We start from the raw sequence: 57671 nt of genomic DNA on the forward strand, positions 1-57671 counted from the left end.
GGTTCCCCAGATCGAAGATATCCCGCACCTTGCCTTTTCTTGTGGGGGCGATATTGGGAATTTGAATTGAGGTAATAGCAGTCATGACAATGCGCTGTTCGCTCCTTTTTTATCCGGCTTGGGAAATCGTTTTACTTACAAAAGCATATTGCGCAATCCGTGTTCCCTTGCCCTCTGGGTGAGACGAAGGCGATGGAGTAAGTTTAATAATATCAATCCTCATGCGTTATTATACCGAAAAAGGCAGCATCGCCGGATCCAGTTCTTGCTGCGTATCTACGCCGTTGCGCAGATATTCCGCCGCTTTTTCCGGCGGCATGGGATTGATGTAAAATCCCGTTCCCCATTCGAAGCCCGCCACTTGCGTCAACTTCGGCGTGATTTCCAAATGCCAATGGTAATGGGGAAAATCCCCCGCATCGCCGCATGGCCCCGTATGCAGCATATAGTTGTAAGAAGGATTGGACAAGACGATTTTTATGCGTTTCAACGAATGGCGCAATATTTCGGCGAAACCGGCGATCGTCTCTTGCGATATTTTTTCGAAATGGGATTGATGGTTTTTGGGCAATATCCACATTTCGAAGGGAAAACGGGAAGCGTAAGGATTCAGGCAGACGAAACTTTTATTTTCATGGACGATGCGAAGACCGCTGGTTTTTTCCTGTTGGATCATATCGCAATAAACGCAACGGTTATGAATCCGGTGATAACGAAGGCCGCCTTCGATCTCTTCATTGACCCGTTTGGGAATGATAGGAAGAACGATCAACTGCGAGTGGGGATGATCCAACGATGCGCCCGCCTGTTTGCCGTGATTTTTAAAAATCATGATGTATTGGAAGCGCTCGTCTTTTTTCAGATCGAGGATTCGCTCCTTATAGGCTTTGATTACTTCCTCGATCTGCGCCAGATCGAAATCCGCCATGGACGATTGATGATCGGGCGTTTCGATAATCACTTCATGATCCCCGATTCCGCTTAATTTCTCGAATATCCCATCGCGCGACTTTTCCAAATCCCCCGCTTTGACCAGAGCGGGAAATTTGTTGGGAACGACGCGCAGCCACCAACGGGAATCGGGGCAGCTTTCCGCTGGGTATTGATAAGCCAACAATTCCTTGGGCGTTTTATCTTCGTTTCCTGGGCAAAAAGGACAAAAGCCGGGGGAAGGCTGCTTCGGCGTTTCGACGAAGAAATCCGTGGGACGCTTGGCTCGCTCCGACGCGATGATAACCCACCTTCCAATCACCGGGTCTTTCCTCAATTCCGACATAATCCGCTCCTTCAACCATGAAGATATGGGGAAGAGATGAAGTTTTTCCTTAGCCAGGGATTTGTATAATATTTGCAAATTCGCTCAGCGGCCTATCATCCCATAACACTCGCATTATAAATACGCTGCGGCGAAGAAGGAACGCGATCCAGGGAATCGGCATCTTCGATCTTCGATTTTTCTCTAATAAAAAACTAATTGTATGAAACCTTTCCTTCCGGGTCAATCGAACCTCCAAGGAAAATAAACCCATTTTCCTCCGGCTGGGAAGAAGAAAGCAGCGATCCATTTCCCCTCTCCTTATCCAGCGCATTGGAGTAACTGAACATTCCATCGCGAGGATTTATATAAATTATACACTGTGAAATGCCAAAATCATCAGGGAAATCGGCGAATCGAAAATGGCCTGAAAGTCGCAGCGCTTCGCATTATCGCGATTTTCGCTTCGTATAAACGCCTCTCTCTTTTTTCTTCTCATCGGCAAGATAATATTGCGCTTAAGGAAATTCCCACATATTTCATGTAAAGGGGCCTATCATGACGAATTCTTCTTTCGAAGTGGTAAAACGGCATTTGGCAGGCGGCGTATTGGATCCTCAAGCCGCCGCCGTCTTGCAAGCCATGATGGAACAAGAGGGGCCGGCCTTGGAAACGCTGCCCGTAGCGGAAAGCCGATCCATCGCTCGGGACGCTTTTCGGGAATTGGGCGGAGAACGAGTGGATGCAGGCTGCGTGGAAGACCGGATTCTGCCGGCCGATCATGGCCCCGTATCCGTTCGCATCTATACGCCCAAAGGAACAGGCCCCTTTCCCGTCCTCATGTATTTCCACGGCGGCGGCTGGGTGTGGTGCGATGCGGATACCCATGAAGCCGCCTGCCGCCATTTATGCCGGCTCGCCAACAGCATCGTCATTTTCGCGAATTATCGCCGCTCCCCGGAATATCGCTTTCCCGCCGCCAACGACGACGCCTATTACGCGACGAAATGGGTCTCGGATCATGCGAGCGAGATCAACGCCGATCCACAACGCATCGCAGCGGGAGGAGACAGCGCGGGAGGCAACATGTCGGCGGTATTGGCGCTGCGCGCGCGGGAAACGAAGGATTTTCGCTTGGCGTTTCAATTGCTGGTTTATCCCGTTACGGATATGAGCGATATGGACGGCGGGACCTACGAAACGTATGGGGAAGGGTATTTTCTCACCAAGCCGCTGATGAAATGGTTTCGCGAACAATATCTGAATTCGCTGGATGAAGCCCGGCTGCCCCAGGTTTCGCCTTTGCTGGAAAAAGATTTGACGGGATTGCCGCCCGCGTTGGTGATAACGGCGGAATTCGATCCTCTCCGCCAAGAAGGAGAAGCCTACGCCCAACGCCTCGCTAACGCGGGGATTGCGGTTCAATGCTCGCGCTACAACGGCATGATTCATCCGTTCTGGAGCATGGCTGGAAAGGTGGATCAAGCGCTAGCCGCCTACCGCGAAGCCGCCAACGCTCTGCAAAAAGCCTTCGGCAACGTCTGAATGACGGATGCCGTCAGATGCGAAAGATCGCGCGAAATTCTATTTCGAGAAGGCCGGGATAAAACTTGTAGAGAAAAGAGGATATAAAAACCGCGCCCAGCAGGACTCGAACCTGCAACCTCCTGCTTAGAAGGCAGATGCTCTATCCGTTGAGCTATGGGCGCAAACGATTGATTTTTATTAAGATAACAGCGAGATTTTCAATCTATCCTTCCCGCGTTATCGTTCGAATCGATCTATGATCGCAAAATTGTAGCCTTATTTTATTATTTCTCAATCATTGGAGAATTCAATCGGGAAATTCGATTTTCTGGAATTGGGAAAGATGAGCGCGCTTGATCGAAAGATGACGAGAAATGATTGAGAGAGAGGTTATCGCGTGGTTTAGTTTGATGAGATGGGATTTTTTTGTAAAAATTACAGAAGCAAACCCGCTGAGGCAAGCAACGGATCTTTTTTCGGTAAATCAACGCCCTGGACGGCGTCGGGCGACTGTAAATATACTGTTCCATCTTATCGATTTCGCGCATCGTGCAGGAGGCGTTCATGATTTCCGTCGGCGTTATTGGATACGGCTATTGGGGGCCTAATCTGGTCCGGAATTTCAATTCCATCTCCGAATCCAAGGTAACTTGGGTTTGCGATCCGCTTTCGGACCGATTGGCCAAGGCTTCAGCGCTTTATCCCGCTATTCGAATTACCGCCGATCCTCAAGATTTGTTCTCCGATCCCTCGTTGGACGCCGTCTTGATCGCTACGCCGGTGTTTACGCATTTCGACCTGGCCATGAAAGCGCTGCAGGCGGGGAAGCACGTCCTGGTGGAAAAACCGCTGGCCTCCAATTCCGAACAAGCGCGGAGACTGCTCGATCAGGCGGATAAAAGCGGCAAAGTTCTGATGGTAGATCACACCTTCATCTATACCGCCGCCGTGCGCAAGATCAAGGAATTGATCGAACAGGGAACGCTGGGCGAGTTGTATTATTTCGATTCCGTTCGCATCAACCTCGGCCTGTTCCAGCATGACGTCAACGTACTTTGGGATTTAGCCGTGCACGATCTATCCATCATGGACTATCTTCTCGGCGCCGAAGTCCAATCCATCGCCGCCGTGGGCGTGGCGCATATTCCGGGCCAGCCGGAAAACATCGCTTATCTGACCTGTTTCTTCGAAAACAATCTCATCGCCCATTTTCATGTCAATTGGCTGGCGCCGGTTAAAATCCGGCAAACGCTGATCGGCGGCAGTCGTAAAATGGTGGTCTACGATGATCTGGAATCGAGCGAAAAGATCAAGATTTACGATAAAGGAGTAACCCTGGAAGCCAATCCCGAAAAAATCTACCAACTGTTGGTCGGCTACCGCGCGGGCGATATGTATTCGCCTCACTTGAACGGCGTGGAAGCCCTGCGCGAGGAAGCCCGCCATTTCGTGGAATGCGTCGAGAAGGGTATCACTCCTATCACCAGCGGGCCGGAAGGCTTGCGCGTCGTCAAAATCCTCGAAGCGGCCAACCAATCCATGAAAGAACATGGCCGCCCCGTCTCCATCAAGTAATTGCTCTCGAAAGCCTTTATTCCTACGTAGCCGGGACATTTACGCGCCATTTTTTGCGATTTTTTCCTGGCGCCAATCCTAACGCAAATTTTGATGTCCGCTATAATCGCTATAATTCAGCAGGCAGGGTTAACGCAATCCTCCATTATTTATTGATATATACAATTAGGATCGGAATTATTATGATTCCATTCGTCGATCTCAAAATTCAATACCATAACATCAAATCGGAAATTGACGCCGCCGTGTTGGGCGTATTGGAGAGTTGCCAGTTCGCTTTGGGCAAGGAAGTCGGCGCGTTCGAAGAGGAGTTCGCCCAATATTGCGGCTCAGAGAATGGCGTAGGCGTCAATTCCGGCACTAGCGCTTTGCATCTGGCGCTGTTGGCGGCGGATATCGGTCCCGGCGACGAGGTTATCACCGTCCCTTTTACTTTCGTGGCCACCACCGCCGCCGTTGTCTATACCGGCGCCAAGCCGGTTTTCGTGGATATCGATCCCCGCTCCTATACGATGGACCCGGCGCGGATCGAAGAAGCCATAACGCCCCAAACCAAGGCCATTCTTCCCGTCCATCTCTACGGCCAAACGGCGGATATGGACCCGATTCTGGAAATCGCCCGCAAGTATGGCATTCTCGTCATCGAAGACGCCGCCCAAGCTCACGGCGCCGAGTATAAAGGCTGCCGCGCCGGAAGCATGGGCGATATGGGCTGCTTCAGTTTCTACCCCGGCAAAAACCTCGGCGCATACGGCGAAGGCGGCATGGTAGTAACCAATAATTCGGAATACGTCCGCAAAATCCGCATGTTGCGCGATTGGGGTTCGGAAAAGAAATACTTCCACGATCTCAAGGGTTACAATTATCGCATGGAAGGCATTCAAGGCGCCGTGCTGCGGGTCAAATTGCGCCATTTGGAATCGTGGACCGAATCGCGCCGGTTATGGGCTGCTCTTTACAATCAAATCATGGAACCGGCGGGAATTCTTACGCCGCAGGCTATGCCCGACCGCCGTCACGTCTTCCATGTTTACGCCATCCGTACGCCTAACCGATCCGCCTTGCAAGCGCATCTGCATAGCCGGCAAATTTTCACCAATATTCACTATCCGATTCCGGTGCATCTGCAAGAAGCCTATTCCGATTTAGGCTATAAGAAGGGCGATTTCCCCCATTCGGAACAAGCCGCCGACGAAGTTCTCTCCCTGCCCATGTTTCCGGAATTAACGGAAGCTCAAGTCCGAGAGACGGCGGAAGCGGTTCTTGCTTTTCATCAAGCCTGAAAACATAAAGAGGTTTCCATGGATCAAGAATTTCAAAAAGCGTTGGTAACCGGCGGCGCTGGATTCATCGGCTCCGAATTGACGCGCCAGCTGCGGGATTATGGGATGCAGACGACCGTGGTAGACAACCTGGTCAACGGCCACCGCGAAAATCTGGAAGAGATTCTCGGCGACGAGGTGCAGCTGGAAACAGTGGACATCCGAGATTGCGAATGTATAGCCGAATTGATCCAGGACGTGGATATCGTTTACCATCTCGCTTGCCTGGGAGTGCGCCATTCCATCCATTCCCCCATCGAAAATCACGAAGTCAACGCCGCCGCCAGTTTGCATTTATTGGACCTTGCCCAAAAAGCGTGCGTGAAGCGCTTCGTCTATGTCTCCACCTCTGAAGTTTACGGCACAGCCCAATGGGCGCCGATGACGGAACAGCATCCTACGATGCCCATGACGGTTTATGGCGCCTCCAAGCTGGCGGGCGAGTGTTACGCCCGCGCTTACTATCGTTCTTACGGTTATCCCACGGTGATCGTGCGCCCGTTCAACGCCTATGGTCCCCGCTGCCATCACGAAGGCGACAGCGGCGAGGTCATCCCCAAGTTCATGCTGCGCTGCATGGCCGGTCTGCCGATGGTCGTCTTCGGCGACGGAACCCAAACGCGCGATTTTACCTTCGTCAGCGATACGGCGCGGGGGATTTTATTGGCGGGATTATGTGATGAAGCTGTTGGCCAGACTATCAATTTAGGCAGTTCCAAAGAAATCGCCGTCAACCATCTCGCTGAAATCGTAGCGGAAGCCGTGGGAAAACCCTGCGCTCCCATCATCCATGACATCCCCCGCCCCGGCGACGTTCTGCGCCTATACGCCGACAGCTCCCTGGCCCGCGATCTTTTCGGCTTCACGCCGGAAATCGATTTGAAGCAAGGCTTGATGAAATTGAAAGCATGGTACGAAAGCCAGGGACGTTCGCCACAAGAACTATTATCGCAAGAACTTGTTCGCAATTGGGAAGTGAAATAAATGATGAGTAATGAATATTGTATTGAATCACGAAAACACGAAAATTTAAAGAAAAACACGAAAAAAAAGAAAATTACATTGACACAACGAATCGCGTTGTGAAAAAGTATTTCTCCTTTAAATTCAAAAAAAATCCGCGATATCCGTGATTCGAAAATTTCGTGTAATTCGAGCCTTTTCGTGGTTTCGCGATTCAATAACGGAAAAAAGCGAAAGAACATTGGCTGCGTAACATATAGTTATTAAAACTTCAAGGAATCAACCATGAAAGAAACGATGCGTTTTTTGATCGTCGACGGCTACTCTAAACAGAGCCGCGACGAGTTGGAAGCGGCGGGCATGAGCCTGGCTTGGGATCTTTACGCAAAGATGCTGCAACGCCATCTGCCCGCGGCGGAATACGCCGTTTTGCTGCCTACTGATCCCGGCGTGGACGCGCCGACGGATCAAGAGATCGAATCCTATGCCGGAATTCTATGGACGGGCTGCAATTTGACGATTTACGACGAAAACGACGCCAGCGTGAAGAGCCAACTGCAACTGGCGCGCAAAGCCTACGAACTGGGAACGCCCGGCTTTGGCAGCTGCTGGGGCATTCAGATGGCGGCCTATGCGGCGGGCGGCAAGGTGGAAGCCAATCCTAAAGGGCGGGAGATGGGCATCGCCCGAAAGATTCAACTGACGCCGGAAGGGCGGAATCATCCCATGTTCGAGGGCAAAGAATCGACGTTCATCGGCTTCATCAGCCATTTGGATCATATCACCGAATTGCCGCCGGGAGGGATTCGGCTGGCGGGCAACGATTTCACTCATGTGCAAGCTATCGCCGTGACCCATAAAAAAGGGACGTTTTGGGGCGTTCAATATCACCCGGAATATGACCTGCATGAAATGGCGCGGCTGATCGTGGCGCGCGAGCCGAAGCTGATCCCCGGCGGATTCTTCAAGGATCATGACGATTTGATGCAATATGTGGAAAAAATGGAAGCGCTTAATGAACAGCCGGAACGCAAGGATTTGCGCTGGCAACTGGCGATCGACAACGACGTGCTCTCGCCGGACGTCCGGCAGCAGGAATTCGCCAACTGGATCAAATACGTCGTTCTTCCACGAATAGATTAAGCTTGAAGAACGAATATTTCCCGCTGGACGAATTGATCGGGGCGAGAATAGAGCAGCGTGGTCCTTCCCTCGGCGGGCGCGAAATCATGGAGGGGATCGAGAATTCGATATCCCAACAATTTGATTTCGGATAATAGGCGCAGGGGCGCGGGAGCAGGGGAATCCGCCAGCTGGAATTGCGGCGAGAGGAAAACTACTCGCGCTCCCGGTTTGACGACGGAGCGGATTTCGCCTAAAGCGCGAATGTAGAGCGGAACCAGTTCTGACGCCAATTCCTCGAATTTCGCTGGCGATAGCGGCTTGCGCTGCGGCGGGCCGAGGTACGGCTCCGTCGCGCAGGCGTCGAAGAAAAGCGGAGCGCAAAGGGTATGCAGTTGGCAAGCATCGCCAACCATGACCTGAATGGCGCGTTGAGGGGCGTCTTTGCGCGATTGCAGCCAGCGCCAATTTTCCTCGCAGGAAAGCACGTTCTTTTCCTGAATATCCAGTCCTGTCGGCTGCAAGCCCATAAGCGCTGCTTCGGTAAGAATGCCTCCATTACCGCAAAAGGGATCCAACAGAGTGACGGTCTCTTTCGTGCGCGCCAGGTTAATGAGCATCCGCGCCAACTTAGGGGGAAGCATTCCCTGCCGGGCATCGCGCTGAGGGCGTCCGTAATCGCGTTGGGAATACTCCTCGAAAGGCTGAATCCAACGGGTAACGGCAAGCTGCACCCCCCGCCTTGGCTGGCGATTCAAAACGATTTCCAGACCCTTGCTCAACAATTGGTTCTTGACGACTTGAGCGCCGCTCAACCATGTAGAATTCTCCTGCGGATCGGGAAGCAGGAAGCGGGAAGAAATCCCCTTCTCACGCAAATAATCCTTGAACAGAACCGCCGTCTCATGCAATAGTCCATGCCGCTTTCCGCGCCCGCCGCACTCGCTCCAATCCCCCGCCAAAGATAGGCCGAATACGGGCCGCTCCGAGCGTTGCGTTAGCAGCGCATCGACGGACGTCGCTTGCAAAAGATCGGCGAGGCTTTCGGGCGCAATAGTCGCAGGCGCCGCCGGCGCGGAAACCTCTTCGCAAAGACGGATGACGCCGCCAAGTTCATGGCACAAGGATTGAGCCGCCTCCAGAGAAGGCCCCTCCGCAAAAAGAACGTCCTCCACCCGCTGAAAAGAACGAAAAGGCCGCTCAAGCCGCGCATTGACGGCGAGAATCTCCGCATAAGAAACTTCAGGACAATGGCCGAGTTGGAAGATGTACATGGCGTTTCACCAAGATAAAAACTGTTTTTATTTTATTGGATGGACTCCAAGTTGGGTAGGGTGGGCTCAAAGCGAAGCGTAGCCCACCAAACGGCTTACGCATCATTTTCTTGTGTAGATTGACATAATTCAACTTTCTTTTGCATCGTTTGAGGTGAAGCGGATTCGTTTAATTCCCGTTTTTTCAAATTTTCCTTACCATCATTATAAGCTATAATTTCTTTGATCCCTTCGAGTATTTCCAGCCCGATATTTCGCTTAGACATTTTTTTTCTCCTGGGCGATCTTTCGTAAAATATGGCTTGGAATAGGTATTATGGTGGGCTGCGCTTCGCTTTGAGCCCACCCTACGAAGTTGCTAAACTCCATCCAATTCACCCTTCCCCCACCCCAAACTTCACATACCCCGCCTTCTCCAAAAAGGTAAACCAAGCGGGGATGCACTCGCGGTAGCCTCTTGCGTCCAGATGAACCAGGCGTTCGATTTCGGCGATGGTTCGCTCTCCATCCGCCAGCCACCAGGCGAGGATGAAAGGCAGGTTGCAGCGCGGCGAGCGTTTTATCGGCGTCGTCCATTGATCGTAGGGCAGGGGATCGAGCATGATGGTTCCGATGACGCCTTCCACCCGCTTCGGCTTCCTTTCGTCCTCCACCGTTTTTTCCAGCGGCTGTATATCGGACGCTTCCTTGCCCATCTCCGCTCCCCGCGCTTCCAGGCGGGCGCGAATCAGCGCCAGCGCCGAGTCGCCCAGGTCGTTGAGCGATCCCAGCAGTTCGTGGACGCTGTCCCATTCCGGCGCCGAGGCGGCGTCTTTGACCAGCCGTTCCAGCGATTGCAATCCTTTCGATTCCAAACTGGTGCGCAAGGGAAAATGGCGCATAGCTTCCGTGAGGATTTCCTTGATATCCGCCAGACCATCCGCCTTGGCGGCGCGGTCGAGAAAATACTGAACGTCTTCCTGAAAAATTTCCTGCGAAAAGGCGTAATTCCAATAAGCCAGATGCGGCATATCCGCCGCCCCGGCGCTGGCGGCCAGGTAGAGAACCGATGCCGCCGCCGCCGTCAAGTCGATGCAGGAGCGGCGATCCACGGCATCGAGAATGTCGGCGCTGGTATATTTGCATTCCGCTTCCGTCCCGCCATGCAGCCAGGCGGTAGGAACGCCGATGGCTGGATCGTTGAAGAATACGTCCGCCAAAAGCGAGAAGGGGCGCTTTTCCATGAATCGCTGCGGCCGCCATTCCTGCAGATAATTCCGGCAAATGTTCCAAACCAGGCCGTTGACGAAATGGCGTTGGGCGGAAGTGGTGGGATGCAGCGTCCAGCGGCACCAAGCGCGGTCGGGATTGCCCGCGCCCGTTTCCAGACAGAGCGCGCAGAGCGTTTTTTGCAAATGCACCTTGCCGTCGTGGGCGAAGGCGATGGAGCCGTATAGCTTGGGAGCGAAGAGAAACCGGATCGTCCGCTTAGGACGGGGCAGAACGTTCTTTTCGATTTTGGATTGCAAGAGTCGGCAGGCTTCAAGCAGCGATGCGGCGCCGACGGCGTTGTAGTTGGCGCCGGGACCGAAGAGAGGCGTTATAACGAGAACCTCCTGCTCGCCCGGCTCGCCGGGAATGGAAGCGTGGATGAACGGCAGAATCCCGGCGGATAATTCGGATTTAATAACGGCCTTGATGCGCACGGTCTGGCCGTCCGACATGGTCTTGAGGTCTTCCGCCTGCGTGGGCTTTATGGCGATGGCGATGACGGGCTTTTCGTTTTCCCGCGTTCCCCAGCCGCCAGAAAGGTCCGTGTTGGAGCCGATCCATTGCGTATCGGAGCGCGACTCGTTGGGCAGCCAACCGCTGAGCACTCCAACGGCTTCGCCTTTGGCCGCCGCGCGCCTAACGTCTTGAAAACGGCCTTGCGTCAAAATCCACTTTCCCTTAACGTCCATCGTCTCTAAGCGTGCGGGATCGTCCACGACGATGAGATCGGCCTCAATCCCCTCCTCGCCGGTGGGCGGCGACCACATGCCGATGCACAAAGGCGTCTCCTCGCGTCGGCAGAGAACAATCGGCATGGGCGAAACGACTTCCACCACGGCTTCCTGGCAATTCCAGGCCAACGGCATGATGGCGTCGCCGAATCCGGACTTGCCGTCCGCAGGCAGATCGACGCATTCGCTTTGCACGCCGTATTCGTTGAAGCATTGCAAAATATGCTCGGCGGCGTCGTTGTAATTCTTGAAATTAGACCAACGGTTCCATTCCCATAGTTTCTTGGCGTTCTCCAACACGGCGTCGGCGGATAAGGACTGCACGAAGGTTTTATACAGGTTGGGAAGATTCACTGGTATTTCCCTTTCTATTCGAGAAGATCATTTCGTTCATTGCTTGCAATACTTTTTGGGGATCGCCGCCCGCTTGGCGCACGATCTCTTCGCGGCGGCGCTTTTCGGCTTCATCCCGCAAACACTTCAGCGTTTCGTCATGGACTTTGCGCAGGTCTTTTTCCTTGCCGGGAAGCGGCTCCGCTTCCGCAATGGCGAGAAAGGCCGATAAATCCTTGTTTTCCGGAAACAGCGCATCGAGCTGCGCCGCGCCGCTCTTGCCGGACAGTTTGGCCTCTTTCATCAAAACGATCAATAAAGCATCCAAGGAAGATCGTTCGAAAAGCGCATTTAAAAGCGGAGGAATTTCCTTATGCAATTCGTCCTCGGAGAACAAAGGCGGCCTCTGCGCCGATTCCATCCCATCCGGCGTAATCAAGCCTTGATGAAACGCCAGCAGGCGGATCAGCGATTCCTTGGCGCACTGAAGCGGCGTCTTCTTGGCAACCGCCGCGGGAGCGGCTTCTTGCGATGCGTTCGTTTTGTAAATGCTTTGTTGCAATTTCTGTTGAATGGAGGCTTCCAGCGCCGCGATTTCGCTGCCGATTCTCACGGCGATGGCTTGAATATAATCTTTGCGGATAAATCCGTCGGGAATACGCGCCACGAGCGGCAGCATGAACTCCACAATTTCGCTTTTGCCCTGCGGCGAGGCGGGATCGCGCCCCTGCAATCCCAAATTCAAATAGAATTCGAATCCATCCACAGCCTTGTCGAGCAGCCGCTGCAACGCCTCGGCGCCTTCCGCCTTGATGAAATCGTCGGGATCCAAACCTTGGGGCAACACGGCCGTGCGCACCGGCAATCCCAATTCGAAAAACGTCTCCACTCCCTTTTTCGCGGCGTTGATCCCGGCGTTATCGCCGTCGTAAAGCAGCGTAAAGCGGTTTGTATAGCGCTTGAGAATGTTCAAATGCTCCTTGGTCAACGCCGTACCCAAACTGGCGACGGTTTGGACGAATCCATGAATATGCAGCGAAATAGCGTCCATATAGCCTTCGACGAGGATGGCGCCCCGCTCCTTGAGAACGCTTTTGGCCTGATCCAACAAATACAGCACTTTGGATTTATTGAACAGCGGCGTGTCGTTGGTGTTGAGATATTTCGCCGGATCGTCGGAACTCATAGCGCGTCCGCCAAAGGCGATGGTTCGCCCCAGCGTATTTCGGATGGGAAACATGACGCGGTTGCGAAAACGGTCGTAATAGCCGCTGCCCTGCTGTCGGGGAATCGTCAGTCCCAATTCTTCCTGTACTTTTTCGGGGATGTTTCTTTGTTTTAACGCAAGATAGAGGCTGTCCCAGGCGTCCGGCGCAAAGCCAATGCCGAAGCGTTTGATAGATTCCGGCGTCAAACCGCGCGATTGGACGTATTCGGACGCCTTGGCGTTGGCGGGAAGCCATTTGGCGAAGAGTTGAGCCGCCATATCCATGACCTGGAAGCGGTCGATCTCCTCGTGCACCCGCTTGGGGCCGTCGGATTCGATGCGGATGCCTAGCTTTTGCGCCAGATGCCGCCGCGCTTCCCCATACGTCAGGTTTTCCATCGCCATAAGGAAGTCGATGGCGTTGCCCCCCTTGCCGCAGCCGAAACAATGAAAAAATCCTCGGTCGGGATGGACGTGAAACGATGGCGTTTTCTCTTTATGAAAAGGGCATAAACCGATGAACCGTCCCCCCTTGTTCTGCAAATGAACGTAATGGGAAACGATCTCCACGATATCCGCTTTATCGAGAATCTCTTCCTTAACCCGATCCAAAGCCATTTCCTTGCACCTCTAACAGGATAGTATCCTACCGCCGGCATGGCGGGGATTCCAGAGGGTTGGGGATTTCGCCGAATCGGCTTTAAAGCGTTGGGAAGCCTTCAAAAAAACGGGACGAAGCACAGCAAACAAGCTTCGTCCCTATGAGCAGTAAACGGTTTCTTTGGATCAATCCGCCGGCGCAGGATACGGCAGGGAAATCTTTACAAGATTGTACCCTTCGGGCGGATCGAGACTGAAAAGCGATTCGTTTAGGACGGGATTGAATTCGAAATTGGAGAACGCGATTTTTACATTTTCCGCTTTAAGAGGATGGCCGTGAGGATTAGGCCCTGCCAGGCCGGGCATAACCATGGCGAAGCCTTGCATTCCATTCACTTCCTTGACGACCCGCACTGGCAGGCCGGTTTCGACGTTCGCCCATACCGTCGTCGTCTCGTCGTCCTTGCGCACGCGGAAACAAACGGCGGCTTGCCCGTCCGTTACGCCGATGTCCAACACTTCTTCTGCGCCGTCCTGGAGAAGGCGCATCTCTTCCACGAAATTGATATTGGATTCCTGGCTGGGTTGGCTGGAATAATCGAATATCGCGGCGCGTTTCAAAAAGGGAAGCATGTGCAGAATTTGGCGGCTTTGAGAATCGATGATGGAAATCTCCATCTGCGGTTCCCTATTCGTTCTATTCCAATTGGGAAAAAAGTCATCGTATCGAATCACTCGCATCCGCCCTTGACCGTTATATATCTGTCGCATGGATACGGGAAATCCTCCCGGCCCTTCGATGACAACGTCGCAGGCGTATGTCCGGACTGTTTGCATCTTTTCCAAGACATCGGCGAAAACCATTCCTCTTTTATAACTGCCTAAATTGAATCCCAAGATAAATGTCAAAATCAACGCGGCGAAAAGGGCGGCGAACGCCCAACGCCGGGGGAGGGACAATCGAAAGCTCTTTTCCTTCGCCAATGATGGCGTTCGTCTTCCGCCTTGAATCATTTTCCTCAAACGGGAATGAGCCGCCTGCCATTGTTCCTCCTCTGGAACATCGCCGCGGACGGAGTCGATCCACTTTTGCAGAAATTCCAGATCGGGATCGCTATGATTTATGGGCGAATCGGACATGGATCGCATTCCTTTCCCGGATGGATGCTGTTTTCGGATTTCGATCCGTATTCTTGCGGAAGCAGCGATGGTTGCAGAATTTCCCGCAGGCGCTGGCGGGCGCGGTGCAGAACAACGCCTACGAGAGTCGTATTCAAATCCAACTGCGCAGCGATTTCCTCGTAGGAGAGTTCTTCGAAATAGCGCAGGGCGAAAATTTGCGCTTCGCGTTCGGAGAGCGATTGCAATGCTTGGCGTAGTAGCGCCGCCATTTGTTTCTGCTCCGCCAGCCGATGGGGATTGTATTCGGCTGGAGCGGCTAATTGTTCGAACGATTCGGTGTTTTCGCTTCTATGTAACCGATCCCGGCGTAAAAAATCCACGGCGCAACGCACTGCCATTACGCGCAAATAAGCCCCCCACTCTCTTACGGCGTCCGAGCGCAAAAGAGAGCCGTCCGTTCTCAACAGTTTCAAAAAAACGTCCTGGAGAACGTCTTCGGCGTCATCGGCGTCGCCAAGAATCCGGTAAGCCGCCGTATAAACCATGCGGCCATGCCGCTCGGCCAATTCCGCCGCGAAGTCTTCGCGATTAGCCGCCATTATTCAACCATAGCGTATTTGCCAAACTGTTTGTTCTTGGCGATATTCGCCGGGATTCCCGATGAAAACAATAAAACCGAGAGTGCGAAATTCTTGAATCCTTGATCGCAGGTCTATATGAATCAATAAGTTACGGAGTTTGCAGTGTTTGATAACTTATTAAATTCAATGCGTTTAAGTCAAGAATTTCGCACTCTCTCAAATTTATAATGTTCTTATTATTATGACGGATTCCACGCTTAATTTCTTACGAAAATTTTTGCAGAACCATAAAAAAAGGGGACCGGTAAGGGTCCCCTCATTGAGATTTATATATGAACCAAACGATTAATACAGCATATAATCTAGAACGGCGACTTTCTCGCCTGGTTCCAGAACGGCGTCGATGTCCAACGCTGGATCGGTGGTTATAGCGATCCAATCCACTTTGGAACTCGTTTCGCGGGAATGCCAGCTGAGGGTATGCGCGCCCGCGGTCAACTCGAAGGGACGCGGTTCGCCGGTAACGTCCCAGAAGCGTCCGCCTTCTATATATGTCTGATACCAGCGCCGTTCGAACTGTCCATTCCCCGATATCTGATAACCGTACTTATCGTCAGGCGCCATGCCTAGGAATGTGACGTCGAATCCAACGAAGAAAGAGTCGCTGTTCGAATCTTCGCCCCGGCATTTTGCGAAAATATAATAAGTTCCCGTTTGCAGTACGTTGAGTTTAAACGTGAGTTCCTGATCGGTTAATAAACTATTCGCTTGTCCCGACGAAAGGCTCTCTACGCACAATTGAGTTACTAACGACATATCGGGACGGACGGCCAAACTGCCCGAAAAGGCGCTTGGCGTTTCCGCTTGCAGGAAGACGGTGTCGGTTCCGATATCGAAAGGCTTGACGGCAAGTTGGAAATTCAGCGTAGTCGGAATGTATTGATTCCCGCCAACCGCGATCGAATATTCGTTGGTTTGATCCGTCAACGTTCCCGCAAAAACGCCGACAATATCGCCTTCTTTGGGCGCAGCCGTATAGGAAAGGGTGGAGTTTTTCGCTGCTGGAACAGTCCAGACAATCTTTCCGTCTTGCATAACGGCCGTTCCCATGTTGCCTGTCAGATTCGTTATCGTCCAACCTGCTGGAGGCGTTTCTTCGATGACAACATTGGGAGTTGAACCACTCTTTACAGCAAGGTTGATCTTCACGTTGACTGGACCTGTAACTTTGTTTTCCATAGCGGGCAATACGCGCGACGCTCCCGCGAATTGGTCGAGTTCTTGAAATGAAGCGTAGGCGAAACTGCCGTTGGAGGTGACGGCGAGCCAATCGATGCTGGCGTCATCCTCGCGGTTGCCGATAAAAAGCGTATGTTCGCCTGCCGTAAGGTCAAAGGGACGGGGATTCAGGTTCGGGTTGACGGAACTCACCCAGCGAGTTTGGAACGCCTTGGCGCTGTTGATATTCCAGCGCGACGAATCGTCGCCCGCTGGAAGACCGTCCACGGAGAAATGGAAAGAGTCGCTGTTGCCGTCTTCGCCGCGAACGGAGGCAAAAAGGTAATACGTCCCCGCTTCCGCTACATTAATGTTAAATGTCAATACATTGGCCGCCGATGAATTGACGGACATCGCCGTAATGCCGGTGCGGGTTCGGGGATCGATCACCAATCCCCATGAACCTTCCTGCCACACTTCGCCGCTTTCGGCTTGGATGAGCGTGATGAAATTCTTATCCACGGGATACGGCGCCGTTCTGGCTTCGAAAACCGGCGCTTTCGGCAAGACGGCGTCGCCGCCGATATAGCTGGCGCCGATGATCCCATCGGTAAAGGTTCCCTGCCAGGAACCGAACGATCCAATCTTCAGATCGTAAGTCATTGTCGCTTGTCCCGATAAGCCGGTCAGAATCCATGAGACGCTGCCATTAGGATTAATATTGAATTCCCCCGCCGAGACCGTGATGTTAGACGGTTTCGAACCAACAGGGAAAATTTCCGTAACCGTGGCATCGGAAACTTGCCCCGAACGAGCGCTGGCGGTTAAGGTTATGGAACTGAGATTCGCGCCTTTTTGCAATTGATCCGTGGGCAGTTTACGCACGACGGTCAAGGGATATTCCTCGATCGAAACATCGGTAAATTCCCACATGCCCAGTCCGTCCGCCTGCATCGCCGACGCCGCCAGGCCGACGTAGACGGGATCGCTCATAGGAACGACTTCCGTCCGGATCAAAACTTTGGCGCCCGCCGTGTTGATAGTGTAATAGCGGAAGGTGTTTCCATTTTTCTCCAACCGCAGCGGCCCCGTATGATTGTCCGTCAAGCCCCCCGGTTCGGGATCGCCATCCGTTTTGGTGGCGCCGCCTTTCATGGAGCGAAAGGTAGGATAAACGGAAGAATCCAACGAGCCTGTTCCTCTTATCGCCGCGGCCGTCGTCATCATTAACGAGGCTTGCACGGAATCGCCGTCAAGAGATTGCCGCACCATCACTCCGCCCCAGCCTAAGTCCAAGGGAAGAGGCGCGGCCTGGATAACGAAATCGCCGGTCATCTTCTTGAATACGAAATGAAACTGATCGTTCGTCGTTCGGTAGCCAATGCTCGCCCCGACGGCGTCTACTTCGTATTTCCCGGCGCTGAAAGTGGCCAGACCGGGGATATTCGGATCGCCGACATCGAGATGATCTTCGAAGATGCCGAGGGGTACCTGCGCCGCTAACGGACAGACGATAACGGCCAGAAACCCAATAAGACAAAATACTTGTTGAGTGAATCGCATAATATTCCTCCCAGTAATGTAATGGTTTTTATATTTTATATTCCATTAGGAGAAAAAATGGAAGTAAAAAATCACTTTTTTTGTTATCGCGTTTCAATGGAATATCTTCAAAAATGAAAGGGCGGTTCGAACAAAAACCGCCCTTGGATTCTATTAGTTTTTCCATGCCAGGACTATTTCACGATGGGCTTCAATACGATGTTGCGGTATTGAACAGTTCCATGATCGCCTTGCAAGTAGATCGGCCCGGGAACGAATTCATTGGAAGTCATCGCCCCGCCGGTGCAGCCGAGAAGGGGTTGATTGTCGATGATCATCTTGCCGTTCAGGATGATCGTGGCGTGGCGATCGCATAAGGTCATATCAAGGCTTTGCCATTCGCCAGCGGGCTTTTCAGCGGCGACTGTGGGACGGATGCGGCTGTAAATGGCGCCCATGTGATGGGAGTCAAGATCGCGGCCGTAATCGTCCTGCACCTGGACTTCATAAATGCCGCGAAGATAGACGCCGCTGTTGCTTCCCTTGGGTATGTTGACTTCGAGCGTCAGGTTGAAATCTTCGAATTCGGCTTCCGTGCGCAGGTTGCCATAACTGACATGCGGCTTCCCTCTTTCCTGGACAGGATTGTTTGTAAGGACGCCATCCTTAACGCTCCAACCGTTGGCGCTTCGCGGCTCCAGCAGTTTCCATCCTTCCAGAGTATCTGTTTTCAGAAGGACGACCGGATCGCCGAATTTCATTTTGGAAAGGTCCGGCGCCGGGGGCAGATCGGGGATGCGCTTACCGTTGAATGTGTATTTGCGGTATTTTTTACCGTCCGGTTGGGGCGTATAAATCGTCAAGCTCATCTCGTCGCCTTTTACCGTGGCTATGATCTCTTCCGCTATTTGTTGGGTAATGGCGAATTCCCCTTTTTCGTCCGGTTGCAAGGGATTCCCTAATACCAGCTTGCGAACGGGATCTTTGATCTTGCGCTGAATGGCGTTGATGCGTTGAATGACCAGCGTGTCGTTGTCCAGACATAGGCTGGAAACGGGAACGACGCTGCCGCCGCCCCACAGAATGTCGCCATCCAGGTAGCCGTTATCCTGCCAGATATTGAGATAGCCCGCGCCGCCGCCGGGAATCGTCAACGCCCAGCGCCCGATGAAGGGATTGTCCTGCGCCGAAACGAAAGCCGGAGCCAACGCCGCAACCGCCAATAATGCAATGAACATGCTTTTTTTCATGGATTTCCTCCTATAGGATCGTTTAGAAATGGGTAAGACTTCAGAAAAGTATCGATGTTCCACCCCGGCGAATCAAGCCTCGACGGCAACGCTGTGGCAGAACGGGATGGACCCACATAAGATGTATCTAAATAACGCCGATAGGAAACACGAAAAAAATCTTATATTATCGGTTTTGGTCCAAAGAATTCGTTTGTCCGTTGGCTTTTTTTTCTTGCGCTAAGGTCCACGACCCGCCGATCGTCGGCCCCTCGGCGTTCCCGCAGATGCGCGATCAGCGCATCCACATCATACCCATGTTCTTGCGCAATATCGTCCTTGATTTTCCAAAGTTCCTTCATGATTTCGTCAGGCATTGTTTTTCAATGCTCCACTACCCAATTCTCCTGCGCGACCGGCTCCGTGGAATTAAGGAATGTTAGAGGCGCGCCGCGCAGAGGATAGCGAGACGCTGGAATGGAGCGGGGCGGTTGGGCTAAGACGATAACTTCTACAGTCTCCCCATCATGAACCTGAAGATTCGTCAGGTTGATAAAGCCATTCTGAAGGATAGTCGTTTGAATATGATAAGCTTGTATGAGCAACGTCTTCTTTCATCACTAAACGATATAACATTCGGCGCAATTATACGGCGACAGGAGTTAACATATAAATTCGTCCAAACTTGGCGGCGGATATCACATCCCCTTGCCGAAGGGCTTCTCTGACATCATCGAGTCTGTATGCGTCTTCCAAGGAAAGGTAGGGAGACCATTCTTCATCCGTATATATCAGGTTCACGTCCACTTCCGCTAAGTATTTGCCCTCATGGACGATCTTCGTATGACGCCTAGTGTTCATTTCTTCCTCCGTAGAAAATCGGCCTCCCAACGAATGGGGTCTGGTTTATAGGCGGTTATGAGAACCGCCGGGAACGAAAAACCCTTCGGAATGCCCCAAACGGTATGAATAGCTTGGCCTAAGCGATCCTTTTGGAGAACCAAGACGCAAGGCCCTTTCCGATTGTCGGGATAATCTTCAATAACTATTCCTTCGACGACAGAAGAGAAGACGTCGCGGGCGGATATATTGTCCGCTCTCAGCTCATTATAACCGTGATCCGATATTCTGACATCTCCTCTTTCAATTAGCTGGAGGATTGTCTCGAATGTTTTGTTCAATATTTTTACCTCAAAGCGGCGAGTAATCGGATTTTTTATAGATCGCTGACGAAATAATCAATACGAGTCAATGCGCTTGTCGGCCCCTTTTTTCTGGATTAGGTTTCCATTACTTTTGTGGGGCGTATTCCTCGCATACTCGCTGAGTTTTTTGATTTCCCGTTTTGGATTTTTGACGGATTCCCATTCTCCCCGCTCGCCTGCCGCTACTGCTTGCTTCTGGCGCAAGAGCCGATCGCGAACCGATTTTCTTATTGGCAATCCTTCGTCGGGATCGCCGAGCAACTCGATCAACTATTGCTCGATGATGGTTTCGATCATTTCTTTGAGTTCGCTTTTTGTCATTTAAACTATCGTGGCAGCCATAGCGCCCTCCTAAATCTTACGGATAGCGCCGCCATAACAAGCCAGTGCTCGCTGTATATAGCCTATCACCGATTTATCATTTATTGTGCATGGGGCGTTTATTTTTATCACCCCTCCATCTTCTCCCTTACGTCCCCTACAATGCGGGCGGGGGAGCCGCAGACGATGGCGTAATCGGGGACGTCCTTCGTCACCACCGCCCCCGCGCCGACGAGAGCGCATTCTCCTATAGTAATCCCGCATAAAATCGTAGAGTTGGCGCCGATGGATGCGCCGCGCTTAACGAGAGTGGGTATCTGCTCCCAATCCTCTTCCGTCATCAGGCTGCCGTCGGGATTCACGGAACGGGGATATTTGTCGTTGGTAAAGCAGACATGCGGGCCGATGAAGACGTAATCCTCGACGGTTACCATTTCGGGAAGGAAAGCGAAAGCCTGAATTTTGACGTTTTTGCCAATGGCGACCTTTTTACGGATTTCGACGAAGGCGCCGATTTTGCAGCCGTCGCCGATGACGCAGCCGTAAAGATTGACCAGTTCGGGATGGTAGATAATAACGTTTTCGCCTAAGCGTACATCCGGCGCAATCATAAGTTTCCTCCTCAACCGTTATTTAATAGGCGTTTCTGCGCGATTTTTAAACGGGAGAGTAGCATAGTTGCGGCGGCGGTTCTATTCCTTTGCGGGGCTTTGGAATGCGCGGACGTCTTCGCTGAAAACGTTTCTTGCTTTTTCGGATGACATGCCCTCATCCCCACTATGCGTAACATGGAATGATAAATCCACTTACAGTAATCTCATTTCGACTGAATCTAAGAGATTTCATGGATTTTCCCTTAGAAATTAACAACTTATCCACAGGCTTATTATGATTAAAATCAAACAAATCTCTTTCTCGAATGACCTCTTTCCACTATTGTTTTATTAAAGATCATGATTTCCATTAGTGTGATTATATTTTTTTAACTGATTGAAAATCAATAAGTAATATTACTTATATCCCGGTTCCATGCAGTTAAGTAAGAAAAAAATCAACCGCCAATGCCGCTTCTCGTACTTCACGCTTATGGGAAAAACCACTATAAGAATTTGTGAAAAAAACAAGTTATCAACAAGCGCTTACAGGGGGAATAATATGAAAGTATCTATTCTCATGGGCAGTCCTTCCGATCTTCCTAAAATGAAAGGCGCCGCCATTGCTTTAAAACAGTTCGGCGTCGCATGGGAAGCGAGGGTTATGTCCGCCCACCGATCCCCTGCCGTCGTCGAGAGTTATGTCCGCGAGGCGCCTAAAAACGGCGTCCGCATTTTCATTTGCGGCGCCGGTCTGGCCGCCCATCTGGCTGGATGCGTGGCGGGGCAGACCCACTTGCCGGTAATCGGCGTACCTCTCTCCAGCGGCGGTCTTAATGGCCAGGACGCCCTCTTTTCCACCGTTCAAATGCCCAAAGGCGTTCCCGTAGCGACTGTCGCCATCGATGGAGCCTTTAACGCCGGTCTCCTTGCCGTGCAGATGCTGGCCCTATCTGACGAAAAATTAACCGCCGAACTCCTCGCATGGAAAAAATCCCAAGAAGAGGCGGTTTTAGAGGCGGATAAAAAAGCGCAGGAAACCATTGCCGAAACGTTTTGACTTTTCGTCGGTTATTCGGTAGGATGAAGTTCCTTGCATCGCGGCCGGCATCATGAAAACCAAATTCTATCGCGAGGCTGATCTAATGAAAAAAACGGCTTGTTTACTTTTTCTCTTCGCCTTTGTTCTCGCTCTTCCCGCTCTTGGCGCGGAAATCAAAAAGGTCAACGAAATGAAAATCGGCGACAAGGCGCCCGATTTCAAACTTCCCGGCGCCGATGGACGCGATTATGCGCTGAAAGACTTCAAGGATGCCGCTATTCTCGTCGTTATTTTCACTTGTAACCACTGCCCCACCGCCCAGGCCTATGAAGAACGGATAATAAAGATCGTGGCCGATTACAAGGACAAAGCCGTCGCCTTCGTCGCCATTTCTCCCAACGATCCCAAAGCCCTGCGCTTGGACGAGCTGGGCTATACCGATCTCAGCGATACTCTGCCGGAGATGAAAATTCGCGCCGAGCAGCGCCAGTTTAATTTCCCTTATCTCTTCGACGGCGAAAAACAGGATGTTTCCCGCGCTTACGGCCCCACGGCTACGCCTCACGTTTTTATCTTCGATAAGGAACGCAAACTGCGCTATTCCGGCGGCGTCGATAATTCGGAAAAAGTGGAGAAGGCTGACGCGCCTTACGTGCGCAACGCCCTCGACGCCCTGCTGGCAGGCAAACCGGTTCCCGAAGAAACCACCCGCCGCATGGGATGCTCCATCAAATGGTCCGAGAAGCGCGATGACGTGAAAAAAGCCCTGGAACGTTGGGCCGCCGAAGAAGTATCCATCGATTCCATCTCCACTCCCCAAATTCTGGAATTGATGAAAAACGATTCTCCAAAACTGCGGCTCGTTAATTTTTGGGCTACCTGGTGCCCGCCCTGCGTTGTGGAATTTCCCGACCTCGTCGAAACCAACCGCATGTACCGCCACCGCGATTTCGAGATGATTTCCATCAGCCTCAACGACATCGAGGACAAGGAAAAGAGCCTGTCTTTCCTCAAAAAGAAGGAAGCCTCCAGTAAAAACTATATTTTAGTTGACGGCGAAGACCCGGATAAACTTATCGAGGGAGTGGGCAACGGATGGGAAGGATCCATTCCCTTTACGTTGTTGATTCGTCCCGGCGGTGAAGTTGTTTTCAAACATCTCGGCGCCGTCGATCCAGTGGAACTGAGAACCGCTATCGTCGAAATACTGGGACGCATCTACAAATAATTTAAGGAGAAAGGCGAATCTCTCGCAGTTTCGAACTCAATATTCGCCCTCCTAGCAAATTTTACTTAAGTTATTGAATTATTGACCGAAATTTGTTATAATGTCTCTGGTTATTACTCTCGCGATCTCGAGCGTTGGCTCGAGCTCTCCTTTCCAGAGTTGAGGACGATGTGAGTAGAAGCGGCGCCGTGTCCCGGCGCCGCTTCGCTTCGTTATGGGCTTTTTTTTTCGCAATGATTTATGCGGGGTGAATTGAAGGGCGAATTGGTATAAAGTACGGCGAACATAACGGTCCAGTGGAACTTGCTTCCCTTGACCCGCCTCATAAACGTTTTCCATTCGCATCCAGATTTTTTTTTCGAAATAAGGATTGGGAAAAAATAGCATGAAGGCATTAGTCACCGGCTGTGCGGGATTCATCGGCAGCCAATTATGCGAACGGCTGGCCGAGAGAGGCGATTCCGTCATCGGCGTCGATTGTTTTACGTCCTATTATGCCGAACAGCGAAAACGCGCCAATCTAGCGGCGTTGATGGCCCGTCCCAATTTTACGCTGGTTGAAGGCGACCTTCTCGCTTTAGACTTGAAGAATTTGCTTTCCCCGGTTGATTGTGTATTTCACACTGCCGGCCAGCCGGGAGTACGCGGCAGCTGGGGCGGACAATTCGACGAATACGTCCGCAACAATATCCTCGCCACTCAACGCCTTCTGGAAGCCGTCAAATCCAATGGCGGCCATACGAAAGTGGTTTTCTCCTCCTCTTCATCCATCTATGGCAACGTCGAACGGCTTCCGGTTTCGGAAAGCGATTTGCCTCGCCCCTTTTCGCCTTATGGAACCACTAAACTCGCCGCCGAGCATCTATGCATGCTCTATCACGCCAATTATGGCGTCTCCATCGTCTCGCTGCGCTACTTCACCGTTTACGGCCCCCGCCAGCGTCCCGACATGGCGTTTCATATCTTCATTAAGGCGCTTTTGCAGAATGCTCCTATTATCCTTCATGGCGATGGCTGCCAAACGCGCGACTTTACTTATGTAGACGACATCGTCGACGCCAATCTCGCCGCCGCCGACAAGCCCGTTGCGGGCGAAATCTTTAATATTGGCGGAGGCAGCCGCCAATCGTTGCGGGACGCTATTGCTATCTTGGAAAGAATCTCAGGTCAAAAAGCTGATTTGGACTGTCGCCCCGCCATCTACGGCGATGTCCGCGACACTTGGGCCGATACGGAAAGAGCGCGTCAATATCTCGGCTTTCAACCCAAGGTGGCTCTGGATGAAGGACTGAAGCGGCAGTTCGAGTGGGAAAAAACCATTTATCCTCCCCAAGATTGACGTTTTTTATGGATACGGTCTACCATTTCATCGCCAATCCACAAGCAAGACGCGGAAAAATCATGGACGAACTGCGCGCCGTCCGTGAAGCTTTCCGCCAGGCGGAAAAAACCGCCAAATTTTATTTTACCGAGCATCCGAGGCACGCCATCGAAATCGCGGACAATCTTACGCGCTCCGGGGCCGAGATTATCCTCTCTTGCGGCGGCGACGGCACGGCTTTCGAGGTTATCAACGGCATTATGCGCAGCGGCCGCGCCAGTTCCGTCCGTTTGGGCATCATACCCCTCGGCACCGGCAACTCCTTCATGCGCGACTTCGGCGTCTCCAGCTGGCGCGAATCAATCGAACGGATTTTTAACGAAAGAACGATTAAGGCCGACATTGGACGAATTACTCCCGCTGGCGGGGAGAATCCCTCCTGCGTCTATTTTCACAATATGGCCGCCTTCGGAACCTTCGCCGAAGCCTGCAAGTTGAGGCATGGCGGCTTTCGCATTATGGGCAAACATGCTTACAACGCCGCTTTTCTTTATCTTCTCACCCATCTGAAACTTTATCCCATCCAACTGGCCTTCGACGGCGCTTCCCCCTTGGAATTACATGGCCCCATCGTCGCCGTCTGCAATTCCCAGTTCACAGGCCACGACATCCGACTTTCCCCCTCTTCCCGCGTCGACGACGGACGCTTCGAAGCGATTTATGTAGAAGACGCCCCCGCCTCGGATTTATTCAAACTTTTCCTCAAGCATCCCAGCGGCCAACATCTGAACCATCCCAAGATAACCGTCGTCTCCGCCTCCCGCATCGATATCCATATCGGCGAAATCGATTGCCACATGGTCGACGGCGAACTCTTTTCCAACCGTCCCTTACGCATCGATTGCCTGCCCCAAGCGCTGGAAATCTTTGCGTGAATAATTTCCTTTGAGAATTTCGCCTATAACTTAACTCGGAATATTATATTGGCTCCAATCGTATTGGTTGTGTTGGAAAACCAGCGTAGAGAAAAATTCCGTATCGCCGATATCTGATTCGTTACTCATGAAAACATCGAAAGAACGGGCGATTGGAATAGCCTCATATTCCATATTGCATGAATGATAAGCCAAGAATTGATAATTAATCGGAAAAGGGCGATTGGGTTTATCTGGACGATAGCCCATTTGCATCATAAACGGTCGATAAACAGGGATTTCGTCGCTCGGAGATAAAAAATCGACAAGATTCATAAATTTTTTTTCTTGCAGGATAAAAACAAGAGGATTGTTTATTCTTCCCGTCTCGAAAAATGCTCTCAGTCCTTCTCTGACTTTTACTAACCGTTGAAAGGCTCCTCCCCGATATTTGGCGAATTCGTATTGGGTCCATGTTTTGGGGGCGCCATGCTTTCTTAGAAGAAGCAGATCGAGAGCGTTGCAAATCAAAAATAAATTTAAGGAATTTGACGATTCATAAATAGATTCGCAGACGCCATCGCAACAATCAGGAAAGGGACGAATAATATTGTGGATTTTTCCCAAAGCCGCATTTGGAGTTGAAGTATTTTTTTGACCGCATATCGTCCTATAATATTCTTTAATTAATTTGCGGGATATGTTGACGCATGCGCTGGAAATATCCGTCAAAATATAATTGATTCGAATAGGTTTGTTCTTGCATATTTGGAGAGGAAAATGATAAATGTAATCGGTAAAGGCTAGAGAACCTGTCGCCGAGCCAACTGCAATATCGATGATGTTGATTTCATGGCTATTTGAAAAAATATCCACCATTATCTTTGATGAAAAAAGCATAGAAAGGGCATGTTGAATCTTCAAAATATGGCTAGGCCAATAAAATGTAAACATCTCCATAACATCGCGTTCGATAAGAGGATCGGTGCTATTAGCCGATTCTGGAACTGTTTGATTTAAGCGGAATTTTTGATAGAGTTGATATATTTCCGGCGAAAGGGACCAAATGCTTCTTTTCATCCAAGCAGGTTGTAGAGTATGCGTCATAATGGTATTCTCCTTTTGTTTAGGTTAAACTTATATAAAGCAATATGTATGCCAAATCGTTTCATTAACCATAATCCGTTTATTCTTCTATGGTTATGGACTTATGTTTTAGCATAAATTTGTGGATATTTTTATATGAATCAAATCGATAATCGATTGGCTCAAATTCAAAGCCGATGGGATGAACTGATAGGCTGCGTTCACGATCCTGCTTTGTTTGAAGGATTGGCTGCCGATTTGGCAAAGAGATGGTTTGCCTATTTTTTTACTCTCCCCAACCGTCCAGAAAAACGCCCCTCGCTTCGGTCTCACGTTTTAGCGCTCTACGATCCTTTTGCGCCGCGTTCCGTCTTTCCCGCCGGGATTCGATTCTCTTGCAATACTTATGTCGGATGTGCTTTGCAATGCGCCTATTGTTATATTCAGACCTATTTCGAAAATCCCTTGATTGCGCCTCACGCCAAGCAGAAATTCGCCGAGCGGCTAGAGAAGGATTTTCGCGAACTGGAGGAATTGAACTTGCCAGCCATTCCCTTGCACTTCAGCAATAGCACGGATGCGCTGCAAGAAACGCTGGAAAAACGGCATCAAAATACGTTTTATCTTCTGCAACGATTGGCGCAGGGAGAACATCGGCGATTTCAACCTATCCGCATGCTTACGCGCAATCCTGCGTTACTGCTCCGCCGCGAATATTTGGATCTTCTTTTGGAAATCAAGAACAAAGTGACAGTGCAGGTATCGATCCCTATCCTAGATCCCAATGCGGGCCATTTTTACGAACCGAATGTTCCCTCTTCCTCGATGCGGTTGCAAGCGATTTACAAGCTTCGTTCGCAGGGCATACCCATATCTTTCCGCATCGATCCCCTCTTTCCGCGCGATCCGCTGCCTAAGGAAATTTTTGGAGAAACCGCATTAACCGGTTTCGATGTTTTGCCCGCGCAGACGGAAATGGATCTTCGTTATTTAGTCCAAGCGGCGGCGCAATGCGGATGCCAATCCATCGTCATTTCGGCTTTGAAAATTCCTCGAAATCTTTCTTCCAGAAATCAACGCCTTATGAAGGGCTGGCTGGCTTTTTATCAGTCGCTCGCAGCGGCGCATCCAAAATTAAATAGCCGGAATTATCTCCGTTTGCCTCATGAATATCAGCATGGAGAGTTGGTCTATCCCATTCTCGATGAAGCGGAACGTTGGGGAATCATCGTGGAGCATTGCAAAAATAATCTTATCCATGCTCGATGAATTTATATATGAGTTCGAATCCGATTCTAACATATCATTCCCTTAAACGTTAAAATAATCGCCTCATTTTCATCCCCCCCTCTCTAGCCGCCGCCGGAGTTTCCGATAATGGTTATGCCGAGGATGCGAAAAAACGGCTGCAAAGCCGTAAAACCCCCTCGACTTCGCTCTGTTTTTGTGTTGGATTACCTTATAGATAGAAACGAAAAGCAGCGGCCTTGAAAGTGGTGGAACTGAAATCCTACGACTGGTTGGAAGATGCGATCCTGACGGTTTGCAAGAAAGTCTTCCCTTTGGAACCGGCTCTGACGGTCCATTCCATTGCGCAAAAGCAGCACCGTATTTTTCCCCATCAGGATTACGATTTTCTTCTGCAATCCCCCGATGCGGAATTCCGGCTGATTCTGCGGCTTCATTACGGAATGTTCTCCCTTTGGAGCGGCGTGGAAGACATCAAGACCGCCAAGGAATTTTCCGTTATGCGCCATGCCTATCAGCATGGCTATCCCGCCCCGTTTCCCTATTGCTTCAGCACCCGCAAAATGCCCTTCGGGCGCTCTTACCTCATCATGGACGCGGGCGACGGGCGCCGCTGGTGGGAGATGGAAGGCAGCCTACGCGCCATCCAGGAGGAGACCGTGGATTCGCTCGCGGACCAGTTAGCGAAACTCCACGCTTCCGTCTCTCCCCAACATCCTTTGATTCCCAAGATTGACGTCCCCAAAGCGCTGAAAACCCTGCGCTCCCGCTCCGCGAGCCTTAATATTTCCGATCTGGATAAAGCGCTGCGCGTCTGCGGCAAGGCTTTCGAAACGGTCGGCGCCGCTTCCACCGTTCTTCTTCACGGAACCTTCGAAATGGACAATACGCTTCTCGTTCACAACCGCGTCCGCACGGTAACGAACTGGGAGCACGCCGCCATCGGCGATCATCGCTGGGACGTGGCTTACGCCTCCCTTGCCTTGCAGCAGAAGGGCGACCGTTCCCTGGCGAACCGCTTCGTAGCCCGTTACGTCCAACAAACCGGCGCTTCGCTGGAAAACATGGATTTCTGGGAAGGCTTGATCGCCCTGCGCCACTATGCTCTTGGTGAATGGGTGCGTTCTCTCGACGAGCGCAGCTTCAGCGTCATCGCAGGGATGCAAACGGACCTTTTCGATCGTCTCGAAGCCATGCGCGACCGCGCCCTGGCGCAGTTTGGGTAGGGTTTCATCGGTAAACCTGCCGCCGATGGTCGATATCGATGACGAGGATCACGAGCCGGTCGTCATGAATTTCGTAAATGATGCGAAAATTGCCCATACGAAGGGACCAGCGATTTTCAACTCCTTTTAACTTTTTTACGCCGGCGGGGCGGGGATTGTTCGAGAGGGAAGCGATGCGTTTTAAAATACGGCTGCGCAACGGTTTCACGATGGATTCCAGGACGCGATCGGGAGCGGGCTTGATGATAAGGGTATAAGACATCGGCTTTATTCTTGAAAACCGTATTTCTTTTCGATCTCCTCAAAAGGAATCTCCCCCGGTTCTTTCAGCGCGGCGTCGGCAAGTTGGTTCAGCCTCTGGTCCTCCAACTCATCCAAGTATTCGTAATCCTCCATCTCCATGATGACGAATTCATTGCCTTTATACTGAAAAAAGACTCGTTCACCGGTGGTCAGGATTTTTTCGCAATAAGCAGCTAAGTTTTCTTTTTCAATAGTTTGCGCCATGATAGCCTCTCTCTTGCATTGCCGATCTGCGGCGGCAAATCTTTATAAACGCATTCTAATGTCAAAACGGCTGCGCCGCAATGTTTTTTTAGCCGCTCGAATTTCGGAACGATTTCTGTAGAAAAGAATGGAGAATTGATTGAAATAGAGGAATTCCCTCCGACAAGGCTGCGCCGAAAGAAAGGATTGAGCGCTTCGGCAGGAATTTCACTCTACCTGTTTGAGTTGATAACTATGAGAAATGGAAATGCTTATCGTTTTTTCAGTTTCTTTTCCAATTCGGCGAGCCGTTCGATGTATTCGGGGAGTTTGGCGATGTTTTCCCGGTAGTGGCGGAAGGATTCGGCGTCCATAGCGGGGGAGCCGCCGATGACGGCGCCGCCGGCGACGTCTTTACTGATGCCGGAGCCGTTCATCACGCTGGCGCCGTCGCCGATGCGGATATGGCCAACCATGCCGACGCCGGGGCCGATTTTAACGAAAGCGCCGATTTTGCTGCTGCCGCAGATGCCGACGCCGTCGCCGATGAGGGAGTCCTCGCCAACAGTGACGTTGTGACCGACTTGAACCAGGCTGCCGATGACGGCGCCTTTGCCGATGGTGGTGCGTCCGAGCGTAGCGCGGTCGATGGCGGCGTTGGCGCCGATGCGCACGTCGTCCTCGATGACGACATAGCCTACCTGGGGAATTTTACAGTGCATGCCGTTGGGTTCTTTGGCGTAGCCGAAGCCATCGCTGCCGATGACGACTCCGCTTTGAATGAGCACGCGGCTGCCTACCTGCGTTTTTTCGCGCAGGACGACGGCGGGATGGAGGATCGTCTCTTCACCGATGACGCAATCTTCGCCGATATAGCATCCGGCATGGATGACAGTTCCCGAACCGATGCGAACGCCGCGTTCAATGACGACGTTCGCGTGAATTGCAACGCGCTCGCCTAGGACGACGCTGGGATCGACGATGCTAGTAGGATGCAATAGGGATTCAATCCCGGATAATTGCAGCGCGGAAGCCGCGCTATTCACGGTTACCACCACTCTATTCATAGATGGTCAACCCCCTGATTCTTTCGCCTTCGCAAACGAAGGACCCATACGGATTATTCAAATCCAATTCGCGGGTAGGCGCATGACTCTTCTCGCCGCCGCCGATCTTTTTATTATTAAACCCTACTATTGAAAACACAAACACTTACGATTATAAGATAAAATTACCGATAATTCGATTATTCATTCATAACTTCAATTGAATTGTTAGCGTTCGACAATAAGGCGTCTAAATTATAATCTAATAATTGTAAGAAAATCAACTAAATAATCGACTTTCTTCTCTTTTTCCTAAAAAAACCGATTTTTGCGATGTAATGGCAGACGGCGCTGCGCTTTAAGCCTGCCCTGCGGTTTTCTGTCACCCCAAGTTCTTTGTCGAAGAGACAGAGGAAAACCGCTATCAATCATACCGATTAATATGGATTCTGGAAAGAGGAAACCCCAGCGGCGCCATCGAAATCGTTCGAGCAAACGATTAATAAGCAAAGGGTTGAGCGTACCAAAGGACGATCTCTGGACCGTAAAGCAAACAAATATAGGCGCCGAAAGCAAGATAAGGACCGAAGGGGATATGGCCGTATTTTCCGATGCGTCCGGACAACTTCAAACCCAACCCGGCGATGGAGCCGATAAAGGCGGCCAGAAAAATGCAAAGCAGGGATATGTCCCAACCAAGAAAGCCGCCGAGAAAAGCCATGAGTTTGACGTCGCCGAATCCCATCGCCTCTTGCTGGAAAACCCAAGAGCCAATAAAGCGGATAGACCAGATAACGCCGCCGCCCACGGCGACGCCTAGAAGGGAATGGGTCAAATCCCGAACCAATGCCGAGGGGAATAATCCGCCCCATTGCGCGGCGGCGGCGGCGATCAGGGAAAGAGGAATCATAGGGATGGAAAAAATATCGGGAATGTATTGATGATCCCAATCGATGCCATTAGCGACGATGAGAATAGAGACGAGGAAAAGATAGAGAAGCGCCGTGGAGACGTTTTGGCAATGATGGACGATTCCCATAAAGAGAAGCGCCGTCATTAATTCGTAAATCGGGTAGCGGAGGGGAATGCGCGCCTGACATTGGCGGCAGGCGCCGAGGAGAAAAAGATAGGAGAGAAGAGGAATATTGTCGTACCAGGCGATTCTGTTTCCGCACTGCGGGCAGTGGGAGCCGGGAAAGACGATCGATTCCTCGCGGGGAATGCGCCAGACGCAGACATGAAAAAAACTGCCGCACGCCGCGCCGAAAATACCGGCGGCGAGAGTGAAGAAACTATGGGGAACGGAATCGAACATAAGCGTTTTTTCCTTGCGGCGCGCCGGATGATAAGACGCGCTTCGGAATTCGACCGAGCGCAATCCCCGCTGCGGAACTAGAGGCGCCTTGCGGCGCCGCTAGACGCAAGACGGAGGGGAATGCACAATAAGTCAATGATATGGAGCGTCCGCACTTTTCATGCGCCGGACGTTCCGTTCTCATCACCCTGGACCGCCAGCGGCGAAGAGGGAAAAGAGAGGAGTTCCATGAATCCAGAGAATAACGCCGATTGCATTTTCTGTAAAATCGCAGCTCGGACGCTGCCTGCGCCATTAGAGTACGAGGATGATTATGTGGCGGCTTTTAAAGACATCAACCCTCACGCTCCAGTTCATCTCTTGATTATCCCTAAAAAGCACATCGAGAAGATTGGCGATTTGCATGGGGAGGACGTCAATCTATTGCCCATGATGGCGGCGGCGGCGAAACAACTCGCCCAGAAATTTGGAATCTACGAAGAAGGATTCCGGCTAGTGATCAATTCGGGAGATAACGGAGGACAGACGGTCTATCACTTGCATATGCACATGTTAGGCGGACGCTTTATGCGCTGGCCTCCAGGCTGAACAGGATCGCGCGGCGCTCCGTTCACTTTTTTTCTCAAATCGCGGTATACTTCAATAAATGGATTGTGTTTTTTTGATCCATCGAGATTTTAGGAATGGAGTAATTGATGGGTTTAACGGCGTGACCTTCCTGCGATTTTACGAAGTAAGAAACCGCATTTATTGAAATAAATGAAACTATCTCTTCGACTTATATTGGTTTCGTGTATCGCCCTTCTTTCGGGATGTTCGGCGCCGGAGAAGCCGCGTCCGCCGCAAATCTCGTCCCCGGAACATCCAAAAACGCCAGTTGAAAATGTCAAGGAAACGCCGGTTGCTCCCGTGGAACCAGCGGCGCTGGAGAAGTCCGTTCTCTCTCCAGACGATCGGAAAAAAGTGTTTACTCAATTTTTGCAAGGCGCGCTGCTGGAAAAAAAGTACCGGTACGAAGAAGCGGGCGATGCCTATGCGAAAGCCTATAAAACCTATCCCGAATCCGCCTATCTGGGCGCCATGACGGGCGGAGCGCTCTTGAAAAGCGGAAAAATCGACGAGGCGATCCAATACGCAAATAAAGCCATTCGCAGCGGATCGGAAGAGGCGGAAGCGCATCGCGTTCTGGGCGAGGCTTATAAGCATCGGCAAAAATGGAACGACGCCGTCTCCGAATACGAGAAGATGCTTGCTTTGGATCCCTCCTCGTTGGAGGCCATGCAGGAATTGTCGCAACTTTACCAGCGGTCGGAGCGTTACGACGACGAAATTGGAATCCTGCGCAGGATGATTCGCACCGACCCGGCGCAGGAGATCGTCTATCGCTTCACGATCGCGGTCTTATACTACCGTTTGAATCGGTTGGACGACGCTTTGGCGGAGTATGGGGAACTCGCTCGGCTGGCGCCCCGCTTTCCCGACGTCTATTTGAGAATCGGCGGCATTTACGAATTGCAGGGGCGGACAGAGAAGGCGATCGAGGCATATGGATCGGCGTTGAATTCCTCGCCCGACAATAAAGAAGAAGTCCTTATCCGGAAACGCTTGGGGAAACTCTACCTCGTCCGCGGAGCGTACCCAGAAGCCATCGAACAATATTCCTCGATCCGGCGGCTGGCGCCGGACGATTTGGATGCGCGGAAAAATCTGGCTTTTCTTTATATCCAACAAGGAAAATACGAAGAATCCTTGGAAGAAGTAGAAGCGGCCGCCAAGGACTCTCCCGCCGATTACCGGATACAAGGATGGCGGAAAGAAGTATTGGAGAGTCTGGGAAGAAAAGAAGAGGCTTGCCAGGGATTTTTGAACGCTTTAGAGCGCGCCCTGGAGGAGGACGTCAAAGCGAATACGCTGCCGTTTTTGCGGGAAGCGTCCAGCGGCGATTTTTTGCAGGAGACGGAAGATTGCCGTCTGCTGCCGCGCTTGGAGGAAATCCTAAAAAAGGCGATTACGAAACAAATTGCGATTCCCAGGGCGCTTTTCGCCCACGCCAATCTTGCCGCCTATCGGAAGAATCTGGAAGAATTGCAGCAAGACATTGAATTGATATTCGAGGGGCTGAACCGGGCGGAAGCCGGCGGAAAGAAGGAAGAGGCGGAGGATATCGCTTTCGAATTGCTTCTATGGCCGCAGGTGAGGCAGGCCTATTTGCAGCCCATCGGCCTGAACGATCCCATCGAACTGCTGGAAAAGTGCCGCCGATCATTCCCCGGCCATGAAGCGTTTTTGCGGATTCTGGGCATCGCCTATATGGAAAGAAAAAATTGGCTGGCCGCGGAAGAGCGATTGAAAGAAGCCTCCGGATTGATGGAAAAAAATACGTCCGCCTATAAGGAAGTCTTGTTTCAATTGGCGGGATTGTATGAAAAAATGAATCGTCTCGCCGATGTGGAACTGGCGATGAAAGAAGCGATTTCGCGGTTTCCGGAAGACCCGGAACCTTATAATTATTTGGGATATACGTTTGCGGATCGCAATGTGCGGCTGGATGAGGCGTTGCGGTTGATCGAAACGGCGCTTAAATACGACCCGGACGACGGGAATATCGTCGACAGTCTGGGTTGGGTCTATTTCCGGCTGGGAAACAACCAGACCGCTATCAAGCATTTGCAGCGCGCATCGGAGCTGCGGGCGAATCATCCCGTCATTCTCGATCATCTGGGCGACGCCTATAAACAAGAGGGAGACAATGGCAAAGCGTTGGAGTTTTGGAAAAAAGCGTTGGAATGCGGCCCGCAATATCCCATCGAATTCACGGCGGAATTTCAAAACGCTGTGAAGCGTAAAATTGAAGAAATGGAGAATTCGATAAAACCGTGATGCTTCATCCGCCAGAAGACGCCATTCGGCGCCTGGAATCCAGACTTTCCAGCGAACGTTTCCGCCATAGCGTAGGAGTATACGAAACGTGCGTCCTATTAGCCGACGCTTGGAAGAATTACCCCGTGGACAGGGATTGGCTGATGTGGGCGGCGTTGTTTCACGACTGCGGCAAAGAATTGAGCGGCGCCCAGACGGAAGAACTGCTAAATGACGAGCCGCTTCGTTGGGGCGCCGAGCTGATGGAGTTTAAGAAATTGAGACATGCGCCCTTGGGAGCGAAACTCTTGCAGATGGAATACGGCGTGGAAAACGATGATGTTTTGAAGGCGGTGGCCTATCATCCCACCGGGTCGCCCGAATTGACGCCGATCGGATGGATGGTCTACATCGCCGATTATCTGGAACCGAACCGCTCGGGATTCGAAGATCGTGAAATGATGTTGGAACAGGCGTGCGCCGATCCCATGAAAGGTTTGCGCCTGATGGCGGACTTGCGCATCCAGGTTGTAAAGAAAAAAGGAAAGACGGTGCATCCGCTGGCAGTGGAGTTTCGAAAATATCTTAAATTGTTAGGAAAGCCATGAAGCCTTTCGATAAGCGCCCCATTTGCGGCGGCGAGTTGGCGGAAAAAGAGGTAGAAAAACTGCTGAAAGGCGGGATGCATACGGCGATTCTAAAAGTTCACGCCGACGTATGTCTACATTGCGGCGAGCGATTGTATTCGGTTGAAACAGCGCAACGTTTCGAGGAGATTCGAAACAAGTTGGAAAGTCAAGAATTCGAAGAGTTTCAACTGGTGGGACAAACCTCCCAGGTTCTTTGATGTGTAATATCTTTGTCTTTACTTGCTATATTTTACTTTTCAAATAAATCCGCATGAGAACCAGTTCTTTCAAGAATAAGACATTCGTTATCAACACGATAAATTAGGAGCCAGTCTGGTTCTATATGACATTACCTATGTCCTTCCCATTTGCCCATTAACTTATGACTCCAATAGACGGAAGGCAATGGTTTTTCATCTTGCAAAAGATCAACGAGGCTTTCCAATTTGTCAATGTTCTTCCCGCGTTTTGCAATACGCTTCAGATCTTTAAAAAAAATATTCGTTGTTTTTATGGAAAGCACTTAAATTCCTATTTCTTTGCGCAAGTCGGAAAAACGATTGAATGTGGGAAGGTTTTCCGTTTTTTCGCCCTCTTTCATAGATTCAACGGTTTCTTGGTTAGGAATATTTATGTTGAAGGGCAAACCCTTAAGAAGGTTGACTTGAGCATAAAACATACGGATGGCTTCTTCTTCCGTAATGCCATGTTGTTGAAATATCTTAACAGCTTCTCTTTTTAAATCGCTATCGATGAGCGTTCTTATCCGATCGTCGAATCCCATTTTTTAAGCCTCCATTCCACTTATCATTGTACGCCATTAGAAACGCATAAGGAATGGTTTTTTCTCCTCATTGAATGGGCTGATCGTAAATATTACATTTAAAATCTCGGATTGCGAATAGCGTATCGTTAATTCGCGTCAGCGTCTGGATCAACGCATCCCGAATTCCCCCTTTCCCCTTGCATTGATACTCGCTGCGTTCAACCTGATTTAAGAGGTTCAAGGGTAAAATACCCTTGCCCTAAGCGCCCGGCGCTAACCGGCTGCAAAAAACCCACTCAATATGACGGTTTCCAGTCGCTGGCCATGAGAATATCGCCTAGGCTGACCAACCCATTGGATGGATCATAGCGCATATAGCGAAAGGTAGCCGCAGGGTATTCGGGAACAGAGAATCGTCCCGGCGTATCCCAAATCACATTGGATGCGCCGGGGTACTCGAAAACGGGATTGGAGTCGTCGGAATAGCTTGGCCCAGCGCTGGCGCATAACCATCGGGTGGCTTTTCCAGAAGGATTCCCGCCGCGATCCCACTTTGCATCCCAATCCGGTTCGGTTCCGAAGGTGTAATGTTTTTGCGTCTTAGCCCATGTATCCGCGCTAGCGACGGGATTGTTGTAGAAAGGATCTTCGGGAAGCATCCCCAGATAGGCTACCGGATGAGTAAGGCGATACAACCCGGCATGGAGGGGGACGTCCGAATCGTGATGATTTTCGGTATACGTCCCCCAATCCAGGCTGTACATTTCCTGCCCTTGTCCCATCGCGCGCATATCGGAGAGTACTTTCGCTACTCTAGCCCGCGTTTGCGCGTTTAAGAAATTCGGAACCGCGATCGCCGCTAAAATTCCGATAATGGCGACAACAATGAGCAACTCGATAAGGGTGAATCCTTTTTTCATGGACCATCCCTCTCCGATGGCTTAATAGAGCGGCCATTCCGTAATGGGCGCGGGACCGAAGATGACGATGTTATCGATAATGCATTGCGTTCCTACGGTATTCCCCGACATCCAGATGGAAATGACGTTGAGTCCCTCGTCTGGGTAAGTTTCCCGACGAAAACCGAAATCTTCCGCGAGTTGCACTTCGTCTTCCCCTTCTTTTTGCGCGTAACAGGAAAATAATTGATCGGAAACATCTACATCGATGACATAACGCATCGAAATCTTTTTCCCATCCGTATATGGAAACACTTGAAACGCTTGATACGACCCGCCGCCCACCCAATCTCCGTTTCGGCAATCGACCACGCCCCCGCCGCCTTCCTGCATGCGCGACATAACGCCTTGTTCGGGCCAACCCAATTCGGGATTCCCGTCAAAATCGAAGTTGCTGCGCGTGCTGATGCAAAAGCCCACATCGATATTCCCATCTACGGGACCAACGTATTGCCAATCCCAAGTTACAGTAAAAACCCCCGCTGTTTGTTTGGGAAAGTTTATGAATATCCAATGGTCTGACGTATCGACCTGAGTAACAACCAGGGTTTCGTTCTCAATCATAAAAAAACCGTCCGGCGTATCGGCGGGCGAATCTTCCCACAGGTTCGCTGCGCCGGCCGGTTGATCAATAACCGTCCCATCGATGTATCCTTCCGCCTTTGAAAATCCATTCGAATAAATGACTTGCGCGTTTGAATGGGCGCAAATTACGGCCAATAAGCCTACAAACGCCATTCTCTTGAGCATTTCCTCATCCTCCTAATTAGTTTTTGCAATTTTGACTGCTGATTAAACATAACCAATCTACTCGAATAATCACTAACGCTATTACAAAAAATCAATCGCGTCAATACTAAAATTATTAAAAAATCAGACGTTCACAAATTTATTTGTTAGGCGGAGTCCCCTTCATCGATTCCGTTTACCTATTAATTGATGATTCCAATGAGGAGCGGAAATCGGATTTTCTACTTGAAGAAGATCAACGAGGATTTCAATTTCGCTTGATCTGATGCGAGAGGAACAAGGGTAGTAAAACTTAACCTTAACGCCTTTCTCTTTCCTTCCTTCAAAACCTTACCCATTTTCTATAAAGCTTTTTATGGCCGATAAGGGCAGGACAAGCCGCTTCCGGTTTCCGGATAATCTCATAAAACCAAATCCTTCATAGAAGGATGCCGCCTTTTCGTCTTTGGCGTCAACCACTATCCCCATAATTCCGATAGTTTCCGCCGCATGGAGCGTGGTTTTGAAAGCATGGAAAATAAGGACATCCCCGTATCCCCGTCCCTGATAGGTTTTGTCAACGGCTAATCTGCCAAGTAAAAGAAAGGGAAGGTCGTTGTACTTTCCTGCTTTTTGTTCTTCCGGCAGGTTGTCCAATGGAACGGAATGGGCGCTGATCGAATAGTAACCGATGATTTTCACCCCATCCGCAAGAACATAGACTTTCGTTAGACTCCGTTTTTGATCCTGATTGGCGAATTTCTGCAAGTACAGGTTTAGGGCATCGACTCCGCAGTCAAATGCTTTACGGTTATGCTTTTGGGGATTGAGAGACTCAAACTCCATTTTTATAGGTAATCTCCCGGTATTTCTGGGCGGCATACTTTAGTCTGTCTGTCGGTTCTGGAGGATTGTCGAGCATCTCGAAAAACCGATGCCAGTCCTCCTTACTAAATCGGGTTTTCTCGTGTTCGGCGATGACGGCTTCCGCCATGCGCCGTATGCTTTGGCGAATAAACTTGCTTTTGTCCAGTTTAAGAAACGCTCTTGCCCTTTCCATCATATCTAAGGTCATTGCATCCATTCGGACTTTGAGCGTATCCGCTTTTCTGTTGTCCACGGTTATAACCTACCTCTTTTAGAATTTTCTTTATTGTACCCACATTTGCGCCCACGCGTCAAGTTTCTTCTTTTCTTCTCTCGCTGTTTTGTGGATTATTTGGTTTAGCAATAAAATAAAAGGATAACGAACGCATTTACTCATTCTTCCTTTTCTTTGGGGGAACAAATTGAAAAATGATTACCAAAGAGCAGCGAGACCTTTTGCCCAGGGAACCCGGCGTTTACTTGATGAAAAACGCCGAGGGCGAAGTTCTCTATGTGGGCAAGGCCATCGACATCCAAAAGCGCATTCGCTCCCACTGCCAACGGCGCGACGGGCGTTTCGCATCCCCCTTTGTGGAACGAGTGGACAAAGTGGACGTCATTATCGCCAGCAATGAAATCGAAGCGCTGCTGCTGGAATACAATCTCATCAAGAAGCACAATCCGCCCTGCAACGTCAAACTCAAGGACGATAAACGGTATCCCTATATTAAAGTTACTACGCAAGAAACGTATCCCCGCGCTTTTATCACCCGCACCGTCGAGGCGGACGGCGCGCAGTATTTCGGCCCTTATCCTCACGCAACCCAAGCGCGCCGGACGCTTTCCGCCCTCTATGAAATTTTTCCCATCCGCTCCTGCAAGCACGAGTCGGAGAAATTGCTTACCGTCCGTCCCTGCCTCGATTACGAGATGGGACGCTGCTGCGCTCCCTGCGGATCGATTGTAACTCAGGACGAATACGCCGTCCTTTGCCAGGGCGTCATCGGCTTCCTGCGCGGGAAACATGAAACCGTCCTGCAAGCCCTCAATAAACGAATGGAGGAATGCTCCGAAGCCCTGCAATTCGAAAAGGCCGCCTTTTACCGCGACATTTTGCAAGCAGCCCGTCAATTCGCCCATCGCCAAACCGTGCTTGTCCAGGCGGTGGACAATCAGGATTTCGTCGGCTTCGCCCAAGTGCACGACGCCGTTTGCGCCGCCGTCATTCGCCGCCGCAGCGGGCGCGTCGTCGGCGCGTCGCGCCATTTTCTCGACGATTTCGCCCAGGCGGACGCCAAGGAGATGCTCTACTCTTTCCTCCTCCATTTTTACGCACGGAATACCGACGTTCCCAAGGAAATATTTCTCCCATCCGCCATTGGATCGGAAACTATCCGCAGTTTGGAAAAAGCGCTTTCGCTCGCTGCGGACCGCGCCGTCAAGATCAAGATTCCCCAGCGCGGGGGCAAACACGCCATGCTGCAGCTGGCGGAAAAAAACAGCCGCCACTACGCCGAGGAGCAATACCGCAAAATTCACGGCGTCAAGAAAAGCGTTTCCCCCGCCGTGATTTCCCTTCAGGAATCGTTAAAATTGGAGATTCTTCCTCTGCGCATCGAGGGCTACGACATTTCCAATACGCAGGGAAACGAGGCGGTGGGATCGATGGTGGTCTTTCATGACGGCAGGCCGCATAAAACATCCTATCGGCGCTTCCGCATCCGCGAAGTCGGCCGCATCGACGATTACGCCATGATGCGCGAAATGCTGCGCCGCCGCTTTATCCACGGCCAGGGGGACGAAGAGGAAAAAAAGCGCTTTGCCGAGCCGCCCGACCTGATTCTCATCGACGGCGGCAAAGGGCATTTGCAAGCGGCGTTGGAGGCGCTGGACGAATTGGATATTCATCATTTTCCTATTTGCAGCCTGGCCAAGCGGGAGGAGGAAATCTTCCTCCCCGGCGTTTCCGCGCCCATCCGTCTCGATCGGCGCAACTCCGGCCTGCGGCTGTTGCAGCAAGTGCGGGACGAAGCCCACCGCTTCGGCCTCGCTTATCATCGCCAGTTGCGGGGCAAAAAATTTCAACGCTCGGCGTTGCGCGACATCACCGGCGTCGGTCCAGCGCGGGAGCGCCTGTTGTTGCGGCGCTTCGGTTCGTTGGAAGCGTTGCGCAACGCCTCGCTGGAAGAGATCGCCGCTGCGCCGGGAATTACGATAGACCTCGCCCGCCGCATCCGCGATAGTATTATGAGTGATGGGAAAAATGGCGGATGTTCCGAAAAAACAACTTGAGGCAACAATGACGAAAACGACTTTTACGCCGAAGTGGATTGTTGGGGGATTGCTCCCGATTCTGCTTTTCCTGCTTTTTCTCATCCCCAAAAGCTTGGCTGATCAGAACATTAATACGGAAGCGAATTTTCCTGATCCGGTTTTCCGGCAAGCCGTTGAAGAATTCATGCAAATCGCTCCGGGAGAGAAAATCGCTTCGTCGCAAGCCTCCGCCGCCAGCGCCAAATTCATCTGCAAAGCCACGGGAACCGTCGATTTGACCGGCTTGCAATATTTCGCCAACCTGCGGGATTTCGGCCTGTTCAATAGTTATATGGAGCGCTTCGACGCTTCCATTCTTCCCCTCCTCAAGCGGTTGTATTGCTCCGGCAATATTAAAATGGCTACGCTCGATATTTCCAAAAATCCCAAATTGGAAGTCTTGGAAAGCTTCCAGAACCAACTTCAGCGCCTCGATCTTCTCCAAAATCCCAAACTATCGACCCTCTTTTGCGGTTCCAATAAATTGACGGTTTTGGACGTATCCAAAAATAAGGAACTTTTCAAATTAATCTGCGAAAACAACCGGCTGGTGCGCATCGTCTTTTCCCATCACCCCGCAATGATGTTTTTAGGATGCCCTTTCAACGAGTTGCAGACTCTTGATTTGAGCGGCTGTCCCGGCCTTAGCGCCATCGACTGCTCGTTCAACCGGCTGACGCGCCTTGACCCATCCCGAAATCCCGACCTGCGTACTTTGAATTGCGCCAACAACAACCTCACGGAATTAAATATCTCGCAGAATAAAGTATTGGTTTATTTGGATTGCTCCAACAATCCGATTACCGAATTGGACGTTTCGCAAAATCCCGAATTGGGTTCCGTGGATATCCGGGGCACGAAGATCGAATCGTTGAATCTCCGGGGGAATTTTCATTTAAGAAATATCATCGACGACGGGAATGTGCGTATTATAAGATAACTTATGTTACGCAGCCAATACCATTGCGCCATCGGAAAAATCGTTCAAGAGAGGCGTTTAGCTCTTCATGATTACGTCTCTTTCGAATCGCGAAGACGCGAAAAGAATCGAATTTCGCGAAATTTCTTCTCCCAGCCTTGAAAGGCTGGGCACTCTAAATGCCCCTTTAAAGGGGCAAACGGTAATAGCCCACCGTTTCAACGGCGGGTTTAGGAAGGGATTTTTTTTTCGTGTTTTTCTTTTTCATTTCGTTTTTTCGCGATTCAATCGATGAGGGTAAGAGATTTCTTTAATTTCTCAGTGCGCGTAACATGATTTATTAACCAACGCTTCGCATCTATAGTAATTCATTCGCCAATTTGATTTAATATTGATCCAATAGGTTTTAGAAAAGGGGAGCGCCGTATTTATGTACGTCCGGGTATTGTCCAGCGCTATCATCGGCATAGACGCTTACATCATGGAAGTCGAGCTGGATATGGCCTCCGGCCAGCCGGGCATGACCATCGTCGGACTGCCCGATATGGCGGTGAAAGAGAGCCGGGAGCGCGTGCGTTCGGCATTGGCGAATTGCGGTTTTCCCTTTCCCCCCAAGAAGATGATCTTCAACCTCGCTCCGGCGGATGTTCCCAAAGAAGGCTCCGCCCTGGATTTGCCCATTGCCGTCGCCTTGTTGGCGGCTTCCGATCTCATTCCGGCGGAACGCGTGGAAAATACGATCCTGATGGGCGAATTGTCCTTGGAGGGGACGTTGCGCCCCATTCGCGGCGCGCTGCCGGTAGCCATCGCGGCGAAAGAGCGCGGCATCAAACGCTTTCTCCTGCCCCATGATAACGCCAACGAAGCCGCCGTCGTGGAGGGCGTCGACGTTCATCCCGTCAAAACCTTGCCGGAAGCGCTGGAAATCCTGACGAACTCGAATCATCCTCCCTTACGCATCGATGCGAATCGTCTCTTTCTCGATTGCGCCGTCTACTCCCGCGATTTCGCGGAAGTCAAAGGCCAGGAGCACGTAAAGCGCGCCTTGGAAGTTGCCGCCGCCGGGGGCCACAACGTCATCATGATCGGACCGCCGGGTTCGGGCAAAACCATGCTGGCCAAGCGCATGCCCACCATTCTGCCGCCCATGAGTTTCGAGGAAGCGCTCTCGACGACGAAGATTCACAGCATCCACGGCTCGCTGCCGTTGAATTGCGCCATGATCGCCGTGCGTCCGTTCCGCTCGCCCCATCATTCCGTCTCGGACGCCGGGCTGATTGGCGGCGGCGTCAATCCCCATCCCGGCGAAGTCAGCCTGGCCCATAACGGCCTGCTCTTTCTGGACGAGATGCCGGAATTTTCCCGCAACGTGTTGGAAAATCTGCGCCAGCCGCTGGAAGATGGCGTCGTAACCATCTCCCGAGCTTCCGGCTCGCTTACTTTTCCCAGCCGCTTCATGCTGGTTTCCGCCGCCAATCCCTGCCCTTGTGGTTACTTTGGCGACGGAACCCGAACCTGCCATTGCCTGCCCGCGCAGATTCAGCGATATATGTCCAAACTCTCCGGCCCGCTGCTGGACCGCATCGATATTCACGTCGAGGTTCCCAGCGTCTCTTTCGACGATCTTCACGCTCCCCCGACAGGCGAGCCGTCCAGCGTCATCCGCGAACGCGTTTCGAAAGCGAGGACGATTCAACGGCGGAGATTTAACGGTCGAAATATATTCTGCAACGCGCACATGGGATCGAAAGAGATCAAGGAATTTTGCGGAATGGACGAAGCAACGCGCGATATGCTGCGGTCGGGTTTGGAGCGGTTGGGCCTGTCGGCGCGCGCATACGATAGAATAATCAAAGTGGCGCGCACCATCGCCGATTTGACAGGAAATGAAGCCATACAGCCAGCGCATATCACCGAAGCGGTGCAATACCGCACGCTCGACCGCAAACTCTGGCTGCGCTGAGGCAATTCGCGGGTGCGGTAGGTTACGCTTTGCTTTGAGCCCACTCTACGATTCTGTCCCCAAGTCCCCCAGTCTCCCCGTCCCCTTGTCCCCATTTTAGGCAAGCGACTTAAAGGCGGCGCCCGCCGCGCGGATCGTTTTTTCGATCTCGCGATTGGCGTGGGCGATGGAAACGAACCAGGCTTCGAAGGCGGAAGGGGGCAGATAGACGCCCTGCTCCAGCATCTTGCGCCAGAAGGCGGCAAAGCGGTCCGTATTCGAGGCCGCCGCCGAAGCGAAGTCCGTTACCGGCGCCTCGCTGAAGAAGAGCGTGAACATAGAACCGGCGCGGTTGATTTGCGCGGGAATCCCGGCGGAATTGGCTTCTTCCTGAATTCCATTGGCGATAGCGCTGGCTTTCTCTTCCAGGGATTCGTAAATCCCCGGCGTTTTAAGCAGTTGTAACGTCGCCAATCCCGCTGCAACAGCCACAGGATTGCCGGAAAGCGTCCCCGCTTGGTAAACCTCGCCGCTGGGCGCAACGCATTTCATAATTTCCGCTTTGCCGCCATAGGCGCCGATCGGCAAACCGCCGCCGATGATCTTGCCCAGCGTCGTCAAGTCGGGGCGCACGCCGAAGCGCTCCTGCGCTCCGCCGAACGCTACGCGGAAGCCCGTCATCACTTCGTCGAAAATCAACAATGCGCCGTATTCTTGAGTCAGCGAACGCAACGCTTCCAAATATTCCGGCTGAGGCAGTACGACGCCCATGTTGCCCGCAACGGGTTCGACGATGAGGGCGGCGATTTCCTGGGGATATCTTTCAAAAGCGGCGCGCACGGCCTCGGCGTCGTTGTAGGGAACCAGCACGCAATCTTGAACGACGGATGCGGGTACGCCGGGAGTACTCGGAATAGCCAACGTCGCAACGCCGGAACCGGCTTGAGCCAAAAGGGCGTCGTGGTGTCCGTGATACCCGCCGATCGTCTTGACGATCTTATCGCGCCGCGTATACCCCCGCGCTAGACGGATCGCGCTCAATGTCGCTTCCGTGCCCGAATTGACTAAGCGCACCATCTCAATGGAAGGGATGGCTTCTGCGATCATTTTAGCCAGCGTTACTTCGGCTCGCGTAGGGACGCCGAAAGAGAGACCGTTCTCGGCGGCGGATTTGACGGCATCCACCACTTCGGGATGGGCGTGGCCTACGATCAACGGTCCCCAGGAGCAAACGTAATCGATATAAGATCGATCGTCTTCGTCCGTCAAATAGCACCCTTTTCCGCGGGCGGCGAAAAAAGGATCGCCGCCGACGGCGTTCCAAGCGCGGACAGGACTATTGACGCCGCCGGGTATTAGAGCGCACGCGGCTTTATAAAGACTGGCGGATTGATCCTTTTTCTTTTTTGCTGGCATAACCGTTCACGCGTATTGGACGTTCGATCCTGAGAACTGGCGGACCGGTTCCCGTTTCTCCATAATCGCAGGAAAAACAAGAAATTTTATGGATAGAAAACGGCAACCTCTTTCGATGAAGTTGCCGCAGCGGACGAATGAATAGCGGCGCAGGGAATCGAACCCCGAACCTCACGGATATGAGCCGTACGCTCTAACCAGTTGAGCTACGCCGCCAAAAAACGCATGAACTATTTTAGCGTGAAATCTCGAAAAGACGAGTACCGCAGCCTGCTTTTTTTCGTAATGTTATAGTCTATTCAAGCCGAGCAAATTACGCTTCAAAGCTTAGCGTTTGGCGAGTTCTCGCAAAAGCCAAAAAGAGAAAATAGCAGGATCGGCTCGTTGGATCAAGCAACGCGATAGAGGCGAATTATTGAAAGTCGTTCGATTGAGAATATCGTTTCGAGCGGCTTTAAAATATTTTCTTTTCTCTCAAAAAAAGATATCTTTCCCCTCGTTTTTTTGATAACTTTAGGCCAAGAACCATTTATTGGTTCCCACTAAAATTCGAAGAAGGGAGACAGAAGCGATGAAAAAAAGTTTGACAGTCATTAGCCTTTGCATTTTGGGAGCGAGCGCCGTTTTTGCTCAGGCTCTCGATACGGAGAAATGGCCGCCGAAAACGGACTTCTCCGCGGAGGAAGTCCATTATTGGAGCGGCGACGATTTTCTGACGGCGGCTATTCCCAGCGGCAAAGGGAACTATTTCGAAGCCTGCCTGTCGGTTCTTACCGGCGGCGATCAGGTAACGGCGGACGTAACCATTGGCGGCAAATCGGCGAAAAAGGCGAACACGACCTATTTCAACGTCGCCGACGAATTGTATTTCATCTGGCCTGAATATCCCGTCGTGGACGTTTTAGTACAGTATTTCGCCAATTCGGAATCCAAGCGCGCCGATTTCGGCTTTTTGCTCGGCCAATTGGGCAATCTGCACGGCGTGAGCGGCTATTCGTTCGAATCCGTTACGGATGCGTATGAATGGCGTCTCTTCCGCATCGACAACGTCAGCGGCTGGCTGGGCAACGATCTGAGCGGATCGGGTCCCTACGGCGGCGTCAATGGCGGCACCATCCGCTTCGAGCGCGTTTCGGGCGTGATCTTCCGCGCCATCGCCATCGGGCCGGAAGGCGCTTTCGGCGAGCCGGAGGATATCAACACGGCGAAGACGGTGGAATTCAATCCTGACGATTACGCCATATTGGCGGAATGGGATTTGAACAAAGGCGTCGTCAATGGACTCGATCTTTACAAAGTAACCAGCGGCGACCAGGAGACCATCGTCTCCGACGACGTCGGCCCCGCGAACGACAAGCGCAAGGCAGCGCGTCCCGCGATGGACAATGGAACCGACGGCATAAAAGACCTGTACGTCAACTGGGCGATTTTGAACGAGCAATTCGGCCCGGCCAGCCAGCCGGGATTCCGCGTCAAGGTCGTTGCGGAATATTACGACGATCCCGCGCTCGTTGGCATTATCTTCGGACCCGAAGCCTATAAAACGGCGGGCGATCAAATCGCCTTCTACCCCGAAGCCAATCGCACCGTCATTCAAGGAACCGATCGATGGATGGAGGCGGAATGGTACGTTCCCGACGTCAAGTTGAGCGGCGTGAACGTCAGTCCGCAGGGCGCGGCGCGCTTTGCTTATTCCGGCCCCGTCTTCATCAGCCGTTTGCGGCTCGGCGCTATCCGCACTGCGGGAATCTATGAAGGCGTCGATCCCATTCCCGACTCCTATCCCTTCGATCCCGATCCCTACGGCATCTATGCCGAACTCGATCTGGATAAAGGTCTCGTCGATCATTTGGATATGGGCGGCGGCGGCGGCGATCAGGAACATATCATCGACGGCAATATCGGTCCTGCTGGCGATAAACGTTTCGCCGTTCGGCCTGCGCTGAACAAAGGAACGACTCCGTTCGACCGCTATGTCAATTTCGCCATCCTTGACGAAATCTTTGGGCCGAGCAATCAGCCCAACGCCGTATTCAAAGTGGCCGTGGATTATTACGACGATCCCGCTCTTGTAGGCGAACGATTCGGGCCGGAAGTCTATCAAAGCAGCGTGTTCGGCACATTGGGATTCAAATGGTATCCCACCGAGCTGCGCGCAACCATCGAAGGTACAGGCGAGTGGAGAACGGCGGCCTGGCAGATCGACGACATGAATTTCTCGGGCGTCAACGTCGGACCGCAAGGCGCCGCCCGCTTCTGGTACACCGATAACGGCGCGATCTATATCAGCCGCGTGCGCTATGCCGTAATCCGCCCCAAAGGCAAAAATGCGGGTGTGGATATGTTGGCGGATGTTCCCCTGACGAATGTGGACTCGTGGGAACTGTATTGATTCGCAACTTGACCGTCAAGGACGCAACGATGAGGCGCGGGCGCAATGTCCGCGCCTCTTTCTATGCGCAACTCCGCGTTGCGGCGAAATCTTTACGACGGCGGTAAAATTGATAGCATTCCAACCGTCGCTAGTTCGAAAAATAAAAAAATGCCTCCCTATTGAACGCCAATCCGCACGGCGGCGCAATCTTTGCCGGCGCCGCTGATGCAAACCTGTTCTCCTAAAACGATAAGCGTAGAAACGAGGACGATTCATCGGACAGCCTCCGCTTGTTATTTTCTTGGTGAGCGGAAATCATAAAACCATTTAATGAAATATTAATAAAATTTTCTATTGACTGTTCGTAGAATAATGATACACTATCAATAATTATATGTATTGTGCGAGAAACGGATATCATAAAAATATCCGGTTGAGGGAGAGAGTTTGCATGATGAAAAATTATATTCTTTATAAATCGTATGTTTTTTTGTTCCTCCTTTTCCTTCTATCGAAAGGGTGTTATCAACATGATTCGTTTCCTGTTTCCATTGTTCCCCAAACCGTCATTTTAAAAGATTCGGAAGCCGGTTCTAAGATTCTTTTTTCGTTATCCATGACCAACGCGACAAACCGTACTGTTAATAAACTAGATATCGCGGCCAGTTGCGGTTGCTTATTGGTCTCCGATTCTCCAGCCTCCTTGCCCTCGAACATAACGCAAGATTGTACGTTTCAATTCAGCGTCCCCCAACGCGTCGGTCCCTTTAAACATATCATAGAAATTAAGGTGGAGGGCGCGAAAAAGAGCGCCTTTATCCCCGTCATCGGCAACGCCACGAAAACATTGGATTCGTTTCCCCAATCGCTGCTTGTCAGTCTCTCGGATAGGATCGGGTATGTCGGCAAGTCTTTCACTCTCAAAGTAAGCGCCAAAAACGCAAAGGATTGCGTCCTCATGGCGGAAATCCAATCCCTGTCGAAAAACCGCGGCGAAAATAACGAACCCGCATGGATGACAGGATTGAGCGTTTCTCTCAGCCGGATTGACGGCTATTCCTTTTCGGGAGTTTTTTCCGTCAATAGCAAGGAACTGAAAACCGATTTGCCATTCAATGGACTGATCGCCATAAAAAATATCGCGGATAGGGGAAAAGTCATTTTAAGCATCCCATTTAAAATCTCGGATGCGCCGGAGATCGAGTGTTTTCCCAACTTGCTATCCTTTTATTTTGACCACTCGGCGAATAAATATTCGCCGGTTACGCTGCGGCTGGCCGGGAACAAGCTGCTCGACGCCGAAGCGGTGTTTCTGATCAATTCAAAGCAAAAAATCGAGTTCGAGCAACAACTCTTTACGGCCGTCCCTATTCGATGCGATACGCAGCTCACGTTGACGCCGAGTGCGGGAAGCATCCCGGCGCAGTTGCGTTTCGATAACATCGACATCCAATTCAAAAATGGATTGCATTGGCGGATTCCAACGGTTTTTTATAAAACCGGGGAAAATAAAATGCCTTTGCAGGCATTGAACAAATCGTGAAAGGAGGATGCATATCATGAAATCGATTGGGGGAATTTTTCTTTTCTTTGGCTGCGCGCTCCTTTTTTATCCGAGTGCGGCGTGCGGCGAAATCTTTCAGGCCGATATCTTGTTGAAATACCAAAGCCTTCCAGGCAATCCGGATTTTTCCTGGGTGGCGGAGTCCGAACAAGAAAAAGCCAAGAAATACGCTGACGAGAACAATATTCACGCCATCCAATCGGTCAACGCCGCCATCGCCGTAACCGTCGGCTACGAGTGGGAAGTCCCCATGAGATTAGTGGCCGAATACGCGGGGAAAATGAAAATTGTAAGGTATTGCATCGAGGGAATTTGCCCTTCGTTGGATCTCACGGCGAATCCCGGCGTGAAACCCAAAGTCATTTTCGGCGATTGGACGAGAACGATTCACGATGGTACAGACAATTATCAAATGAACCGGAATTTAGAGGACGGTTACGTGGGAGAACAAAAGTTCGCGAATATAAGATACGACAAGCCTTATTTTGAAGACGTTCGCATGAACTATGTTAATCACACGAAGAATTTGCTTAAGTTGTTGGAGAAAGTTGACGAGAAGAATCTGACGTCGAACACTTCCAATTGCAAGGAATATATGTTGTATCCGGAAAGGCCCGATATCCGCATGAAGATTTACGATAATGGGCGCCTGTATCAAGTCGTCAGCGGCGATGCGGAACATTCCAACGGGCTAATAGAATTTATTTACGATAACGGCAACGATTTCGTTCCGGATATATACATCAATATGGGCGATTTGATTCTCCATTTCAACGTGATCGCCGCTTCCCCCGGCAGTCCCGACGATGTCACGATTCCGAAAAACTTGAAATACAAAGAAATGGCGGAGCACATGAAACCGCTATTTTACAAAAAATAAGGAGGCGCGAAATGAGAATCAAACGAACCTATCTTTCTTCAACGATGCTTCTCTTGGCGGTCAGCTTTGTAGCTTGGAATACCTACTTTTACGATTACGCCTTGGCGAGCTGCGTCAACTCGTGTCCCAGTTGGATCTGCAAGCATGGATACGCGGGCGATTATTGGACCGTTTATGGCTGTTGCGACCGAGACGATGAGTTTTGCCCGCAAAGGTGGCAATGCACCGGCGATTGGTGGAGAGAATACAATTTTTGCCATATGGAAATGGTAACGGAAGGAAGCGATACGTTCGAATGCAACGAATGGGCGTCCGGGATCAACGGAACGCTCTATGTTTTTCGCTGCGCGGATCCCCCCTGGCCGGCCTGTAAACCTAACGGCTCTGGAAATATGGTAAGAAATCAATGCGACGATGACGATATGGTCGGCGGCTGCCCGTAAAAGCAAGGATATCGATTTTCCTTTTGTTAGAATAAACCTTAAGAGCTCTGAAGCGGTAATAAAGAGCTCTTTTTTTTAAATGCGCACTCTCTTTTTTAAAAGAGACTCATAAAGATATGTACCAGAAAATTATCCTATTCATCCCGCTCCTGCTTTTCATCCTGCTCATCAAGCAGCCGCCGCAGAATTGCGATATTTGGTGGCACATGCAAATTGGGCGGGATATACTGGAAAACCAAATCTGGCCCAGCCCCGACCGGTATTCTTATATTACCAACGAGACGGAGTGGGTGGTTCATTCCTGGCTCGCCGATTGCCTGTTTTACGGCGCGTATCGGCTTTGTGGAGAAAGCAGCCTGGTTTTAATGCGTTATGTATTTCACGGCTCTTTCGCCCTGTTTCTTATATGGATTTCTATCAAAAAGGGAATCAAAAAAGAATTGGCCGTATGCGTGGGACTCGTAGGATTGTATATGGTGAGTTACCGCGAAATCAGGCCGTTTTTATTCAGCCAATTGTTTATCTCCTATCTTTTTTTATTTATCGCAACCTCTCAGCCGCCTTTGATGATGGCCATATCCGTTCCTATCGTCATGCTGATTTGGGTGAATATTCACCCGCTTTCGTTGGCGTTCAGCCTTGTAATAGGCTTGATCTTTGTTTTCTTGATCTTTTTTAAGAAAAGATATCCCGAATATTCTTCAACGTATTTGTTCGCTATTCTTATCGCCTTGCCTCTGTCCCTAATCCATCCCACGCCTGCCTCTTTATTGTGGAGATTTTTTGAAGCGCCCAGCTACCCAACGCCGGATTGGGACAGCATGATCGTCCTGGCGTATAGGCAAAGGCTCACGCCCTTTCTATTCGAAGCCTTTCTTCTGATCGCTATTGCCCTATGGTTTGCGTATGTCTTTTTGATTCGGAAATGCGCCGATAAGAAATATCCTGCGGAAATGTTCTTTTCCTCTATTTGCTTGCTCATGGCGATTCTGTATATGCGCAGCGCATGGATGATCGTTTTTCCTTTGATCTCCGCATTAAGCCTTCATGACATCGGTTCGCGGTGGCTGGGGGAATCGAAAAAAGGCGCTTGGAAAATTCCATTCTACGCCTTTGTGATTTTGCAGATCTTTCGCGGCCATCTGCCGCCAAAGCCCTATTTTCCCCAAAGCGCCGTACGGTATATCAATGAAAACCATATAAAAGGGAACTTCTTTACCGATTGGTTTTGGTCCGGCTACCTGACTTTTTATACCGATGCCAACGCCAAAGTATTCGTGGACACAAGAATCGAACCTTTCACCAGCGAGCAAATTGCGCTCTATTGGAAAGCCAAATATTATATTGCGGAAAATTTGGAATATCTCGTTAATTACAACACGGAGTACATATTGTTAACCCCAGAAGACGCCGACAGCGCAGAACTCGTAAAAAATAACTTGGCCGAAATTTTAGAATCCTCCAACGAACATGTTCTTCTGAAAATCAATGTTCCCGAAGTGAAAAGAATGCTGAATTAAAGGCGAGCGGAATGATCCGCAGGCGCTATTTTCCCCCTCGCCGCCATTAAAAACTGCGTATTCAAAAATCCCCCCAGCCATTTCATCCGATTATAGAAACCGTTTTAGAATGCGCTGTAAATCGAAGGGAAAGTCTGTCATATCGGCATCCTCGCATGTAGCTTTTAATATAGCGGATGCTAGATGGTCGTATTTAATGACGTATATCAAAAAATCTCCTTGTATGATATCCGTCGCATCAAAGAGAAGATCAAAAACATACATCTCGCCAGACATGGCAGTGGCTCTCCATAAAAAATGAGGAAGATCCGTTGTAAGAAAATCCCATTTCGCTTTCCCTCGAAATAAATCATTTTTATGGATGTCTTCTTTCAGATCGTTGACGGTTGTAAGATAAATATCCCATTCAATGCGTTGATTATAAGGTATTTTTTGCTTTTGCCGCAGCTCTTCTATATAAAAATCGAAGTCAATAAGCGCCACATAAATAGCCTCAACTGGAATGCGGATTTTGGGATAGACTGGTATTAATAGCATATCGGGCACGGCTCGGATACTGCCCATTTGTCGATTTTGTCCAGGCCATGATGTACTCAATGAATCAATTGCCACTAAGCTTCCATTCCCATCGGAATATTCGACTTTAAACCCATCGAATTTCATTCGAGCGAACGGACCTACTTGATCGTCATGAACGTAAATTTTATCTATTCGCAACGCTTTTAATTTAAGTTGTTCCGTTTCTTTTGGGTCAGGATTGGTACCGCCTAGGCTATAGCCAGTTATCGTTATGGCGTGCTTTCCTTTACAAGTATGATTCGATAAAGAGACATCAAAAAGATAGGCGCCGAAAAGAATTGGGATTTTGCCTCGCAAATAGGCGTACAGAACGCTTTTCAGCATACAGACACTACGGAGATTGATATGAAAATATTCAAGCCTGACGCATTTAATGGCATGAGCCATTTGGTTTATCGTTAATCCCTGATTGGGAAAAGTTCTAGTAATGTATCTTGGATCGTCGAATCCGGATTCAACCGCCATTTTCGTTATTTCAACCGGAGAGGGAATTGAATGTTGGAACAATTTCCCGGTTCCGTGAAACGCTGTCCAAAGAGCGCTTGTAGCGCATGCCGCCACTACAGTGTCTTGCTCCTGAAAAGCTAAAGATTTTATAGAAAGGGAAATGCCAAACAAATTAGCTTTGTATTCACGAAGACTGGGGAAGTGCCTTCTTCCATTATCAGATGGATATGTTTGGAGGCACGTTCGGCCAATAACAGTTTGTGGAAGAGGCTTAACCACTATAAATCCGAGATAAGAGCCATCTTTTTGCAGATCAATAGCATCCTTATCCCCTTGAAGAATTAAATCTAGTTCAACAGATCCGAAATCAATGGTGAAGAAGTGAAGCCGAGAACAACTTCGAGGATATTCCTTAAAACACCGGACATAATATCCGGCGTAATCTTCCAGATAATCTCTATCAATATATTCTTCTTCAATTACAATGACTTTAGCGTTTAAAGCCCCAAAATAATCTTCAAAATAAAGACAATGAATTTTCTGTTCAACAAATTTGGGATCTGCTCCCGACTTTTTGGCGAGGATTTCTTTTAGATCATCAATCGTATAAGGAATAATCTCGTATGGCGCACACATAGCTCAGATGGTGAAGGGTTCGTTCAATTTAGCGGGATCAATTTTACAGGATTCTCGCAATTGTTTTTTTATTTCTTCTGCTTGTTGGGATATTTTCTTTACGCTTTCCTTTCCCTCTGGCGAGGCCGCCCAAGCTTTTGCTTTGTTAATTAATTCCATTTTTTCAGCCTCTTTTTGGATCATTTGCCCCCTCCATTAATTTTCAATCTCTTATATCCTTTACATAATAAAATAATATAAATAATAAAACTTTTATATAACGAGTCAATCCAATGTAACTATTTTCCCATTAAATTTATCGCCGCCCTATTTTCCCCCTCGCCGCCATTAAAAACTGCGTATTCAAAAATCCCCCCAGCCATTTCATCGGCAATCCCGCGGTTTGAACGTCGGCGAAATTCCGGCGCAGCTCCGCCAGCGTCTTGCGGTAATCGAAACCTTTATGGGAAGAAAAATTGGGACGTTCGATATGATCCAAGTTTCCTCGAAAAGCGTTCCAGAGTTCCGTCCAAGCATAGGAGCCGCGATAACCGCCGTAAAATAGTGTGGCGGCGCCCTGTTTCAGCAGCACGGAAAGCCCTATCTCAATTGGGACGGAGACGATGAGCGTTCCATCGTCTTTGAGAATGCGTTTGAGTTCGGCGATGGCTTGTTGTTCGCCGTTGACATGTTCCAGCGTCTCTAGGCAGCATACGGCGTCGAACGAACCGTCGCGAAAAGGCAGCGTTCGCGCGTCTCCTTGCAGGCAGACGGTTTTCGGGGAATTGGACAATCGCTGGCTTAGCGTTTGCAGCGCTTGAATGTTATGATCCGCGCCCACGGCGAAGGCGTAATTCTCTCCCGCCCGCGACAGCAGTTCGCCGTCGGAGCAGCCCGCGTCGAGCAGAATCAAGCCGGGGCCGAGCGGCATCCGCGCCAAGGCTTCGCGGATATGCGCTCCATGCACCCAATTCATCAGGCGGCGCTTGCTGTGATACAATTGTTGGGAATGCCCCTTGGGATCGTATTGAAAAGCGCCTTCGGCCATCTGTTTCTCCCTTGCGTTCTGAAAGCGAGCCGATTATATCATCGTCCCCTTCGCCTAAGCGAGGGCGGGATTCGGGATTAAAATAATCGCGGAAGCGGGTATACTTTATCCCGCGTTGCGATCCAAATATTTTCGAGCGTATTATGAAATTTCACATTCAATCGTTTGGCTGCCAGATGAACGTCTACGACGCCGGCTCGCTGTGCGGTTTATTGAACGCGGCGGGCCATGAATTTACCCCCAACCTAGAGGAGGCGGAATTGATTCTTCTCAACACCTGCGCCATCCGCGAAGGGGCGGAACAGCGGGTGCGCGGACGCATCGGGCAGTTGAAAAAATATAAAGACCAGGGAACGTTGAGATACTTGGGCGTTTGCGGCTGCATGGGCCAAAAAGAGGGTGAACGGCTGACGGATTCCATCTCCTTCCTCGACCTGGTGATGGGGCCTGGGGCAATCGGCTCGATCGCGCGGCTGGTGGAAGCGTTGGAGCGCGGTGAACGTCCCGTCATCGACCTAACCGGGCTTGACGAAGATTTCGACGAATTCCACCCCCCGGCGGACGAAGCCATCCATTACCCCCGCTTCGTCTCCATCATGAAGGGCTGCGACAAGAAATGTTCTTTCTGCATCGTACCCTATACGCGGGGCGGCGAATGCTCCCGCGCTCCGCATATCATCCTGCAGGAAATTGAAACGTTGGCGCAGCGGGGATACCGGGAGATTACTCTTATCGGACAGACGGTAAATTCTTATCGCTATGGCGAGGTCGATTTCGCCGCACTATTGGCGATGGTCAACCATATGCCGGGAATCGAGCGCATCCGCTTCTCTACATCCCACCCCAACGCGGCGACGCCGGATATGCTGCGTGCGGCCGCCGAGCTGGATAAAGTGTGCGAACAGTTGCATCTGCCCGTACAATCCGGCTCCAACCGGATTTTAGAGCGGATGGAGCGGGACTATAGGCGGGAAGAATACCTTGAACGCATTGCCTATTACCGCCGCTTCTTCGAAAATTCGATCATCCCTCCAGCGGTTACGACGGATGTTATCGTCGGCTTTCCCGGCGAGACGGAAGAAGATTTTCTGCAAACGATGGAACTTTTAAAGACGGTCCGCTGCGACGCCGCCTTCATGTTCAAATATTCTCCCCGCCGGGGAACGCCCGCCGCCGAAATGAAAGATCAGGTAAGCGAGGACGTCAAAGCCGAACGTCTGGAGCGGCTCATCAAGTTGCAGCATGAAATCTCCCATCAACTGAATAACGCCTTCATCGGCAAGCAAGTCGAAGTCATGGTGGAGCGCATCGGGGCCGATTCTCAGGGCGCCGCCGTTTACGAAGCCAGATTGCGCACTGGGCGCACTTTGAAATTGGGCGAATCGGAAGAGGCCTATCGGATCGGCGATTTGATTAAGGTTAACGTGACGGATTCCTCGTCGTATACTCTTTATGGAATCCCCTGCGAAAGAAAGGCGAAAAGCATTGTGGCGTAAATCCAGAGGAATAGGCGCAGCCTTCGCGGCGATAGCCTTTGCTTTTTCCGTTGGAATCGTGCCTGACGCCGTTCGGGCGCAAAGCCCCGCGTATACGACGCTCGACGCGGCAACGCAGAGATCGGTGGAAGAACTACGGCAATTGCTCCTGACGGGGGACGACGCGGCGATGGAAGCGCAGCTCCAGCGCATTGTTAGAGGTTCCGGCTATATCGAACCCTTGGCGGAAATTTATTACAAATTAGCCCAAAGAGAGACGCGGTTGGCCATACTGATCTCCTATTACTCTCTCATGATGGATAAATGGGACTCATCTCCCTGGGCTTCAATGGCATTGATTCAGCTGGTCCCTCTCGTCCTAATGAGCGGGGGAAAATTGGACGACAATCTGGAACGTCTCATCGACGCAAAAAAGGGGAAACTGTTAGCCGCCGCCGCCAATGCCGCCGCCATTGGAGAAGACCCTCGGCTTCTTCGAGAAGATGCGATGGTGAATCTGTTGCAATTGGCTCATTTGCGCGGCGATAGCATTGGGATTCAAGAGTTAGCTAGGCAGAGCGGCGGGATGCTGCCGCGTTTTCAGGATCGATTCGAATTGGCGGCCGCCTATGCGAAACTGCGCAACCAAAACAGCGCCGAAACCGCCTTCGATTTGAAGCAATGGCTGCAAAAATATCCCCAATCCGATCTGCGCCCCTTCGCGATTTTGGCGCTTTTCCACGCATCGGACGCCAACGAAGCCGTGCGTCTGATGAACGAGCAATATCCCGATACGTTGGAAGCTTTATTGTTGAAAAACTATCTCGCAGGCCAATAAAAAAGGGATTTGACGTAAAGTATTCTCCTCTTACGCACTTCGAAAAACGTAGGCTAAAAGCGAAGCGTAGCCCACCATTTTTCTGAGTATGACAAAACCATGAATCTTCGATGCCGCCGTATTTTCATCAATATAGCAACAATTGCGGGAAGCTTTTTGTTTATCCTTCTTTTTCTGGAAATCGCCTTTCGCCTCTATGCGCTCGTTGGCCAAATGTCATCAAGAGAAATACAGCAGGATTTCATCGAGCGCTTCGCTGTTCCCGATTCTTACGGCATTGTCCGGCCTCATGTGCAATTGGAACTCCGCTCCTTTTTCCCCACGGGAAAACTGATCGATTATCCCGTCAACGTTTCTACAAATTCCTACGGAATGCGCATGAGAGAAATTTCGCTAAAGAAAACTCCCAACGTCATCCGCATCGCCGTCATGGGCGATTCCTGCACTTTTGGCTGGATGGTCCCGGAAGAGAACGTCTATTCCAGAGTGTTGGAAATCCTCCTTAACCAAAACGGCGCAGCGAAATACGAAGTCTTGAACTTCGGCGTTCCCGGCTATACGTCGTTTCACGGCTTGAAGCAATACGACCGGCTGGTTAAACCATTC

General features: G+C 50.9%; 55 protein-coding genes, 2 tRNA genes and 1 pseudogene (1 of these 58 running past the window's edge). 26 read left to right on the forward strand and 32 right to left on the reverse strand.

Annotated elements, in window-relative coordinates; translation table 11 throughout:
- Positions 1 to 229: 229 nt before the first annotated feature.
- Positions 230 to 1276 (reverse strand): galactose-1-phosphate uridylyltransferase, encoded by a 1047-nt coding sequence (gene galT / locus AB1656_17020; protein MEW6237088.1) that lies wholly within the window; start codon positions 1274 to 1276, stop codon positions 230 to 232.
- Between the two features lie 537 nt (positions 1277 to 1813).
- Between galT and AB1656_17025 the strand changes: the two genes are divergently transcribed.
- Entirely contained in the window at positions 1814 to 2800 is a 987-nt protein-coding gene (locus tag AB1656_17025) for an alpha/beta hydrolase (GenBank protein ID MEW6237089.1), read from the forward strand.
- A 91-nt stretch (positions 2801 to 2891) separates the two neighbouring features.
- On the opposite strand, the gene AB1656_17030 is transcribed toward AB1656_17025, so the two are convergent.
- Positions 2892 to 2964 (reverse strand) — tRNA-Arg (locus AB1656_17030).
- 382 nt (positions 2965 to 3346) lie between these two features.
- Between AB1656_17030 and AB1656_17035 the strand changes: the two genes are divergently transcribed.
- The 4 genes from AB1656_17035 to AB1656_17050 all read left to right on the forward strand — a co-directional run bounded on the left by AB1656_17035 (position 3347) and on the right by AB1656_17050 (position 7785).
- Positions 3347 to 4357: a Gfo/Idh/MocA family oxidoreductase gene (locus AB1656_17035; protein ID MEW6237090.1), complete on the forward strand. Its 1011-nt coding sequence runs from the start codon at positions 3347 to 3349 to the stop codon at positions 4355 to 4357.
- A gap of 182 nt (positions 4358 to 4539) precedes the next feature.
- Positions 4540 to 5640, forward strand: a complete 1101-nt coding sequence (locus AB1656_17040; protein ID MEW6237091.1) for a DegT/DnrJ/EryC1/StrS family aminotransferase — start codon at positions 4540 to 4542, stop codon at positions 5638 to 5640.
- Between the two features lie 18 nt (positions 5641 to 5658).
- Positions 5659 to 6663, forward strand: a complete 1005-nt coding sequence (locus AB1656_17045) for an NAD-dependent epimerase/dehydratase family protein (protein MEW6237092.1) — start codon at positions 5659 to 5661, stop codon at positions 6661 to 6663.
- 264 nt (positions 6664 to 6927) lie between these two features.
- Positions 6928 to 7785, forward strand: coding sequence for a type 1 glutamine amidotransferase (locus AB1656_17050; GenBank protein ID MEW6237093.1), 858 nt, complete (start codon positions 6928 to 6930; stop codon positions 7783 to 7785).
- On the opposite strand, the gene AB1656_17055 is transcribed toward AB1656_17050, so the two are convergent.
- From AB1656_17055 to AB1656_17120, 14 genes are all read right to left on the reverse strand, one after another.
- The gene (locus AB1656_17055; GenBank protein ID MEW6237094.1) at positions 7782 to 9038 is read right to left on the reverse strand and encodes a hypothetical protein; all 1257 of its coding nucleotides are present in this window, start codon (positions 9036 to 9038) and stop codon (positions 7782 to 7784) included. The two genes, AB1656_17050 and AB1656_17055, sit on opposite strands and share 4 nt — an antisense overlap.
- Positions 9039 to 9133: 95 nt before the next feature.
- Positions 9134 to 9304, reverse strand: coding sequence for a hypothetical protein (locus AB1656_17060; protein ID MEW6237095.1), 171 nt, complete (start codon positions 9302 to 9304; stop codon positions 9134 to 9136).
- Between the two features lie 108 nt (positions 9305 to 9412).
- Complete coding sequence (locus tag AB1656_17065; protein ID MEW6237096.1) at positions 9413 to 11374, reverse strand: M28 family peptidase; 1962 nt, start codon at positions 11372 to 11374, stop codon at positions 9413 to 9415.
- On the reverse strand, positions 11352 to 13178 hold the full coding sequence (gene dnaG / locus AB1656_17070; GenBank protein MEW6237097.1) for a DNA primase: 1827 nt from the start codon (positions 13176 to 13178) through the stop codon (positions 11352 to 11354). Before dnaG ends, AB1656_17065 begins: the two co-directional genes overlap by 23 nt.
- A gap of 168 nt (positions 13179 to 13346) precedes the next feature.
- The gene (locus AB1656_17075) at positions 13347 to 14300 is read right to left on the reverse strand and encodes a hypothetical protein (protein ID MEW6237098.1); all 954 of its coding nucleotides are present in this window, start codon (positions 14298 to 14300) and stop codon (positions 13347 to 13349) included.
- Positions 14282 to 14881 (reverse strand): sigma-70 family RNA polymerase sigma factor, encoded by a 600-nt coding sequence (locus AB1656_17080; GenBank protein MEW6237099.1) that lies wholly within the window; start codon positions 14879 to 14881, stop codon positions 14282 to 14284. The genes AB1656_17075 and AB1656_17080 overlap by 19 nt, the downstream gene beginning before the upstream one ends.
- 327 nt (positions 14882 to 15208) lie before the next feature.
- Positions 15209 to 17644, reverse strand: coding sequence for a hypothetical protein (locus AB1656_17085; protein MEW6237100.1), 2436 nt, complete (start codon positions 17642 to 17644; stop codon positions 15209 to 15211).
- A 173-nt stretch (positions 17645 to 17817) separates the two neighbouring features.
- Positions 17818 to 18873 (reverse strand): DUF1080 domain-containing protein, encoded by a 1056-nt coding sequence (locus AB1656_17090; protein ID MEW6237101.1) that lies wholly within the window; start codon positions 18871 to 18873, stop codon positions 17818 to 17820.
- Between the two features lie 161 nt (positions 18874 to 19034).
- Positions 19035 to 19229, reverse strand: coding sequence for a hypothetical protein (locus AB1656_17095; GenBank protein ID MEW6237102.1), 195 nt, complete (start codon positions 19227 to 19229; stop codon positions 19035 to 19037).
- A gap of 6 nt (positions 19230 to 19235) precedes the next feature.
- Complete coding sequence (locus AB1656_17100) at positions 19236 to 19457, reverse strand: hypothetical protein (GenBank protein ID MEW6237103.1); 222 nt, start codon at positions 19455 to 19457, stop codon at positions 19236 to 19238.
- Positions 19458 to 19497: 40 nt separating this feature from the next.
- Complete coding sequence (locus AB1656_17105; protein ID MEW6237104.1) at positions 19498 to 19713, reverse strand: hypothetical protein; 216 nt, start codon at positions 19711 to 19713, stop codon at positions 19498 to 19500.
- Entirely contained in the window at positions 19710 to 20033 is a 324-nt protein-coding gene (locus AB1656_17110) for a DUF4258 domain-containing protein (GenBank protein MEW6237105.1), read from the reverse strand. The genes AB1656_17105 and AB1656_17110 overlap by 4 nt, the downstream gene beginning before the upstream one ends.
- Before the next feature lie 57 nt (positions 20034 to 20090).
- Complete coding sequence (locus tag AB1656_17115; protein MEW6237106.1) at positions 20091 to 20327, reverse strand: hypothetical protein; 237 nt, start codon at positions 20325 to 20327, stop codon at positions 20091 to 20093.
- 179 nt (positions 20328 to 20506) lie between these two features.
- A complete protein-coding gene (locus tag AB1656_17120; GenBank protein MEW6237107.1) occupies positions 20507 to 20989 on the reverse strand; it encodes an acyltransferase in 483 nt (160 codons plus the stop codon).
- Positions 20990 to 21533: 544 nt separating this feature from the next.
- On the opposite strand from AB1656_17120, the gene purE reads away from it, so the two are divergent.
- The 4 genes from purE (at position 21534) to AB1656_17140 (ending at position 25497) form a co-directional block, all read left to right on the forward strand.
- Entirely contained in the window at positions 21534 to 22031 is a 498-nt protein-coding gene (purE, locus tag AB1656_17125) for a 5-(carboxyamino)imidazole ribonucleotide mutase (GenBank protein MEW6237108.1), read from the forward strand.
- Between the two features lie 85 nt (positions 22032 to 22116).
- Complete coding sequence (locus AB1656_17130) at positions 22117 to 23241, forward strand: redoxin domain-containing protein (protein MEW6237109.1); 1125 nt, start codon at positions 22117 to 22119, stop codon at positions 23239 to 23241.
- Between the two features lie 385 nt (positions 23242 to 23626).
- Positions 23627 to 24580, forward strand: a complete 954-nt coding sequence (locus AB1656_17135; GenBank protein ID MEW6237110.1) for an NAD-dependent epimerase/dehydratase family protein — start codon at positions 23627 to 23629, stop codon at positions 24578 to 24580.
- Positions 24581 to 24588: 8 nt separating this feature from the next.
- Positions 24589 to 25497, forward strand: coding sequence for a YegS/Rv2252/BmrU family lipid kinase (locus AB1656_17140; protein ID MEW6237111.1), 909 nt, complete (start codon positions 24589 to 24591; stop codon positions 25495 to 25497).
- 30 nt (positions 25498 to 25527) lie between these two features.
- Here the strand turns inward: AB1656_17140 and AB1656_17145 are convergent, their stop codons facing one another.
- The gene (locus tag AB1656_17145) at positions 25528 to 26583 is read right to left on the reverse strand and encodes a hypothetical protein (GenBank protein MEW6237112.1); all 1056 of its coding nucleotides are present in this window, start codon (positions 26581 to 26583) and stop codon (positions 25528 to 25530) included.
- A gap of 135 nt (positions 26584 to 26718) precedes the next feature.
- Between AB1656_17145 and AB1656_17150 the strand changes: the two genes are divergently transcribed.
- Together AB1656_17150 and AB1656_17155 are read left to right on the forward strand one after the other, a co-directional pair.
- Positions 26719 to 27831, forward strand: a complete 1113-nt coding sequence (locus tag AB1656_17150; GenBank protein MEW6237113.1) for a radical SAM protein — start codon at positions 26719 to 26721, stop codon at positions 27829 to 27831.
- A 224-nt stretch (positions 27832 to 28055) separates the two neighbouring features.
- Positions 28056 to 29036 carry a phosphotransferase gene (locus tag AB1656_17155; GenBank protein MEW6237114.1) on the forward strand — a complete coding sequence of 327 codons (981 nt, stop codon included), beginning with the start codon at positions 28056 to 28058 and terminating at the stop codon, positions 29034 to 29036.
- Positions 29037 to 29040: 4 nt separating this feature from the next.
- Here AB1656_17155 and AB1656_17160 read toward each other — a convergent pair whose 3' ends face one another.
- The 4 genes from AB1656_17160 to AB1656_17175 form a co-directional block, all read right to left on the reverse strand.
- A complete protein-coding gene (locus AB1656_17160) occupies positions 29041 to 29298 on the reverse strand; it encodes a type II toxin-antitoxin system RelE/ParE family toxin (GenBank protein ID MEW6237115.1) in 258 nt (85 codons plus the stop codon).
- 5 nt (positions 29299 to 29303) lie between these two features.
- Positions 29304 to 29543: a hypothetical protein gene (locus AB1656_17165; GenBank protein MEW6237116.1), complete on the reverse strand. Its 240-nt coding sequence runs from the start codon at positions 29541 to 29543 to the stop codon at positions 29304 to 29306.
- A 251-nt stretch (positions 29544 to 29794) separates the two neighbouring features.
- On the reverse strand, positions 29795 to 30589 hold the full coding sequence (gene lpxD, locus AB1656_17170) for a UDP-3-O-(3-hydroxymyristoyl)glucosamine N-acyltransferase (GenBank protein MEW6237117.1): 795 nt from the start codon (positions 30587 to 30589) through the stop codon (positions 29795 to 29797).
- A 478-nt stretch (positions 30590 to 31067) separates the two neighbouring features.
- Positions 31068 to 31883, reverse strand: a complete 816-nt coding sequence (locus AB1656_17175; protein ID MEW6237118.1) for a prepilin peptidase — start codon at positions 31881 to 31883, stop codon at positions 31068 to 31070.
- A gap of 228 nt (positions 31884 to 32111) precedes the next feature.
- On the opposite strand from AB1656_17175, the gene AB1656_17180 reads away from it, so the two are divergent.
- From AB1656_17180 to AB1656_17195, 4 genes are all read left to right on the forward strand, one after another.
- Positions 32112 to 32471: a histidine triad nucleotide-binding protein gene (locus tag AB1656_17180; GenBank protein ID MEW6237119.1), complete on the forward strand. Its 360-nt coding sequence runs from the start codon at positions 32112 to 32114 to the stop codon at positions 32469 to 32471.
- 171 nt (positions 32472 to 32642) lie between these two features.
- On the forward strand, positions 32643 to 34763 hold the full coding sequence (locus AB1656_17185) for a tetratricopeptide repeat protein (GenBank protein MEW6237120.1): 2121 nt from the start codon (positions 32643 to 32645) through the stop codon (positions 34761 to 34763).
- Positions 34763 to 35350 (forward strand): bis(5'-nucleosyl)-tetraphosphatase (symmetrical) YqeK, encoded by a 588-nt coding sequence (gene yqeK / locus AB1656_17190; GenBank protein ID MEW6237121.1) that lies wholly within the window; start codon positions 34763 to 34765, stop codon positions 35348 to 35350. The genes AB1656_17185 and yqeK overlap by 1 nt, the downstream gene beginning before the upstream one ends.
- Entirely contained in the window at positions 35347 to 35589 is a 243-nt protein-coding gene (locus tag AB1656_17195) for a YgiT-type zinc finger protein (GenBank protein MEW6237122.1), read from the forward strand. The genes yqeK and AB1656_17195 overlap by 4 nt, the downstream gene beginning before the upstream one ends.
- 32 nt (positions 35590 to 35621) lie before the next feature.
- On the opposite strand, the pseudogene AB1656_17200 reads toward AB1656_17195, so the two are convergent.
- From AB1656_17200 to AB1656_17225, 6 genes and pseudogenes are all read right to left on the reverse strand, one after another.
- Positions 35622 to 35894, reverse strand: a pseudogene (locus AB1656_17200) (type II toxin-antitoxin system YafQ family toxin).
- Positions 35895 to 36155, reverse strand: a complete 261-nt coding sequence (locus AB1656_17205) for a type II toxin-antitoxin system RelB/DinJ family antitoxin (GenBank protein ID MEW6237123.1) — start codon at positions 36153 to 36155, stop codon at positions 35895 to 35897.
- A 278-nt stretch (positions 36156 to 36433) separates the two neighbouring features.
- Complete coding sequence (locus tag AB1656_17210; protein ID MEW6237124.1) at positions 36434 to 37057, reverse strand: prepilin-type N-terminal cleavage/methylation domain-containing protein; 624 nt, start codon at positions 37055 to 37057, stop codon at positions 36434 to 36436.
- A 21-nt stretch (positions 37058 to 37078) separates the two neighbouring features.
- The gene (locus AB1656_17215; GenBank protein MEW6237125.1) at positions 37079 to 37846 is read right to left on the reverse strand and encodes a hypothetical protein; all 768 of its coding nucleotides are present in this window, start codon (positions 37844 to 37846) and stop codon (positions 37079 to 37081) included.
- 330 nt (positions 37847 to 38176) lie between these two features.
- A complete protein-coding gene (locus AB1656_17220; protein ID MEW6237126.1) occupies positions 38177 to 38671 on the reverse strand; it encodes a GNAT family N-acetyltransferase in 495 nt (164 codons plus the stop codon).
- A complete protein-coding gene (locus AB1656_17225; GenBank protein MEW6237127.1) occupies positions 38661 to 38945 on the reverse strand; it encodes a DUF1778 domain-containing protein in 285 nt (94 codons plus the stop codon). The genes AB1656_17220 and AB1656_17225 overlap by 11 nt, the downstream gene beginning before the upstream one ends.
- A gap of 176 nt (positions 38946 to 39121) precedes the next feature.
- Here AB1656_17225 and uvrC point away from each other — a divergent pair, with 176 nt between their 5' ends.
- From uvrC to AB1656_17240, 3 genes are all read left to right on the forward strand, one after another.
- The gene (gene uvrC / locus AB1656_17230) at positions 39122 to 40984 is read left to right on the forward strand and encodes an excinuclease ABC subunit UvrC (GenBank protein MEW6237128.1); all 1863 of its coding nucleotides are present in this window, start codon (positions 39122 to 39124) and stop codon (positions 40982 to 40984) included.
- Between the two features lie 7 nt (positions 40985 to 40991).
- Positions 40992 to 41945, forward strand: a complete 954-nt coding sequence (locus tag AB1656_17235) for a hypothetical protein (protein ID MEW6237129.1) — start codon at positions 40992 to 40994, stop codon at positions 41943 to 41945.
- Between the two features lie 409 nt (positions 41946 to 42354).
- The gene (locus tag AB1656_17240; GenBank protein ID MEW6237130.1) at positions 42355 to 43887 is read left to right on the forward strand and encodes a YifB family Mg chelatase-like AAA ATPase; all 1533 of its coding nucleotides are present in this window, start codon (positions 42355 to 42357) and stop codon (positions 43885 to 43887) included.
- A gap of 96 nt (positions 43888 to 43983) precedes the next feature.
- Here the strand turns inward: AB1656_17240 and hemL are convergent, their stop codons facing one another.
- Both hemL and AB1656_17250 read right to left on the reverse strand, forming a co-directional pair.
- Positions 43984 to 45282, reverse strand: coding sequence for a glutamate-1-semialdehyde 2,1-aminomutase (gene hemL / locus AB1656_17245; protein MEW6237131.1), 1299 nt, complete (start codon positions 45280 to 45282; stop codon positions 43984 to 43986).
- Between the two features lie 142 nt (positions 45283 to 45424).
- Positions 45425 to 45498: transfer RNA gene (locus AB1656_17250), tRNA-Met, on the reverse strand.
- A 355-nt stretch (positions 45499 to 45853) separates the two neighbouring features.
- On the opposite strand from AB1656_17250, the gene AB1656_17255 reads away from it, so the two are divergent.
- The 5 genes from AB1656_17255 (at position 45854) to AB1656_17275 (ending at position 52063) form a co-directional block, all read left to right on the forward strand.
- A complete protein-coding gene (locus AB1656_17255) occupies positions 45854 to 47674 on the forward strand; it encodes a hypothetical protein (GenBank protein MEW6237132.1) in 1821 nt (606 codons plus the stop codon).
- 433 nt (positions 47675 to 48107) lie between these two features.
- Entirely contained in the window at positions 48108 to 49199 is a 1092-nt protein-coding gene (locus tag AB1656_17260; GenBank protein ID MEW6237133.1) for a hypothetical protein, read from the forward strand.
- Between the two features lie 16 nt (positions 49200 to 49215).
- Positions 49216 to 50100 (forward strand): hypothetical protein, encoded by an 885-nt coding sequence (locus AB1656_17265; protein ID MEW6237134.1) that lies wholly within the window; start codon positions 49216 to 49218, stop codon positions 50098 to 50100.
- Positions 50101 to 50111: 11 nt separating this feature from the next.
- Entirely contained in the window at positions 50112 to 50543 is a 432-nt protein-coding gene (locus AB1656_17270; GenBank protein MEW6237135.1) for a hypothetical protein, read from the forward strand.
- 116 nt (positions 50544 to 50659) lie between these two features.
- Positions 50660 to 52063, forward strand: a complete 1404-nt coding sequence (locus AB1656_17275; GenBank protein ID MEW6237136.1) for a hypothetical protein — start codon at positions 50660 to 50662, stop codon at positions 52061 to 52063.
- A gap of 90 nt (positions 52064 to 52153) precedes the next feature.
- Here the strand turns inward: AB1656_17275 and AB1656_17280 are convergent, their stop codons facing one another.
- The 3 genes from AB1656_17280 to AB1656_17290 form a co-directional block, all read right to left on the reverse strand.
- Positions 52154 to 53725 (reverse strand): hypothetical protein, encoded by a 1572-nt coding sequence (locus tag AB1656_17280; protein MEW6237137.1) that lies wholly within the window; start codon positions 53723 to 53725, stop codon positions 52154 to 52156.
- Positions 53726 to 53728: 3 nt separating this feature from the next.
- Positions 53729 to 53908: a hypothetical protein gene (locus tag AB1656_17285; protein ID MEW6237138.1), complete on the reverse strand. Its 180-nt coding sequence runs from the start codon at positions 53906 to 53908 to the stop codon at positions 53729 to 53731.
- Positions 53909 to 54020: 112 nt separating this feature from the next.
- The gene (locus AB1656_17290; protein MEW6237139.1) at positions 54021 to 54752 is read right to left on the reverse strand and encodes a class I SAM-dependent methyltransferase; all 732 of its coding nucleotides are present in this window, start codon (positions 54750 to 54752) and stop codon (positions 54021 to 54023) included.
- 143 nt (positions 54753 to 54895) lie between these two features.
- Here AB1656_17290 and miaB point away from each other — a divergent pair, with 143 nt between their 5' ends.
- From miaB to AB1656_17305, 3 genes are all read left to right on the forward strand, one after another.
- A complete protein-coding gene (gene miaB / locus AB1656_17295; protein MEW6237140.1) occupies positions 54896 to 56248 on the forward strand; it encodes a tRNA (N6-isopentenyl adenosine(37)-C2)-methylthiotransferase MiaB in 1353 nt (450 codons plus the stop codon).
- Entirely contained in the window at positions 56238 to 57065 is an 828-nt protein-coding gene (locus AB1656_17300; protein MEW6237141.1) for a hypothetical protein, read from the forward strand. The genes miaB and AB1656_17300 overlap by 11 nt, the downstream gene beginning before the upstream one ends.
- 156 nt (positions 57066 to 57221) lie before the next feature.
- Positions 57222 to 57671: the start of an SGNH/GDSL hydrolase family protein gene (locus tag AB1656_17305; protein MEW6237142.1), read on the forward strand. The gene runs 972 nt beyond the window's last position; the window shows 450 of its 1422 coding nt (coding positions 1-450); the start codon lies at positions 57222 to 57224; the stop codon falls past the right edge of the window.

This window comes from Candidatus Omnitrophota bacterium, from assembly GCA_040755155.1.
In the GTDB taxonomy this organism is placed as follows: Bacteria; Hinthialibacterota; Hinthialibacteria; order Hinthialibacterales; family Hinthialibacteraceae; genus JBFMBP01.

What these genes read in the sequence shown, in the direction of transcription:
- AB1656_17240 (MEW6237130.1), top strand. Translation starts at nt 42,355, where the DNA reads ATGTACGTCCGGGTATTGTCCAGCGCTATCATCGGCATAGACGCTTAC.
- AB1656_17105 (MEW6237104.1), bottom strand. Translation starts at nt 19,713, where the DNA reads ATGAACACTAGGCGTCATACGAAGATCGTCCATGAGGGCAAATACTTA.
- AB1656_17055 (MEW6237094.1), bottom strand. Translation starts at nt 9,038, where the DNA reads ATGTACATCTTCCAACTCGGCCATTGTCCTGAAGTTTCTTATGCGGAG.
- AB1656_17040 (MEW6237091.1), top strand. Translation starts at nt 4,540, where the DNA reads ATGATTCCATTCGTCGATCTCAAAATTCAATACCATAACATCAAATCG.
- AB1656_17175 (MEW6237118.1), bottom strand. Translation starts at nt 31,883, where the DNA reads ATGTTCGATTCCGTTCCCCATAGTTTCTTCACTCTCGCCGCCGGTATT.
- AB1656_17165 (MEW6237116.1), bottom strand. Translation starts at nt 29,543, where the DNA reads ATGGCGCAAACTATTGAAAAAGAAAACTTAGCTGCTTATTGCGAAAAA.
- AB1656_17080 (MEW6237099.1), bottom strand. Translation starts at nt 14,881, where the DNA reads ATGGCGGCTAATCGCGAAGACTTCGCGGCGGAATTGGCCGAGCGGCAT.
- galT (MEW6237088.1), bottom strand. Translation starts at nt 1,276, where the DNA reads ATGTCGGAATTGAGGAAAGACCCGGTGATTGGAAGGTGGGTTATCATC.
- uvrC (MEW6237128.1), top strand. Translation starts at nt 39,122, where the DNA reads ATGATTACCAAAGAGCAGCGAGACCTTTTGCCCAGGGAACCCGGCGTT.
- AB1656_17290 (MEW6237139.1), bottom strand. Translation starts at nt 54,752, where the DNA reads ATGGCCGAAGGCGCTTTTCAATACGATCCCAAGGGGCATTCCCAACAA.
- purE (MEW6237108.1), top strand. Translation starts at nt 21,534, where the DNA reads ATGAAAGTATCTATTCTCATGGGCAGTCCTTCCGATCTTCCTAAAATG.
- AB1656_17210 (MEW6237124.1), bottom strand. Translation starts at nt 37,057, where the DNA reads ATGAAAAAAGGATTCACCCTTATCGAGTTGCTCATTGTTGTCGCCATT.
- AB1656_17145 (MEW6237112.1), bottom strand. Translation starts at nt 26,583, where the DNA reads ATGACGCATACTCTACAACCTGCTTGGATGAAAAGAAGCATTTGGTCC.
- AB1656_17045 (MEW6237092.1), top strand. Translation starts at nt 5,659, where the DNA reads ATGGATCAAGAATTTCAAAAAGCGTTGGTAACCGGCGGCGCTGGATTC.
- AB1656_17085 (MEW6237100.1), bottom strand. Translation starts at nt 17,644, where the DNA reads ATGCGATTCACTCAACAAGTATTTTGTCTTATTGGGTTTCTGGCCGTT.
- AB1656_17255 (MEW6237132.1), top strand. Translation starts at nt 45,854, where the DNA reads ATGAAAAAAAGTTTGACAGTCATTAGCCTTTGCATTTTGGGAGCGAGC.
- AB1656_17120 (MEW6237107.1), bottom strand. Translation starts at nt 20,989, where the DNA reads ATGATTGCGCCGGATGTACGCTTAGGCGAAAACGTTATTATCTACCAT.
- AB1656_17275 (MEW6237136.1), top strand. Translation starts at nt 50,660, where the DNA reads ATGTACCAGAAAATTATCCTATTCATCCCGCTCCTGCTTTTCATCCTG.
- AB1656_17215 (MEW6237125.1), bottom strand. Translation starts at nt 37,846, where the DNA reads ATGCTCAAGAGAATGGCGTTTGTAGGCTTATTGGCCGTAATTTGCGCC.
- AB1656_17130 (MEW6237109.1), top strand. Translation starts at nt 22,117, where the DNA reads ATGAAAAAAACGGCTTGTTTACTTTTTCTCTTCGCCTTTGTTCTCGCT.
- AB1656_17235 (MEW6237129.1), top strand. Translation starts at nt 40,992, where the DNA reads ATGACGAAAACGACTTTTACGCCGAAGTGGATTGTTGGGGGATTGCTC.
- hemL (MEW6237131.1), bottom strand. Translation starts at nt 45,282, where the DNA reads ATGCCAGCAAAAAAGAAAAAGGATCAATCCGCCAGTCTTTATAAAGCC.
- AB1656_17185 (MEW6237120.1), top strand. Translation starts at nt 32,643, where the DNA reads ATGAAACTATCTCTTCGACTTATATTGGTTTCGTGTATCGCCCTTCTT.
- miaB (MEW6237140.1), top strand. Translation starts at nt 54,896, where the DNA reads ATGAAATTTCACATTCAATCGTTTGGCTGCCAGATGAACGTCTACGAC.
- AB1656_17095 (MEW6237102.1), bottom strand. Translation starts at nt 19,229, where the DNA reads ATGCCTGACGAAATCATGAAGGAACTTTGGAAAATCAAGGACGATATT.
- dnaG (MEW6237097.1), bottom strand. Translation starts at nt 13,178, where the DNA reads ATGGCTTTGGATCGGGTTAAGGAAGAGATTCTCGATAAAGCGGATATC.
- AB1656_17195 (MEW6237122.1), top strand. Translation starts at nt 35,347, where the DNA reads ATGAAGCCTTTCGATAAGCGCCCCATTTGCGGCGGCGAGTTGGCGGAA.
- lpxD (MEW6237117.1), bottom strand. Translation starts at nt 30,589, where the DNA reads ATGAATAGAGTGGTGGTAACCGTGAATAGCGCGGCTTCCGCGCTGCAA.
- AB1656_17160 (MEW6237115.1), bottom strand. Translation starts at nt 29,298, where the DNA reads ATGTCTTATACCCTTATCATCAAGCCCGCTCCCGATCGCGTCCTGGAA.
- AB1656_17280 (MEW6237137.1), bottom strand. Translation starts at nt 53,725, where the DNA reads ATGTGTGCGCCATACGAGATTATTCCTTATACGATTGATGATCTAAAA.
- AB1656_17090 (MEW6237101.1), bottom strand. Translation starts at nt 18,873, where the DNA reads ATGAAAAAAAGCATGTTCATTGCATTATTGGCGGTTGCGGCGTTGGCT.
- yqeK (MEW6237121.1), top strand. Translation starts at nt 34,763, where the DNA reads ATGCTTCATCCGCCAGAAGACGCCATTCGGCGCCTGGAATCCAGACTT.
- AB1656_17135 (MEW6237110.1), top strand. Translation starts at nt 23,627, where the DNA reads ATGAAGGCATTAGTCACCGGCTGTGCGGGATTCATCGGCAGCCAATTA.
- AB1656_17140 (MEW6237111.1), top strand. Translation starts at nt 24,589, where the DNA reads ATGGATACGGTCTACCATTTCATCGCCAATCCACAAGCAAGACGCGGA.
- AB1656_17060 (MEW6237095.1), bottom strand. Translation starts at nt 9,304, where the DNA reads ATGTCTAAGCGAAATATCGGGCTGGAAATACTCGAAGGGATCAAAGAA.
- AB1656_17035 (MEW6237090.1), top strand. Translation starts at nt 3,347, where the DNA reads ATGATTTCCGTCGGCGTTATTGGATACGGCTATTGGGGGCCTAATCTG.
- AB1656_17180 (MEW6237119.1), top strand. Translation starts at nt 32,112, where the DNA reads ATGAATCCAGAGAATAACGCCGATTGCATTTTCTGTAAAATCGCAGCT.
- AB1656_17265 (MEW6237134.1), top strand. Translation starts at nt 49,216, where the DNA reads ATGAAATCGATTGGGGGAATTTTTCTTTTCTTTGGCTGCGCGCTCCTT.
- AB1656_17050 (MEW6237093.1), top strand. Translation starts at nt 6,928, where the DNA reads ATGAAAGAAACGATGCGTTTTTTGATCGTCGACGGCTACTCTAAACAG.
- AB1656_17285 (MEW6237138.1), bottom strand. Translation starts at nt 53,908, where the DNA reads ATGATCCAAAAAGAGGCTGAAAAAATGGAATTAATTAACAAAGCAAAA.
- AB1656_17150 (MEW6237113.1), top strand. Translation starts at nt 26,719, where the DNA reads ATGAATCAAATCGATAATCGATTGGCTCAAATTCAAAGCCGATGGGAT.
- AB1656_17260 (MEW6237133.1), top strand. Translation starts at nt 48,108, where the DNA reads ATGATGAAAAATTATATTCTTTATAAATCGTATGTTTTTTTGTTCCTC.
- AB1656_17270 (MEW6237135.1), top strand. Translation starts at nt 50,112, where the DNA reads ATGAGAATCAAACGAACCTATCTTTCTTCAACGATGCTTCTCTTGGCG.
- AB1656_17075 (MEW6237098.1), bottom strand. Translation starts at nt 14,300, where the DNA reads ATGTCCGATTCGCCCATAAATCATAGCGATCCCGATCTGGAATTTCTG.
- AB1656_17205 (MEW6237123.1), bottom strand. Translation starts at nt 36,155, where the DNA reads ATGGGATTCGACGATCGGATAAGAACGCTCATCGATAGCGATTTAAAA.
- AB1656_17220 (MEW6237126.1), bottom strand. Translation starts at nt 38,671, where the DNA reads ATGGAGTTTGAGTCTCTCAATCCCCAAAAGCATAACCGTAAAGCATTT.
- AB1656_17025 (MEW6237089.1), top strand. Translation starts at nt 1,814, where the DNA reads ATGACGAATTCTTCTTTCGAAGTGGTAAAACGGCATTTGGCAGGCGGC.